This is a genomic window from Zarconia sp., assembly GCF_057467645.1.
The window spans coordinates 1-57,671 of record NZ_JBRJXU010000180.1 but is presented as its reverse complement, the minus strand read 5'-3'; the positions used below and the strand labels follow the sequence as shown (position 1 = coordinate 57,671).

At 51.0% G+C, this 57,671-nt stretch carries 53 protein-coding genes and 1 other RNA gene (1 of these 54 running past the window's edge); 30 read left to right on the top strand and 24 right to left on the bottom strand.

Features of this window, described 5'->3' with window-relative positions; all coding sequences use genetic code 11:
- Positions 1-1,367, top strand: the 3' portion of a protein-coding gene (locus tag AC2215_RS27155; RefSeq protein WP_486813163.1) for a hypothetical protein. The gene continues 352 nt to the left of window position 1, outside the view; 1,367 of the gene's 1,719 nt are visible here — the last part of the coding sequence; its start codon lies beyond the left edge, outside the window; it ends in the stop codon at positions 1,365-1,367.
- A 215-nt stretch (positions 1,368-1,582) separates the two neighbouring features.
- Here AC2215_RS27155 and AC2215_RS27150 read toward each other — a convergent pair whose 3' ends face one another.
- The 6 genes from AC2215_RS27150 to AC2215_RS27125 form a co-directional block, all read right to left on the bottom strand.
- Entirely contained in the window at positions 1,583-1,993 is a 411-nt protein-coding gene (locus tag AC2215_RS27150; RefSeq protein ID WP_486813162.1) for a pentapeptide repeat-containing protein, read from the bottom strand.
- A gap of 709 nt (positions 1,994-2,702) precedes the next feature.
- An RNA gene (rnpB, locus tag AC2215_RS27145) (RNase P RNA component class A) lies at positions 2,703-3,096 on the bottom strand.
- A 240-nt stretch (positions 3,097-3,336) separates the two neighbouring features.
- The gene (locus AC2215_RS27140) at positions 3,337-4,464 is read right to left on the bottom strand and encodes a glycosyltransferase family 4 protein (RefSeq protein WP_486813161.1); all 1,128 of its coding nucleotides are present in this window, start codon (positions 4,462-4,464) and stop codon (positions 3,337-3,339) included.
- A 253-nt stretch (positions 4,465-4,717) separates the two neighbouring features.
- On the bottom strand, positions 4,718-5,194 hold the full coding sequence (locus AC2215_RS27135) for a late competence development ComFB family protein (protein WP_486813160.1): 477 nt from the start codon (positions 5,192-5,194) through the stop codon (positions 4,718-4,720).
- A gap of 1,088 nt (positions 5,195-6,282) precedes the next feature.
- Complete coding sequence (locus AC2215_RS27130) at positions 6,283-7,629, bottom strand: oligosaccharide flippase family protein (RefSeq protein WP_486813159.1); 1,347 nt, start codon at positions 7,627-7,629, stop codon at positions 6,283-6,285.
- A 393-nt stretch (positions 7,630-8,022) separates the two neighbouring features.
- Positions 8,023-9,849 carry a hypothetical protein gene (locus AC2215_RS27125; protein ID WP_486813158.1) on the bottom strand — a complete coding sequence of 609 codons (1,827 nt, stop codon included), beginning with the start codon at positions 9,847-9,849 and terminating at the stop codon, positions 8,023-8,025.
- A gap of 331 nt (positions 9,850-10,180) precedes the next feature.
- Between AC2215_RS27125 and AC2215_RS27120 the strand changes: the two genes are divergently transcribed.
- On the top strand, positions 10,181-12,439 hold the full coding sequence (locus AC2215_RS27120) for a sensor histidine kinase (RefSeq protein WP_486813157.1): 2,259 nt from the start codon (positions 10,181-10,183) through the stop codon (positions 12,437-12,439).
- A gap of 166 nt (positions 12,440-12,605) precedes the next feature.
- On the opposite strand, the gene AC2215_RS27115 is transcribed toward AC2215_RS27120, so the two are convergent.
- Both AC2215_RS27115 and AC2215_RS27110 read right to left on the bottom strand, forming a co-directional pair.
- Positions 12,606-14,081 (bottom strand): leucyl aminopeptidase, encoded by a 1,476-nt coding sequence (locus AC2215_RS27115; RefSeq protein ID WP_486813156.1) that lies wholly within the window; start codon positions 14,079-14,081, stop codon positions 12,606-12,608.
- A gap of 195 nt (positions 14,082-14,276) precedes the next feature.
- Positions 14,277-14,678: a Fur family transcriptional regulator gene (locus AC2215_RS27110; protein ID WP_486813155.1), complete on the bottom strand. Its 402-nt coding sequence runs from the start codon at positions 14,676-14,678 to the stop codon at positions 14,277-14,279.
- A gap of 116 nt (positions 14,679-14,794) precedes the next feature.
- Here AC2215_RS27110 and purS point away from each other — a divergent pair, with 116 nt between their 5' ends.
- Together purS and purQ are read left to right on the top strand one after the other, a co-directional pair.
- On the top strand, positions 14,795-15,067 hold the full coding sequence (purS, locus tag AC2215_RS27105) for a phosphoribosylformylglycinamidine synthase subunit PurS (protein ID WP_486813154.1): 273 nt from the start codon (positions 14,795-14,797) through the stop codon (positions 15,065-15,067).
- A 245-nt stretch (positions 15,068-15,312) separates the two neighbouring features.
- On the top strand, positions 15,313-15,990 hold the full coding sequence (gene purQ / locus AC2215_RS27100; RefSeq protein ID WP_486813153.1) for a phosphoribosylformylglycinamidine synthase subunit PurQ: 678 nt from the start codon (positions 15,313-15,315) through the stop codon (positions 15,988-15,990).
- Positions 15,991-16,378: 388 nt separating this feature from the next.
- On the opposite strand, the gene AC2215_RS27095 is transcribed toward purQ, so the two are convergent.
- On the bottom strand, positions 16,379-16,606 hold the full coding sequence (locus AC2215_RS27095) for a hypothetical protein (RefSeq protein ID WP_486813152.1): 228 nt from the start codon (positions 16,604-16,606) through the stop codon (positions 16,379-16,381).
- A gap of 352 nt (positions 16,607-16,958) precedes the next feature.
- Here AC2215_RS27095 and AC2215_RS27090 point away from each other — a divergent pair, with 352 nt between their 5' ends.
- The 5 genes from AC2215_RS27090 to pyrF all read left to right on the top strand — a co-directional run bounded on the left by AC2215_RS27090 (position 16,959) and on the right by pyrF (position 21,623).
- Positions 16,959-17,753 carry an MlaE family lipid ABC transporter permease subunit gene (locus AC2215_RS27090; RefSeq protein WP_486813151.1) on the top strand — a complete coding sequence of 265 codons (795 nt, stop codon included), beginning with the start codon at positions 16,959-16,961 and terminating at the stop codon, positions 17,751-17,753.
- A 184-nt stretch (positions 17,754-17,937) separates the two neighbouring features.
- Complete coding sequence (locus AC2215_RS27085) at positions 17,938-18,333, top strand: DUF3119 family protein (RefSeq protein ID WP_486813150.1); 396 nt, start codon at positions 17,938-17,940, stop codon at positions 18,331-18,333.
- A gap of 40 nt (positions 18,334-18,373) precedes the next feature.
- Entirely contained in the window at positions 18,374-19,546 is a 1,173-nt protein-coding gene (locus tag AC2215_RS27080) for a DUF3086 domain-containing protein (protein ID WP_486813149.1), read from the top strand.
- Positions 19,547-19,722: 176 nt separating this feature from the next.
- A complete protein-coding gene (bioB, locus tag AC2215_RS27075) occupies positions 19,723-20,784 on the top strand; it encodes a biotin synthase BioB (protein WP_486813167.1) in 1,062 nt (353 codons plus the stop codon).
- 110 nt (positions 20,785-20,894) lie between these two features.
- Entirely contained in the window at positions 20,895-21,623 is a 729-nt protein-coding gene (gene pyrF, locus AC2215_RS27070) for an orotidine-5'-phosphate decarboxylase (RefSeq protein WP_486813148.1), read from the top strand.
- Positions 21,624-21,875: 252 nt separating this feature from the next.
- On the opposite strand, the gene ald is transcribed toward pyrF, so the two are convergent.
- Complete coding sequence (gene ald, locus AC2215_RS27065; RefSeq protein WP_486813147.1) at positions 21,876-22,961, bottom strand: alanine dehydrogenase; 1,086 nt, start codon at positions 22,959-22,961, stop codon at positions 21,876-21,878.
- Here ald and AC2215_RS27060 point away from each other — a divergent pair.
- From AC2215_RS27060 to AC2215_RS27045, 4 genes are all read left to right on the top strand, one after another.
- Positions 22,960-23,100: a hypothetical protein gene (locus AC2215_RS27060; RefSeq protein ID WP_486813146.1), complete on the top strand. Its 141-nt coding sequence runs from the start codon at positions 22,960-22,962 to the stop codon at positions 23,098-23,100. The two genes, ald and AC2215_RS27060, sit on opposite strands and share 2 nt — an antisense overlap.
- A 253-nt stretch (positions 23,101-23,353) precedes the next feature.
- Positions 23,354-25,387: a magnesium chelatase ATPase subunit D gene (bchD, locus tag AC2215_RS27055; protein ID WP_486813145.1), complete on the top strand. Its 2,034-nt coding sequence runs from the start codon at positions 23,354-23,356 to the stop codon at positions 25,385-25,387.
- 96 nt (positions 25,388-25,483) lie between these two features.
- Complete coding sequence (locus AC2215_RS27050) at positions 25,484-26,230, top strand: phycoerythrobilin:ferredoxin oxidoreductase (protein ID WP_486813144.1); 747 nt, start codon at positions 25,484-25,486, stop codon at positions 26,228-26,230.
- Positions 26,231-26,569: 339 nt separating this feature from the next.
- Positions 26,570-28,942: a CHAT domain-containing protein gene (locus tag AC2215_RS27045; protein WP_486813143.1), complete on the top strand. Its 2,373-nt coding sequence runs from the start codon at positions 26,570-26,572 to the stop codon at positions 28,940-28,942.
- Between the two features lie 10 nt (positions 28,943-28,952).
- Here AC2215_RS27045 and AC2215_RS27040 read toward each other — a convergent pair whose 3' ends face one another.
- From AC2215_RS27040 to psaK, 3 genes are all read right to left on the bottom strand, one after another.
- Entirely contained in the window at positions 28,953-29,606 is a 654-nt protein-coding gene (locus AC2215_RS27040; protein ID WP_486813142.1) for a cytochrome b N-terminal domain-containing protein, read from the bottom strand.
- Positions 29,607-29,886: 280 nt separating this feature from the next.
- Positions 29,887-30,216 (bottom strand): PadR family transcriptional regulator, encoded by a 330-nt coding sequence (locus AC2215_RS27035; RefSeq protein ID WP_486813141.1) that lies wholly within the window; start codon positions 30,214-30,216, stop codon positions 29,887-29,889.
- Between the two features lie 173 nt (positions 30,217-30,389).
- On the bottom strand, positions 30,390-30,740 hold the full coding sequence (gene psaK, locus AC2215_RS27030) for a photosystem I reaction center subunit PsaK (RefSeq protein WP_486813140.1): 351 nt from the start codon (positions 30,738-30,740) through the stop codon (positions 30,390-30,392).
- 105 nt (positions 30,741-30,845) lie between these two features.
- On the opposite strand from psaK, the gene AC2215_RS27025 reads away from it, so the two are divergent.
- Positions 30,846-31,481, top strand: a complete 636-nt coding sequence (locus AC2215_RS27025) for a phosphoribosylanthranilate isomerase (RefSeq protein ID WP_486813166.1) — start codon at positions 30,846-30,848, stop codon at positions 31,479-31,481.
- 218 nt (positions 31,482-31,699) lie between these two features.
- Positions 31,700-32,248 (top strand): peroxiredoxin, encoded by a 549-nt coding sequence (locus AC2215_RS27020; RefSeq protein WP_486813139.1) that lies wholly within the window; start codon positions 31,700-31,702, stop codon positions 32,246-32,248.
- 124 nt (positions 32,249-32,372) lie between these two features.
- On the opposite strand, the gene AC2215_RS27015 is transcribed toward AC2215_RS27020, so the two are convergent.
- From AC2215_RS27015 to mnmA, 3 genes are all read right to left on the bottom strand, one after another.
- Positions 32,373-34,604, bottom strand: a complete 2,232-nt coding sequence (locus tag AC2215_RS27015; RefSeq protein WP_486813138.1) for a caspase family protein — start codon at positions 34,602-34,604, stop codon at positions 32,373-32,375.
- A 121-nt stretch (positions 34,605-34,725) separates the two neighbouring features.
- Complete coding sequence (gene sat / locus AC2215_RS27010) at positions 34,726-35,892, bottom strand: sulfate adenylyltransferase (RefSeq protein ID WP_486813137.1); 1,167 nt, start codon at positions 35,890-35,892, stop codon at positions 34,726-34,728.
- A 318-nt stretch (positions 35,893-36,210) separates the two neighbouring features.
- Entirely contained in the window at positions 36,211-37,320 is a 1,110-nt protein-coding gene (gene mnmA / locus AC2215_RS27005) for a tRNA 2-thiouridine(34) synthase MnmA (RefSeq protein ID WP_486813165.1), read from the bottom strand.
- Between the two features lie 205 nt (positions 37,321-37,525).
- On the opposite strand from mnmA, the gene AC2215_RS27000 reads away from it, so the two are divergent.
- From AC2215_RS27000 to ruvC, 4 genes are all read left to right on the top strand, one after another.
- Positions 37,526-37,948, top strand: a complete 423-nt coding sequence (locus AC2215_RS27000) for a hypothetical protein (RefSeq protein WP_486813136.1) — start codon at positions 37,526-37,528, stop codon at positions 37,946-37,948.
- A gap of 40 nt (positions 37,949-37,988) precedes the next feature.
- A complete protein-coding gene (gene lspA, locus AC2215_RS26995; RefSeq protein WP_486813135.1) occupies positions 37,989-38,456 on the top strand; it encodes a signal peptidase II in 468 nt (155 codons plus the stop codon).
- A 617-nt stretch (positions 38,457-39,073) separates the two neighbouring features.
- Positions 39,074-41,350 carry a transglycosylase domain-containing protein gene (locus AC2215_RS26990; RefSeq protein ID WP_486813134.1) on the top strand — a complete coding sequence of 759 codons (2,277 nt, stop codon included), beginning with the start codon at positions 39,074-39,076 and terminating at the stop codon, positions 41,348-41,350.
- A 180-nt stretch (positions 41,351-41,530) separates the two neighbouring features.
- Positions 41,531-42,031: a crossover junction endodeoxyribonuclease RuvC gene (gene ruvC, locus AC2215_RS26985; protein ID WP_486813133.1), complete on the top strand. Its 501-nt coding sequence runs from the start codon at positions 41,531-41,533 to the stop codon at positions 42,029-42,031.
- A gap of 74 nt (positions 42,032-42,105) precedes the next feature.
- On the opposite strand, the gene AC2215_RS26980 is transcribed toward ruvC, so the two are convergent.
- From AC2215_RS26980 to AC2215_RS26970, 3 genes are all read right to left on the bottom strand, one after another.
- Positions 42,106-42,537, bottom strand: a complete 432-nt coding sequence (locus AC2215_RS26980) for a DUF4864 domain-containing protein (RefSeq protein ID WP_486813132.1) — start codon at positions 42,535-42,537, stop codon at positions 42,106-42,108.
- A gap of 427 nt (positions 42,538-42,964) precedes the next feature.
- Positions 42,965-44,692, bottom strand: a complete 1,728-nt coding sequence (locus AC2215_RS26975) for a succinate dehydrogenase/fumarate reductase flavoprotein subunit (RefSeq protein ID WP_486813131.1) — start codon at positions 44,690-44,692, stop codon at positions 42,965-42,967.
- 175 nt (positions 44,693-44,867) lie between these two features.
- Positions 44,868-45,176, bottom strand: coding sequence for a hypothetical protein (locus AC2215_RS26970; RefSeq protein WP_486813130.1), 309 nt, complete (start codon positions 45,174-45,176; stop codon positions 44,868-44,870).
- Positions 45,177-45,462: 286 nt separating this feature from the next.
- On the opposite strand from AC2215_RS26970, the gene AC2215_RS26965 reads away from it, so the two are divergent.
- From AC2215_RS26965 to AC2215_RS26945, 5 genes are all read left to right on the top strand, one after another.
- Positions 45,463-45,690: a DNA-directed RNA polymerase subunit omega gene (locus AC2215_RS26965; protein ID WP_486813129.1), complete on the top strand. Its 228-nt coding sequence runs from the start codon at positions 45,463-45,465 to the stop codon at positions 45,688-45,690.
- A 79-nt stretch (positions 45,691-45,769) separates the two neighbouring features.
- Entirely contained in the window at positions 45,770-46,399 is a 630-nt protein-coding gene (locus tag AC2215_RS26960; RefSeq protein ID WP_486813128.1) for a hypothetical protein, read from the top strand.
- 126 nt (positions 46,400-46,525) lie between these two features.
- Positions 46,526-46,891: a DUF1818 family protein gene (locus AC2215_RS26955; RefSeq protein ID WP_486813127.1), complete on the top strand. Its 366-nt coding sequence runs from the start codon at positions 46,526-46,528 to the stop codon at positions 46,889-46,891.
- A gap of 896 nt (positions 46,892-47,787) precedes the next feature.
- Positions 47,788-48,543: an alpha/beta hydrolase gene (locus AC2215_RS26950; protein WP_486813126.1), complete on the top strand. Its 756-nt coding sequence runs from the start codon at positions 47,788-47,790 to the stop codon at positions 48,541-48,543.
- Between the two features lie 106 nt (positions 48,544-48,649).
- On the top strand, positions 48,650-49,351 hold the full coding sequence (locus AC2215_RS26945) for an alpha/beta hydrolase (protein ID WP_486813125.1): 702 nt from the start codon (positions 48,650-48,652) through the stop codon (positions 49,349-49,351).
- Here AC2215_RS26945 and AC2215_RS26940 read toward each other — a convergent pair.
- Positions 49,348-49,488: a hypothetical protein gene (locus AC2215_RS26940; protein WP_486813124.1), complete on the bottom strand. Its 141-nt coding sequence runs from the start codon at positions 49,486-49,488 to the stop codon at positions 49,348-49,350. The genes AC2215_RS26945 and AC2215_RS26940 overlap by 4 nt on opposite strands.
- 32 nt (positions 49,489-49,520) lie before the next feature.
- On the opposite strand from AC2215_RS26940, the gene AC2215_RS26935 reads away from it, so the two are divergent.
- Positions 49,521-49,922, top strand: coding sequence for an MAPEG family protein (locus AC2215_RS26935; protein WP_486813123.1), 402 nt, complete (start codon positions 49,521-49,523; stop codon positions 49,920-49,922).
- A gap of 129 nt (positions 49,923-50,051) precedes the next feature.
- A complete protein-coding gene (locus AC2215_RS26930) occupies positions 50,052-50,381 on the top strand; it encodes a hypothetical protein (protein ID WP_486813122.1) in 330 nt (109 codons plus the stop codon).
- Between the two features lie 356 nt (positions 50,382-50,737).
- Here the strand turns inward: AC2215_RS26930 and argS are convergent, their stop codons facing one another.
- A complete protein-coding gene (gene argS, locus AC2215_RS26925) occupies positions 50,738-52,495 on the bottom strand; it encodes an arginine--tRNA ligase (RefSeq protein ID WP_486813121.1) in 1,758 nt (585 codons plus the stop codon).
- A 309-nt stretch (positions 52,496-52,804) separates the two neighbouring features.
- Between argS and AC2215_RS26920 the strand changes: the two genes are divergently transcribed.
- On the top strand, positions 52,805-53,200 hold the full coding sequence (locus tag AC2215_RS26920; RefSeq protein WP_486813120.1) for a hypothetical protein: 396 nt from the start codon (positions 52,805-52,807) through the stop codon (positions 53,198-53,200).
- Between the two features lie 48 nt (positions 53,201-53,248).
- Positions 53,249-53,584 carry a glycosyltransferase gene (locus AC2215_RS26915; protein WP_486813119.1) on the top strand — a complete coding sequence of 112 codons (336 nt, stop codon included), beginning with the start codon at positions 53,249-53,251 and terminating at the stop codon, positions 53,582-53,584.
- Here AC2215_RS26915 and AC2215_RS26910 read toward each other — a convergent pair.
- Positions 53,581-53,826: a DUF6737 family protein gene (locus AC2215_RS26910; protein ID WP_486813118.1), complete on the bottom strand. Its 246-nt coding sequence runs from the start codon at positions 53,824-53,826 to the stop codon at positions 53,581-53,583. The two genes, AC2215_RS26915 and AC2215_RS26910, sit on opposite strands and share 4 nt — an antisense overlap.
- 55 nt (positions 53,827-53,881) lie before the next feature.
- Here AC2215_RS26910 and AC2215_RS26905 point away from each other — a divergent pair, with 55 nt between their 5' ends.
- Positions 53,882-54,061, top strand: a complete 180-nt coding sequence (locus AC2215_RS26905; protein WP_486813117.1) for a hypothetical protein — start codon at positions 53,882-53,884, stop codon at positions 54,059-54,061.
- Here the strand turns inward: AC2215_RS26905 and AC2215_RS26900 are convergent.
- Both AC2215_RS26900 and AC2215_RS26895 read right to left on the bottom strand, forming a co-directional pair.
- Positions 54,055-54,969: an SPFH domain-containing protein gene (locus AC2215_RS26900; protein ID WP_486813116.1), complete on the bottom strand. Its 915-nt coding sequence runs from the start codon at positions 54,967-54,969 to the stop codon at positions 54,055-54,057. The genes AC2215_RS26905 and AC2215_RS26900 overlap by 7 nt on opposite strands.
- On the bottom strand, positions 54,966-55,265 hold the full coding sequence (locus AC2215_RS26895; RefSeq protein ID WP_486813115.1) for a hypothetical protein: 300 nt from the start codon (positions 55,263-55,265) through the stop codon (positions 54,966-54,968). Before AC2215_RS26895 ends, AC2215_RS26900 begins: the two co-directional genes overlap by 4 nt.
- A gap of 395 nt (positions 55,266-55,660) precedes the next feature.
- Between AC2215_RS26895 and AC2215_RS26890 the strand changes: the two genes are divergently transcribed.
- On the top strand, positions 55,661-57,671 hold a 2,011-nt coding region (locus AC2215_RS26890; RefSeq protein ID WP_486813114.1), incomplete at its 3' end, for a heavy metal translocating P-type ATPase.

Below are 57,671 nucleotides of genomic sequence, written 5' to 3'. Positions count from 1 at the left end.
ATTGGGGCATGGCGTTGGTTCTCGGTCCGAATATCAACGCCCCGATGGGAGCAGAAGCTGTTTCACCCGCTTATAACGCCATCCAAAAAGCCATCCAATTCGCCGAGGGAATTAGCGATCGCGAACGAGACTACATCAATGCCCTCGCCACTCGCTATACCCCCAATTTCACCGACAATCGCGCTGAGCTCGATCGCACCTACGCCAATGCCATGGAAGCCCTCTCCCAACGCTATCCCGAAGACGTAGATGCCGCGACGCTGTTTGCCGAAGCCCTTATGAATACCATGCCTTGGGATTATTGGATGCCAGACGGACAGCCCAAACCCGCAACCCAAAAGATTCTCGCGGCTCTCGAATCGGTCCTCGATCGCGAACCCACCCATCCCGGTGCGAACCACTATTACATCCATGCCGTGGAAGCTGTAGCCCCGCAAAAAGCCGAGTGGGCAGCCGATCGCTTGCGGGATTTGAACCTAGATGCGGGACATTTAGTTCATATGCCGTCTCACATTTACGCTCGCATCGGACGGTATCACGATGCAGCGGTTGCCAACGAACGAGCAATCGAAGTGGATGAAGCCTATATTGCCCGCGAGAAGCCCGAAGGGATCTACCCAGAACTGTACTATCCCCACAACATTCATTTTCTCTGGTTCGCTGCCAGTATGGAAGGACGCAGCCAAGTGGCACTCGATGCCGCCCGCAAATTGGTCGATCGAGTGTCCCTCGAAGCCGTACGGACCCTTCCATCTCTCGAGCCGTTCTTCACCGTACCCTTGTTGACCCTCGCTCAGTTCGGGCAATGGGAGGCGATTCTCGACGAACCCCAACCCCCAACCGAATTTCTCTATCTCACCGCCATGTGGCACTACGGGCGCGGACTCGCTTTTGCCCGCCTCGAACACCTGGATAAAGCGCGTATCGAAGCCACGGGTTTGACCTCCATCCTCGAGACTGGGGAATTGACGGATGCAGGGGTGCCCTTTGCCAGTCTCGCTCGGATTGCACAGACCCTGCTCGCTGGAGAAATTGCTGGGTTAGAAGGGCAAACCGCCCAAATGCTCGAGCATTTCCAAACCGCCGTCGAACTTCAGGATGCCATCCCCTATATGGAACCCCCGTTTTGGTACTATCCCACTCGCCAGACCTTGGGAGCCGCATTACTAGAAGAGGGACGCGCATCGGCAGCGGAAATCATTTACCGCGAAGATTTAGCCCAAAATCCCGAGAACGGTCGATCGCTATTCGGTTTGGCGCAAAGCCTCGAATCCCAGGGAATGATGGAGGAAGCGGCAACAGTTCGAGAGCGGTTTGCAGCCGCTTGGGCGCACGCGGATACGGAATTGAGGATTTCGCGATTCTAATTTTTAACGTCAGTTCGGGATAAGACAGTTTCCGGTGAAGGTGGGGGAACGGGGAACGGGGAATGGGGAATAGAGTTTCCCCTCACCCGAGAGGCGATTCACTCGAGTGTGGTGCGCCGAGTTCGATGAGGCTTCCCAACATCATCTCGAATCGCCTGAAGCTGGAAAGGCCAACTCTCGGCGAAGTTCCAGCTGCGGCTTAACCCGAATTCACGTTAATTTTTATCCGGGTTCCGAGTTCCATCAGGCGCGATCGCCCCAGTCAGATCGGCTCCGGTCAAATTTGCCCCGGTCAGATCCGCCCCAGTGAGATCGGCCCCAGTTAAGTCAGCTCCTTTGAGATTCGTGTGGCGTAGGTTTGCCTGTCGGAGATTGGCACCGGTGAGATCGGCAACGGTTAAGTTTACCCCAGACAAATCCGCACCACTCAGATTTGCCCCGGTTAAATTGCAACCGGTTAAGATGGCGCGATCGAGGATAGCCGCACCGAAATCGATTCCCGACAGATTTGTGGGGTTAAAGATGGCACGAGTCAGATTGATGCGCTGAAAGTTTCGGTGTCCGGTTGCATATCGATCGAGGACGAGATCGGCGAGATTCGCCCAAGAATAGAGGGTATCGGACATAGATGGATTCAAAGTTAAGACGAGAGACATCATGCACCTCCATGGAGTGGTATGAGTTTAGAGTCAGACAATATCTAGAAAATAAATGTGCGTCGAAGGAAATGGCTCGGTTAGAATGCCTTTCAATATCCTGTGGAAGTATCGCAACTTTAGGGACAAACCAATAAAGCTTTAATTCATGCGGTCTCTAATTCATACTTAGTATTCAACAGATTTTCGATCGATTCGACGATCGATATCGTTCCCAAAGGTGAGATGGGAGCAAACTCAAAAGTGACGGACTGACGATCCCCTCGACGATCGAGGTCACTCGAATGCGTTGGAAGTCGTTACAAGTCGGTTGTGGCGCGGGATTTTCGTTTTATAGCGCTTCTTGTGGTTTATTTACACTCTTGAAAAAATCGGTTTTTCCCATTCCCCATTCCCCATTCCCCGTTCCCCATGACTGAAAATCTGTAATGATACCAGCGCGAACTGCTATACCTTCAACGAGCAAGCTCCAAACGACAACGCTCGAAGGATAAAAAGACCGCAATTCGGGCAAAGAGATATTCGACGGGTGGGGAAGTGATGTCGATGAAGGCGATGTGTCGGAATCGATCGAAGAGCATGGGAAACTTTGCACGTAGAAGAGGCGGCTCTGACGTCCTATTCCCCACACCCGACCTTCGCCAAGAATGCTTCGATCTCGAACTCAAGTGAAAAAGGGTAGAGAAAGCAGTCATAAGCCGGGTTCTGTTCTCCTCGCTGCGAACAGCCAAGAGGGCAGTTATCTATCTGGGACGCTTGTTACCAAACGCCTCGAGCGGTTCTTTTCGGCGGAACCGGTAAAAGACCAACCGTCGTTCCTTCGACCTTGCACCCAACCGGGGTTTACCGAGCCAGCACCTCTCGATGCTGCTGGTGCGCTCTTACCGCACCTTTGCACCCTTACCTGTGAAGGGATATCCCTACCATCGGCGGTATGTTTCTGTGGCACTATCCTCACGGTCACCCGCACTGGGCGTTACCCAGCAAGTCTGGTCTTTCGGGAGCCCGGACTTTCCTCAAGCTAGAGAGAACGAATTGTTTGACTCCAGCCTGCAACCGCCTCACCTACTTTCTCTATTCTCATATGGTAGTTGTTAATGGCTCGCGACGCGACGAACGAGGCTGGGGCACTCGATCGGGGGTTTAGGGTGTGGGGTGTAGAGTTCTCGGGAATTGACAAAAGTTTGAGGTACGCGGGTGTGAATGGTTACAGACAAAATTCATGCAATTTCTATGGCGCACTCATGAATTTATTCTCTCTTTTCCCCTTCACCCTTAACCATTAACCCTCTTCCTCCAGATATCGAATGGGGTTATACCGATAGGCATTCATCGAGAATCGATCGAATTTGCCCGAACATATCTGGATCTTGAAATCGTTTGACCCGATTTAATCCTTGAAGTCGCAACCGGTTTTGCACTTCAGATTCGATGGCAACGCGGTAGATACCCCCGGCAATACTCTCGATATCTGTCGGGTCGATATAGCAAGCAGCGTCGCCGCAGACTTCCGGTAAAGATGCCACCTGGGATGCGATAACTGGACAGCCGCAAGCCATCGCTTCGAGGGGAGGAATGCCGAATCCTTCATAAAGAGAGGGGAACACGAATGCCGTTGCCTGTCGATACAGTGCCGCGAGATCGCCATCGGATACGTAACCTAGAAATTTCACCTTTTCGGCAATCCCGAGTTGCTGGGGTAAGTCAGTTAAGGTTGTATCTATTTTGCTGAGCTTGCCGACGATCGCTAATTCTAGGTTGAGTGTTTTGAGTTGGGCAAAAGCCTGAATCAGCCGGCGAATATTTTTGTAGGGTCGCGTTTCGCCGACGCAGAGGATAAAACGATTCAAACCGTATTTGCCAAAGACATGACGATCTTCAATTTGAGGATGGGAGTTAAAGATATCCGCTCGATATCCTTGATAGACCACATGAATGGGAGTTCGATCGCAGTTGAAATACCGTTGGATATCTTTTTTCGTCTGCTCGGAAACGGCCACGATCGCCCGAGACGCTCGGACGAGTTTCGGCAAAATATATTGAAAGTAGTATTTGACCCTGGGGTACGTTTCTGGAAAAAAGAGTGGCAGTAAGTCGTGAATGGTAATGACTTGAGGGCAGACCGGAAATAACATTCCTTCGGGAACGGGTGAGTACACCGCACAAATCTGATTTTGACGCACAGAGCGGCGAAAAACCGTTTGATGCCACAGAAGACGAGAAAAATTGCCCCGAAAATTATTACGGTAGATTGTTTGGCTGTGAATCTTACGCAGTCGATAGGGAAATTGGGAAGAGACTTCCTGGGCTGCGGTATAAATGGCAAAATTACCCGATTGGCGATCGACCGCCCGTAAAATTTCGCCGGTATATCGATTGAGTCCGTCGAAGGCTGACTCGTTAAAGTGACTGGCGTCGATGGCGATCTTCGGGTTGTGCATTCGATCCGATCGAACCCCAAATGATTGTTATAGATACCGGATCGGGATTCAACGGCTTCGGATCGATTCGATGACCGCACAAAAAAGTTTAACCCGAAAATCCTGCCAGTAATAAGGGAATGAAAATTACCGCCGCCACGATAGCAAAAAAGGTCAGCGGATCGATATCGATCGTACCATTAGAAACGTTCTTTTTATTTTGAGACATATTCACCTCAGTTTCTAAATCAAAATGTATCGCGAATTGAGTATTTTAGCGGTGATTTCCGTAAGTTCGTCCGGCAGAACGAGTATTTGCACCATCCGCAGCACTGCTGCGTACGGCTCTGGCAACCAGGGGCACGACAGATTGCCAAGTTAGATCTCGACGCTTCAGTATAACGCGAAGTTCGAGCAAAGCGCGATCGGCGACCGGATCTTGGCTCTGAGCATCTTCCGTCAGGGGAGTTGAGACTCGGAGGGGATCGCACTGTACGGCATTGAACCCCTGTGCGACTGCCATTCTTACCTGCTCGTATAGTTTGTATTGACCTCGCTGTTTTTGATAGCTCGCACCTTCTTGACTCGAAGCATACAAGGGAGGCAGACGATTGAGAGCGTAGGTGGCAACTTGAAGTCGATCGATGTATTTCGCTAATTTCGGAGAAAGTCTTTTCAAGCGTCGATCGACTTCTTCCATCACTAATTCTTCCATCACGTTAATGAAGGTTTTGCTTGAGTGAGATGACATAATTTCAGCAAGTTAAGAATCTAAAATTCTTTGGGCAATTGGAGTTATACCCATTGAGCAACTACGCAGGAGCAATTGATGAACTCTTTTTCGCTCAAAGGGTAAGTTTTCTGACAACACAAAAATAAAATGGCGAGCACTATCCTTAAATTTAAGAACATTAGCCAACTAAAAATTCCGATGGGAATCTTTTTAGATCGAATCAATCCGGAAATTCAAACACTCGATCGGTCTCGCATCCATTAAATTTAAGTTGCACCCAATTACTGAGATTTCTCTTATTGCTGTTTTCTTCTGTTGATTCAACAGAGAATAAGATTTTTACTTTCGTGTAGCTGTCACGTCTCGTCCTCTTCCAAGTCTTGAGAGTCCTGGTTGAAGTTACTCGATATTAATGATAATTTTTGTGAAAGCCAAAGCATTTTTAAAACAGAGTAACTGCCAACTGACAATCGCAAACCACAAATCTGGGGGTGAACCGATGACATCCTTTTCCCACCCATAATACGTTGTCTCGCAAGGCAGCGATTTGCACCCGTTTAGAAGATTTCCAATATTATAGCGGTTCTACGTTAAATTTTAAGCTCTTTGAAAAAAGAGACCCGTGAGTCCACCAATCGACAATGAAATATTTAAATTTGTAAATTTATGCCCGTGCAGTTTCAACATATTCGATCTCAAATCGAGACGGGTTGACTATCATCTGTAAATGCCATACATTCTCCCCCAGCAAAGCCGGCTTTCCTAGCAACTGACCCGAACGGCAAGCAATCGTCTGGATGTGAGATCGATGAGGCGATGAAGAATCGACCTCATTCCCTAGACCTTCTCCTGGAAAAATTCGGAGAAACCAGAGGAGGACAAGGGAGAAGAACAACCGATGAATTCTCTCCTTCCCCATATGCCTTCATCGGTTCGATTCATCCAAAATCTGAGCTTCCGACTTTCCAAGTCCCCACGATGTCAGAAAAAGTCTTGTGATGAACGGGGGGGATACCGACAGTTTGAAGAACCGACATTCCAGAACCGACACGGTGGAGAGATCAACTGGGCTGCGATCGCCATTTGTCTCTTCGCAACGTCAGGATCTAGGGAAAAAAGTAACTAAAAGTTGGAATTCCTAACCCAAGCAAATACCGACCCATCAAGATCGAACCGATCGAGCCGATTAACAATAACGTTGCTTGAAGGTCTTGTTTGAGTCCTGACAAACCTTCTCGTTCTAGACCGTAGTTTAATACGAGATACGAGGGGATATCGTTGAGTGTGACGACCACCACGACCCCAAAAATATTTCCTAAATAATACCCGAGGGGCAAGCCAACAGCCATAAACAGGAACCGAAACAAATTGCCAAAGGCAGCATAGTTCGATTTGCCAAGAGCCATAAGAGCCGGACTATTCGTTCTGAGTAAGACCGCAGGCCACACCCCCAAGGCGAGTAGCGGTAACATCCAGGAAGCTTGAGCATATCTTTCATCGTATAGCTTCAAAACAATGAGATCCCCAAATCCCGCGAGAATTGTCAAAATTACAACCATCCCAGCCAGTAAAATCCAACGTTTGGCTAAGATCTTATTTCTCAGCATCGGTCGGGGAAGATCGGCACGTCGAGAAATGATGGGAAACAAGACTTTATTACTCAAATTCCCAATCACCATCCGCGGAATATCTGCAAATGTAAATGCGACTGTATAAATTCCTAACAACTCAAAAGATGTGAGCTTCGGTAACATAAAGCTATCGAGTTGAGAGGATAAGAAAGTGAGTGCGGTGGAGAAAAATATCCATCGCCCAAAGGAGAATAGCTCGCGAGCTGCTTCTGGATCCCAATCGAGACGATTTTTGACTTCTGGAATGAGTCGGTGGCTCCAAATTAGCTTAACCGTTGATGCCACTAGGCTACCAACCACTAATGCCCAAATGGTCGGGCTCAATCGTGCCCAGATAATCATTACGATTAGGGAAGCTAATTGCGCTCCAAATTGAAAAATCGTTAACTTTCCAATATTGATTCTACGGCTTAGAGTGGCAACAGAGGTCGAATTAAATCCCGCTAAAATCGTGCTGAAGCTGACAATTGGAATTAACCAGAGCAGTTGCGGGTTTTCGTATGCTTTGGCAATGGGCCAAGCAATCAAAAGACTAATCAGCCAAAGTCCCGAACCTCTTATAACTTGAAGCGTCCAGGCTGTATTAAAAAATTTCGGCTCGTCACCCCTTGGATTTTGAACGATACTCGGAGCAATACCAATATCCGAAAATAGATTTAAACCGATGACTAATGTATTAATGAGTCTCATTAACCCGAATAATTCCGGAGCTAGTAATCGAGTTAAAATTAAATTATTCGCTAAACGTAATGCCTGACTTGCTCCATACCCAAAAAAAGTCCAAATGGTTCCCTTAATGGCATCATTCTTAAGAGAGGGCATAATACCTACTAATGGCTAAATAACTTCTAACAATATAAACATTAGACCGAATTTCAAGCGAACGTCTAACTTGACAATTCGATCGCATTTCCGCGGGAGTCTTGCTTACCTTCCAACTTCCCATCGAGATCGGAAATTGGTCTGTTCGTGTAAGCTTTCTCACCTAGTCGATACACTCCCTTGATACATTCTGTCTTGTTTTAACATTTTAGAGTGATGAAAAACCAAAATTCGCTCGAGCTACAGCAACTTTAGCATTGTCTTTCGGTTTATGGGACTTGTTCGACCTCTATCCTGATGTCTAACCCCAGAGGACTGGCACGATCCCCGGAAAATTTTCCGTCACGAGACTTTCGAGAATATCGGGGTGACGCTTAACCTGAGTACTCAATGCTACAAGCGATTACCGCGAAATCCTTGCTTCTTGGCTTGAGTCTCTCTTTCAATGCGATCGCGTTGGTTTGAGGGTGATGTGTCTTCCAGACTCAAGCTGCGCGTCTGCAAAATACACTCTGTTGGTAAAACGGTAAAACTATCGATCTGCAACGCTTGACAGCGATCGAGAAGACTTTTAAAGATGGGAATGCGACCGGATTTGAGTTTTTCTAGAGCGGGTTGCGTTGCTTGGGGGTACTGTTGCATCCATCCATTTCTTTCAATATACTCCGGCGTTAAGGTATCGCTTTCTAATAGCCAAAAATCCACGTCGTATTTTTGAATAAAACTTTGCAATTCTGATAAATTTTCTGCATACTGAGCTTGAATGAGTTCGAGGGTTGTGGTTTGAAAGCGGCGATAGTATCCTAAATGGTAGGGAATCGCATACTCTTGACCGGATAAAATCGAGCGATGGGCAAAGGTGGGAATGTTATTTGCCTCAGAAGAAATCGAAGCAATTGTAATATCTTTGGGTCGATCGGCGAAAAATTGATAGAGATTTGGAGCTAAACCCAGATGATAGTTTGTTTTGGGAAATTTGCTTAAGGATATGGGGTATAACGTTAAATATCCAAATAGTAAAATGACCGCGATTAGAGAGAGAATATTGGCTTCAATGAACCGAAAAATAGGCATTTTCTTTCGTCCCCACTGAAATATCGCATCGAGTAAAATCACCAGTGCGATCGCCGCAGAAAGAGACATCACAACGCGCAAACTATGCTGGGTGTACCGGCTCGGTAAGTGTAGCTGAAATAATAATGCATGAGACGCCAGAAAAAGACCGAGACTTGAAAATGTTAGGTCACTTAACATTTTGACCGTCGATCGCACCTGGAGCGTCAGTGGAAATCGATTGGGAAATTGGAGTAATAATGGTAAAAGAAGTCCGGCTGCTAAAAGCGGCGGATCGAAGGGAATTTGAATGCCACTTCTACCCCCATTCAGCCAATATCGACCGAAGTCATCGTAGAAAAATCGAACTCGTCCACCGGGTAAAAATTCGGGCATGATTTGCGCTTGAACCGCAGTAATCGTCGGACCGAAATTTGAAGTTTTTAAGGCATAGGGTAATAAGACGAAAAAAGCAATGCATAAACCGATCAGACAAAATGTATACTCTCGAAGAGAACGACTGATTTTAAGTTTCCCTGGGTTCAGAATGAATGGCGTTAGGACAAATAATCCCGCACTCACGAGAACGTACTGGGGGTAGAATAAACCGATCGAAACTAGCATCACGAAACACCATGGCGATCGCCGAATGAAAAAATAGAGAAAAATTAAAAATAAAGGATTTAAAAAGGCTCGTGGCGTTCCTGATGCTAGATCGTCCCGCATCCAGAGATTTTGAGTAAAAAGAGCCGAGGCGAGAAACCCCGCTGCGGGAAAGGGAAAAATTTCCAAACACAGGAAAAAGCAGCAACAAGTTGCGCTCGTACCCAAAAGCGGTGGAATGAGTTTACACAGGAGTAACGGGTCAATGCCTAGAACGGAAAAGAAACGATAAAATAGGGTATATCCTAACGGTGCGACCGATTGAAAATAGTCTGCAATTAGATCGTTTGGAAAAAGTTCTGGGTCGATAAACCGCTGCATCCAGAACACGTGCTGTCTGGCATCATCCGAGACAATCAACTCGCTGCTGAAGGCTTGTTGAAAGACTTCGATGCCATATATTCCTGCAAGAACGAGGCTAGCACCGAACCAAAAGCCGTAAATTTTGCGCTCTCGATAGGTTTTGGGTGTAACCAGCCAAGCTTGTAGGACGTTACGGAACACGACAGTTAAGCGTTAATGAATAGACTTAAATCGATTGTCCGTTCACTTTATCATGAAGACTTAACCTAAAGACGCTCGTCGACGGCGATCGAAAATGAGTCTGGGATATTGTCTCAGTTAATACATGCAGATTCTGGGAAATTTGTTAAGATAAGAAGCAGATACTGTCAATTTTTTTGTATCAAATATTGCTTTTTTTCGATCTAAAACTCATTGGGTTTTGAGACTTTATTTTTTCGCTATTTTATCAATCGTCCTGAATTAAGTGGCTGGTGTTGCTATTAGTAAAAAAGCCAACCCTAACATTTGGAACGTGAGAAGCCTAACCCCCATGAATGACGATTCTCCGAGGGAGTCAGATTGTATCGACCGCCGATCGCCCAAGCCACGCCACATCTCGCTACTACAGTGGTTTTACAATCTACCGATTCGGCGCAAGCAACTCTACGGTTTGTTAACCTCTGAAGTGCTGTCCATTGTGGGTTTGGTGGGAGTTGGGGCGTGCTTGATTATTTTTGGCGGGCACCGGATGCTTCTCCATCAAGCCCAATCGGAACTCGCGGTTACCCAAATTAACTACAACATCAAAATCGACCAAATGGGATTGGGTTTCCGGGGTCAATCCGATAATGCAGCGATTATTGCGGCCGCCCAAACCCATGCAGGCGATCGCCCTTTAGAGCCACAGTTGCGCGATCGGGTTCGGCAAATTCTCCAAAATGAAGTGCGGGCCCGAAAGATTGAATATGCCACCCTGGTGGGCAAAGACTTGCGGATTATCGTCAATGCGAATGCCGAGCGCACCGGCGAGCGTTTCAATCCTCATAATCTCGTCCGGGAGGCGATCGCTAATCCCCAACAAATTAAAACCAGCGAAATCGTCTCTTGGGAAGAACTGACGACGGAAAATCCCCCGCTAACGTCCAATTTTTCTGGAGGGGATGCTTTAATTCGCTACACCGTCACCCCAGTTCGAGATGCCCAAACCCAAGCGGTTCTGGGGGCATTAGTCTCGGGGGATATCGTGAATGGCAAGCAGCCCATCGTCAGTCGCACGATCGATGCTTTGGGCGGCGGCTACAGTGCGATTTACTTGCGCCAACCCACAGGGGAGTTTTCCCTGGCCACATCGGACACCGAGTCGCAAGATGCCGATCTGGCGAACGTGTTGCAAAATAACAAGCGATCGCTCTTAACTGCTGCGGTCGCTGCATCCGAGGAACCCGTCACTCGACGGCTCAAAGTCGGGAATTGCACCTATACCGTCGCTGCCAGAAGTTTGCACAATTTTGCTGGGGAACCGGTAGCCGTCTTAGTTCGGGGGACTCCAGAAACAGCATTGAACGCCCTATTGGGGCAGAGCTTTCGGGTACAAACGATCGTCTCGGTTATCGCCCTTGGGGTGGATATCTCGATCGCGATTTTGTTAGCCAATGCGATCGCAAAACCCATTAAACGCCTGCAACAGACCGCTCGTTCTTTTGCCGACGGGAACTTGCACGCGCGCTCCCAAGTCACTGCCACCGATGAAGTGGGAGAACTCGCCACCACGTTCGATCGCATGGCCGATCGGATTGTTTCGGCCTGGCAAGTGGAAACCATGGCACGGGAGCAAGCACGGCTCAACGAGCGACTGCATCGAGAAATTACCGAGCGCGTCCAAGCTGAGGCGGCCCTACAGCAGTCGAAAGTATTGCTCGAAGAAAAACATCTTGCCCTCAAACAAACCTTACGGGAACTGCGCTCCACCCAAGCGCAGATGATTCAAGCCGAAAAAATGTCGAGTTTGGGGCAAATGGTGGCTGGAGTCGCCCACGAAATCAATAATCCCATTAACTTTATCTACGGCAATCTCGTTCATGCCGGAGACTACGCGCGCGAGTTACTCGCCATTGTCGAACTTTACCAACAAGAGTATCCCCATCCGACGCCCAAGCTCGAAGACAGTATCGAACGAAGCGATCTCGAATTTATTCAAGCGGATTTTCTCCAACTTTTACGATCGATGCAAGTGGGAACCGATCGCATTCGCGAAATCGTCAAATCCTTGCGCACCTTCTCTCGCCTCGACGAAGCCGACATTAAAGCCATCGATCTGCACGAAAGCATCGACAGTACTTTGATGATTCTGCAAAATCGTCTCAAAGCCAAATCCAATCGTTCCTCGATCGAAGTCATCCGAGAATACGGTTCGCTACCACGGGTCGAGTGCTATTCCGGACAGCTGAACCAAGTGTTGATGAATTTGCTTGCTAATGCGATCGATGCTTTAGAAGAGGCAATGGCAGACAATCTCGATCTCGAACCCAAAATTTGGATTCGCACCCAGACCCAAGAGGGCGATCGCCTAGAAGTTCGCATTGCCGATAACGGACCGGGCATCCCCCAGAGTGCGATCGCCAAACTCTTCGATCCCTTTTTTACCACCAAACCCATCGGCCAAGGGACGGGACTGGGATTATCCATCAGCTATCAAATTATTGTCGATCGCCATGGGGGTCAATTGCGGTGCGAATCCACCCCCGGACGCGGCACGGAATTTATCCTCGAAATTCCCCTCCATCAATCCCAGAGGTCGATCGAGGTTTAGGAGGTCGGGGTGTGGGGGAGACAAGGGGACACGGAGACAAGGGGACAAGGGAGACAAGGGGACAAGGGGACAAGGGGACAAGGGGACAAGGAGAAGAGCATCGCTACTGACCGATTGTCAATTGTCCATTTTCCATTGTCCATTGCCCCAAGCCCCCTCAAGAGACTCAGGCGAGCACCCAATTCACCAAAGTGCGCACGCCAAAACCCGTGGCCCCCGGACTGTCGTATCCTTTCTCTTTATCCGTCCAAACCGAACCGGCAATATCGAGGTGGGCCCAGGGGGTATCTTTGACAAACTCCTTCAAAAATAGAGCTGCAGTAATGGCTCCACCGGGACGGGGACCGGTGTTTTTCATATCCGCGACGATCGATTTCATGCCGTCAAAGTAGCTTTGCTCGAGGGGCATTTGCCACAGTTTTTCCCCGGCACTGCTCGAAGCGCTCAAAAGCCCTTGAGCCAAGTCATCATCTGGACTCCACAACCCGGCAATATTACTCCCCAGGGCAATCATGCAAGCTCCGGTGAGGGTGGCCAAATCGACGATCGCCTCGACCCCCAGTTTGTCGGCATACACCAAGGCATCGGCCAGGGTTAATCGTCCTTCTGCGTCCGTATTGTTTACTTCGATCGTCTTGCCGTTGGAGGCGGTGAGGATATCCCCCGGACGCATCGCCCGACCGCTAATCATATTTTCGGTGACGGCCGAGATGAAGTGAACTTCCACATCCGGCTTGAGTTGGGCGATCGCTTTGGCGGCCCCAAAGGTTGCTCCGGCCCCACCCATGTCGATTTTCATGGTTTCGATACCGCTACCGCCGGTTTTCAGGTTCAGTCCCCCCGAATCGAAGGTGAGTCCCTTGCCGACGATGGCGACTTTTTTGCGCGGCGTTCCCGATGGGGTGTAGGTCAGGTGTACGAACTTGGGCGGTAAATCCGAGGCTTTGGCAACCCCCAAAAATGCCCCCATTCCCAATTTTTCGCACTCTTCTTTTTCTAAAATTTCCAACGCCAAACCGTATTCCGAGGCGAGGGCTTCCGCCGTCTCGGCCATGGTGATGGGGGTGACTTCATTGGCAGGGGCCGCCACCAATTCTCGGGCGAGAATTACACCGGAGGTAATTTGCAAAGCCCGTTCGATAGTGGATTCCGTCCCGCCCAGCCCGAGTAAATCCACTTGTTCGATGCTCGATCCCTTCGGCTTATCTTCCGATTCGGACTTGAAGCGCGTGTCTTCATGCATCGCTAATTCGATCCCTTCAACGATCGCGCTGGTCGTGGCAGTCTTGTCGTTATATAACGGCAGGGAGACGGCTAGGGTCTTGCAACGCTCTCGTTTGGCAGTTCTCGCCACTGCGGCTGCGGCTTTGCGCCAATCGTCTAAGGTGGCTTTCTCGGGTTTGCCCAATCCCACGACGATGATTTTGCGAATCGGGCTACCACCACCCACCCGCGTGGCTGCCGTACTGCTGGTTTTGCCTTTAAATTCCGCGTCTTCGATGAGTTCGCTCAGCGTACCGGCGAGTTTTTCATCGAGAGCGGCCAAATCGCCCGTCAGCGCTACCCCATCTTCAAACAAACCAATCGCCAAAGCATCTCCCGACCAGTCCAAAGGTGCGGTATCCAGGGCGTTGAATTTCATTCCTCATGCCTCAAATTATCGATATATTTCTTATGATAGGGCGATTTTAGGTGCTCTTTTTCCCTGAATCCTTACGTTCTCGGGGCTTTGGTTAATGGACAATGGACAATTGACAATGGGTCGGTGGCGACGATCTTCTCTCTCCCTTGTCCCCCTTGTCTCCCCCCTCTCCCTTGTCTCCCTACACCCCACACCCTACAATTTTTCCGTTATCGAAGTTTGAGCGCAGATATTGCACAGACCGAAAAACTCTAAGGTGTGGTAGAAAATCGTGAAGCGATGGGATTGTTCGAGTTTCGTTTCTAAGTCGCGCACGGGACATATTTCTAGAGAGATGGATGCGCCGCATTGCAAGCAGGTGAGATGGTGTTTGTCTTGCTGGCTGGAACTGTACAGGGATTCACCGCTAGCGAGGGTTCGGACTTGCACGACCCCTTCGAGTTTGAGTGCGTCGAGAGAACGGTAGACGGTGGCTAAACCCATACTGTGTTCGCTCTCGCGCAATTCCATGTAGATATCTTGGGCGGAGAGCGATCGTCCGCTGGTCTTGAGCAGGTGTAGAATTCTCTTTTGGGAGCGGGTGCGCTTGGCTTTCATGGGTGGTTGGCGAGGGTTCGCAAGAGACTGACTCGATCGGGGTTTGGACTTGTTGGAGACTCGTTTTACACTAGTATTGCCGATCGACCGCCCTATTATATTATCAAGGCATTATCGTGACTCAGAGATACCAAGCCCAAATTTACGTCACCCTGCGACCGTCTGTTCTCGACCCGGCTGGAACGGCTGTTCGATCGGGTCTGGCGCAACTTGGCTACGACAGCGTAGATGGCGTGCGGATTGGCAAATACGTGGAACTGACGCTGGATGCGACCGATGAGGAGGATGCGTGCGAGCAACTCGATAAAATGTGCGATCGCCTCTTAGCCAACCCGACGATCGAAAATTATCGGTTTGATGTCGTGGCGACAACGGATGCCAAAAGCTAGTGCTGCGACGCAGAATTCAAAATGCAAAATGAAAAATGCAAAATGAAGAGTACATAGGGCTTTCAGCGGTTAAGAGCGAGTTTTTTATTTCTGCCGCACTGCACTAGTGCCGCTATGGGTCATTAAAAATGCTTACTGTACATAGCTTTCAGCGGTTGAGAACGAGTTTTTTATTTCTGCCGCACTGCACTAGCTAGAAGAAGTACTCGAAGCAATATCAATCATTTGGGGACGAGGAAATCGGAATGAAATTTGGAGTGGTGGTCTTTCCAGGGGCAAACTGCGATCGCGATGCGGCTTACGTCACGCGAGATATTCTCAAACTGCGCACGCGGATGGTTTGGCATCGAGATACGGATATTGCCGATCTCGATGTCATCATTATTCCCGGTGGTTTTAGCTACGGAGATTACTTGCGTTGTGGAGCGATCGCTCAGTTTTCGCCGGTGATGCGATCGGTTCTCGAACATGCCGAGAGCGGTAAGCTGGTGCTGGGCATCTGTAACGGCTTTCAGGTGCTTACTGAAATTGGATTGCTGCCGGGAGCTCTGGTGCGCAATCGGGATTTACATTTTATTTGCGATCGGGTTCCCCTAAAGGTCGAGCGGACGGATTTACCCTGGACTCAGGACTATACCCCCGAGGAAATCGTGTCTTTACCCATCGCTCACGGCGAAGGACGCTACTGGGCGGATGCAGATACCTTAGCTCGCCTGGAAGACAACCGCCAAGTGGTGTTTCGCTACTGCTCGGCGAAGGGAAAAGTCAACGAAGCGGGCAATCCGAACGGCTCTTTAAGTAATATTGCAGGTATTTGCAATCAGACTGGAAACGTGCTTGGAATGATGCCTCACCCCGAACGGGCTGCGGAAGCGACATTGGGCGGCATTGATGGACTGAAGTTGTTTGAGAGTTTGGTGTAAGTGGATTCGTGTCAATCGAGACACCAGATCTCGATTGCACCATGGAGACACGAGAAATCAACTCGGGTTGGAGTCGTTTGAGTCGGGACTCACGTTCCGATCGAATCCGAAAATTTCATCACCTCCCTTCAGACAAGACCGAACCGATATGAGAATGGGGATACATATGTTTTGCGATCTCTATTTTTTTGTAAATAAATGTTTTATTCAACCCAGCTTGCTGTCTTTAGAACTTACAACACGCAACATTTTTAATTAACAATAAGTAATGTAGCCGTTGTTACTTTTGGTCGGGTTTAAAATCCCGATTTTGCGAGTGGATGAAATGGAAATGGTGACGAGATCGAAATATTCTCGGAGTAGAGCGAAGGGGTCTCGATCGAGACCCTCACCATTTCTGGTAGCGCTGAGCGGCCACCGCCTCAAAGAGCATATTCACCAGACTGTACGTAATGCCAATTGCCACGAGACCTTCGATGGGACTGCCATTCCCGAAAATTGCCAAAATCTCGATGGCAGCCTGCATCCCGTCACGAGCAAACTCGTTCCAGAGGGGAATGCAACTCACCAGCAACAGAACGGTAAACCCAATCCCAGTCACGAACCAGGGAGTCATAAAACTAATCGTGCCAGTGATAACCAGAGAGCGCAAAAAAAGTGACAGAGTGCTCATTAGGAGAAAACATCAGGACGTAAAATGGACGAGAAACCTGACAAACCAAACGGAGATTGTCAAGTGCTCCCCAGTTGCCGATGGAGCGGTTCCTTTAACCTCAAAAAGCCCGATTCTTTAGGTTAAAACCAATACATCGACTACTAATTTCTACAATAAAGGCGATTTGAGAAATCGTCAGGGTGATGTGAGAATTCTTAAACATCCATTAGAAAACTTTGTTCGCAAATCGATCGCAACTTTCGTTCTTTGCGTGTTGTTATACTTTTGCTGACCTCTTCACTAGGCTGACGTCGTGAGTAAATCCGTCCCGCTCTCTAATTTTGCGAAATGGAGTCGTCGTCTGCTCGAAGCCGTCTTCCTTGCCGGTCAAATTGTCGTGCATATCTTGCGAGGTAAAATTCACCGCCGCAATACCATCGAGCAAATGGCGATTGTCGGTCCGCAATCTCTCGGGATTAATACCTTAACTGCCGCCTTTGTCGGTATGGTGTTTACGATTCAAGTGGCGCGGGAATTTCTCAACTTCGGCGTCGGCAATGCTGTCGGTGGGGTGCTCGCCATTGCCCTGGCACGAGAACTCTCCCCGGTGCTAACGGCGGTGGTGGTCGCCGGTCGGGTGGGTTCGGCATTTGCGGCAGAACTGGGTACGATGCAAGTCACCGAACAAATCGATGCCCTCTACATCCTCAAAACCGATCCCATCGACTATTTAGTCATTCCCCGCCTCCTAGCTTGTTGCATCATGGTGCCGATTTTGACCCTATTTTCCCTGATTGTGGGTATGACGGGAGGACTGGCGATCGCTTCGAGCCTGTATAACATCTCCCCATCTATGTTTCTCGAATCCGCGCGCAACTTTCTCCTGATTTGGGACTTGTTCAATTCCGCGATCAAAGGCGGCATTTTTGGCGGTTTAATTGCGGTCATCGGCTGTAGCTGGGGGTTAACCACCACTGGCGGTGCCAAAGGAGTGGGGGAGTCTACCACCACTGCTGTCGTTACGGCCCTGATGGCGATTTTCATCAGCAATTTTTTCCTCTCCTGGATTATGTTCCAAGGGGTGAGTAATGCGTCACTATCTCTTTGAGTTTTGGAGTCAATGGACAATTGACAATGGGTCAGTGGCGACGCTCTCCCGTGTCTCCCTTGTCTCTCTATGTCCGCCCCCTCCCCGCTCCCGCCGCGTCCTCTGCTCTCCCCATCCCTCCCAATTCCCTCAAATCCGCCCATGGTATAAAGTAATGTGTACTGCCGCAGGGAGGAACGCCAACGTGAAAACCCCGACATCGACGTCAAATGCTGCCGAAACCATCGAACTTGCCCCCAGCTATACTTTGCCCCTAGTACTGACTATCGGTGCCATTGGGTTACTGGTGGTACAAGTTTGGGTCGCGGGGGTCATTGCCCTGTTCGGTTTATTTTTGCTGGTGCAAACGGCAATGATTCGCTTGCGGTTCACCCCAACGGCCCTGGATGTCTATCGTTCCGATAAGCTAATTCGCACGTTTCCCTACTGCGACTGGCAAAATTGGCGCATTTTTTGGCCGCCCGTCCCCATCCTGTTCTACTTTAAAGAAATCAGAAGCATTCATTTCTTACCGGTTCTCTTCGACCCGAAAATGTTGCGTACTTGTTTGGAACGGTACTATCCTCTGTCGGATGGATAACCCCGAATCGAGCCGCGCTAACTCGAAAATTGCGATATTCATGAATCCAGACGAATCCCGAAACCCCGATTCACCCAAACCTCCAACTCCCAACGCCAACGAAACGTCTTCTTCCGAGATGACCTCGCTCGGTTCGAATCAACCTGAGGAGTCTAAAACCCCGTTGGCACTCGATCCGATCGCCGCAACTCCCTCGACACCCAAACCCTCAGCGTCCAAACCCTCAGCTGCCAAACCGAGCGCCCCGCCCAGTCGAGACGCAAGCCAAACGCCGTTAGGGCAAAAACGCCAAACCCTCACCGAAGAAATCGCCACGCTGCAAGCAACCAAAGTGCAACTGCTACAAGAACAAGAGCAGATGCAAGCAGCGATGAATCGATTGGTGAAGGAGTCGGTTCGCGAAGCGCAGCAGCGCCGCAAAACCCTCGAAATCGAGATCGAAAAATTAGAACGCCGTCAGGAGCGCATCCAGATGGAAATGCGGACCACTTTTGCTGGGGCTTCGCAAGACCTGGCGATGCGGGTGCAGGGTTTCAAAGAATACTTGGTGGGGAGTTTGCAGGATTTAGCCGCCACCGCCGAGCAACTCGATCTGACCCCCCCCGCACCTCCAGCACCCGAACGAGGTTCCGCTTCCGAAGACCCCAGTCGGGACGATCGCGCTAATCCTCAGTTTTCCCAACAGGGATTTCAGGAAGAAACCCGGCAAATTCGCCGGCTGCTCGATCGATACCGCAACCAACCGGATTACTACGGTCCTCCGTGGCAGCTGCGCCGCACCTTCGAGCCGATTCACGCCGAGCGGGTTTCTTACTGGTTTTTCAGCCAGGGAGGACGCGGCGCGCTGCGGACTTTGGGTTCTCGCCTGCAAAACGTTTTGATTGCTTCGGCGATCGCATCGGTGTTGCGAGTCCTCTACGATCGCCGTCTGTGCGTTCTGATTTTGGCCAATACTCCCGAACGATTGGGTGAATGGCGGCGCGGCTTGCAGGACTGTTTGGGAATTTCGCGGGCGGATTTCGGACCCGATCGGGGCGTGGTGTTGTGCGAAGCGCCCGAACCCCTGGCTCAACGGGGCGATCGACTCTTACAGGCGGGTCGGCTGCCGTTGATTCTGATTGACGAATCGGAAGAGCGCGTTCCCCTATCGATGCTACAATTTCCTCTCTGGCTCGCCTTTGCCCCCGATCCGGATACGGCGAGTTTCTATTAACGCCATGTGCAACTTGTTTATCCAAAACCTGACCGCACGGGGGAATGGGGAATGGGGAATGGGGAATGGGAGATTTTTCGACTCGCTCACCATATGGCTTGGCAAAAAGATTGCACACCGCGTTATTAAGTTTCTATTTCACATTCGATCGATTTTCGAGGGAGTGGTAAGTGGCGATGACGGATTTTCCCGACTGGAATCAACTGGCAGATCGCGCTTTGGCAGGCGAGTTACTCGATCGCGAGGAGGCTCGCGCCATTGTCAGCGCGCCGGACGAACTGCTCCTGGAACAACTGGCGGCTGTTTATCGGGTGCGACGGCACTACTGGGGAAATCGAGTGCGATTGCATTTTTTGCTCAACGCTCAGAGCGGTTTGTGTCCCGAGGACTGCCACTACTGCTCCCAGTCGAAAATTTCCGCTGCCGAAATTGAAAAATACCCGATGTTGGCGCGGCAAAAAATTCTCGATGCGGCCGAGCGGGCGGCACAATTGAAGGCGGGAACGTTTTGCATGGTGATTTCCGGGCGTTCTCCTTCGGAATCGGTCTTTGAGAAGGTTTTGGATGCGGTGCGATCGGTCAAAGACCACCACGATTTGAAAATTTGTGCCTGTTTGGGACTCCTCGATGCCGAGCAAAGCCGCCGCCTCGCGGAAGCTGGAGTCGATCGAGTCAATCACAATCTCAATACCTCGGAAAACTTCCACCCTCAAATCTGTACCACCCATACCTTCGACGATCGCCGCGCAACGGTGAAAAACGTCCAAGCTGCCGGGATGACTACCTGTTCTGGGGGGATTCTGGGGATGGGAGAATCCGACGAGGATGCGATCGATTTAGCCTACTCCCTGCGCGAACTCAACGTGACGAGCGTGCCGCTCAATTTCCTAATTCCCATTGAGGGTACGCCCTTTTCTGGACGTGGCGAACTCGATCCCCGCCACTGCCTGCGCTTGTTGTGCTTGTTCCGCCTGATTCTGCCGAGTCAGGAGATTCGCATCGCCGGGGGACGGGAAGTGCATTTGCGATCGCTCCAACCCCTGGGATTGTACGCTGCGAACTCGATCTTTATCGGCGATTACCTCACCACTCCCGGTCAAACCGCACGACGGGATTTCGAGATGATTCGCGATGCGGGATTCGTTCTCGAAGCTGCCGATGGTCGCGTTTTGGATGGCAATCCCCTGGAAGAGTTTGAAGCCGCTGTCGATAATGAAAAATTAAAAATTAAAAATTAAAAATTCAGACGTCTCATTTTCCCCTTCCCCCTTCCCCCTTCCCCTCGTGCGAGAGGATTTTGGAGAATTAAGTTGCACATGGCGTTATTGGTAATTCCACCGCATTTGATATGACTCAGCCTAACTCCAGATCGGTGACCGATCGCATCATCGTTCCTCTCGACGTTTCCACCGAAACCGAAGCCGTTGCTTTAATCGAGTCTCTGCCCCAAGTCTCGTTCTGGAAGGTGGGTTTAGAACTCTTCGTCAGTACCGGTGCGACTGTGCTACCCATCCTCAAAGAACGCAACAAGCGCGTCTTCCTCGATTTAAAATTGCACGATATCCCCAATACCGTCGCCGGGGCTTGTCGGGCTGCCGCACGCTACGGGGTAGATTTGCTGACTATCCATGCCACCGCCGGACGTGCGGCGCTCAAAGGGGCGGTTGAAGCCGTTCAAGAGGGGGCCCAAGCGGCTAACGTCGAACCCCTCAAACCGATCGCCATTACCCTCCTCACCAGCCTCAATTCCCGAGACCTGGCTTTCGATTTGAAAATTCCGTTGGAACTGCCCGAATATGCCCTGCAAATGGCACTGCTGGCCAAAGAGTCGGGCATGGCGGGGGCGGTTTGTTCCCCCCAGGAAGTCGAACAGTTGCGGCGAGTCTGCGGCGATCGCTTTTTGTTGGTTTGTCCGGGGGTGCGACCGACTTGGGCGAATTTGGGAGACCAGCGCCGCGCCACCACCCCAGCAGAAGCATTGAAGGCGGGGGCGGATTACTTAGTCATCGGTCGCCCGATTACAACAGCAGATGACCCCGCAGCGGCATTCGATCGCATTTGTGAGGAACTCAAATAACGTCAGGTGCGCAATCAGACTTACCGGCGAGGGTGGGTGTGGGGTGTGGGGTGTAGGGTGTGGGTAATCGAAAAGCATCATCGTCGATTCTGATGAGTCAGAATTTGAGTATCTTATCGTTCACCTTAATCTCAAGGTGTTCGAATCGCTCTTGCCCATCCACCTCCAATAGTGGAATTTCAGCCCCACTGGTCATTACCGCGACTCTGCTTAACCCGCGCTTCACTTTAAATCACGCGAGTAAACTCGAGTTCAAACCAAATCGGGAAAAACCTGATGCAGTGCCGGATGAATCAGTTGCCCATCGCGGACGTTAACGGCTTTAGCAAGGGCAGGCTCGATCTCGATCGCGTCTAAACCTCGATCGGCAAGTTTGACCACATAGGGTAGGGTACTATTATTCAGCGCTTGGGTTGCCGTCCAAGGAACCGCTCCGGGCATATTCGGCACGCCGTAGTGAACGACTCCTTCTTCGATATAGGTGGGATGGCTGTGGGAGGTGGGATGTAAGGTTTCAACGCACCCTCCCTGATCGACGGCAACATCGACAATCGCCGAACCGGGACGCATCTGCCGCACCAAATCGCGCGGCACGAGAATGGGAGGCTTGCGACCGGGAACGAGTACCGCCCCGACGACTAAATCCGCTTGGGAAATCACCTCCTCAATGGTGGAAATATTGCTGTAGAGGAGTTCGACGCGAGACCCGAAGAGGGTTTCCAAGTATGATAGTCGCGCCACGTTAATATCGAAAATCTGTACCTGCGCCCCCATGCCGACGGCAATTCGCGCCGCTTCCGTACCGACGACACCGCCACCGAGAATGGCCACCCGACCGGCACGAACCCCAGGAACGCCACCGAGTAAGATTCCCCGTCCGCCGTACTGACGCTCTAAAAACTGCGCCCCGAACTGAACCGATAGGCGACCGGCAATGATGCTCATGGGGGCGAGTAGGGGGAGGGTTCGATCGCTTAGTTCGACGGTTTCGTAGGCGATCGCGATCGCCCCAGAACTGATTAAATGCTCCGTCAAGGTGCGATCGGCGGCCAAGTGCAAATAGGTAAAAAGCAGTTGCCCTTTTTGAATATAGGGATACTCGGCGACCAGGGGTTCTTTGACCTTGACGACGAGTTCTCGCTGCCAGGCTTCCTCGGCGGCAGGCACGATGGTTGCCCCAGCTTGCCGGTAGTCGTCATCGCTAAATCCAGCCCCCACACCCGCACCGGTTTCCACAAACACTTGATGGGTGCGATCGTGCAGAACTCGGACGCTGGCCGGACTCAATCCAACTCGAAATTCTCGATCTTTAATTTCCTTGGGAATGCCTATTTCCATGAACCTACCTTCAACCCTTGTAACGACCGATACCCAGAGATACGCGGTTCTCGTGGCGAGGGAGCCTGCGATCGAGTCGAAGAGGCGATCGACCCGTCGAATTCATGCCCAACTGCCAGGAGAACGGCGATACCTCTAATCCCTATTGTGGAATAATTGATTCGATCTTCGTGGGATAGAAGGCTACAAAATCTCCGATTCGGGCTGGCCAAATGTATGCTTCACACCCCATCCTCGCCAGACACTGTCTTATCCCGAACTGAGGTTAACTGGTACATCCCGTTATATGATATTCGAGTAGCTGGGTCAGTCTCGAACGATCGAACCCCAAATCATTCCTTTCTGGATTAATCTGCCCCGTTCTCCAAGCTTCCTTTGTTTATCTACCTATAATGTCAGCGTCGATTCTCTCCTCTACTCAAACCAGCTTTCCCCTGACAGCCGTTGTCGGACAGGATGCGATTAAATTGGCCCTGCTGCTCACTGCCGTCGATCCGGGATTGGGTGGAGTGGCGATCGCCGGGAAGCGGGGAACGGCGAAATCGATTATGGCGCGGGCGCTGCACTCGCTTCTCCCCCCCATCGAAGTCCTCTCGGATTCCCTGAGTAACTGCGATCCGCAAAAACCCGAAGAATGGGACGATCGAGCCCTCGAACTCCACGGTAGCTCGGTCAACGGCAGCATCCCGGAACTTCCCACCCAAATTATTCGCGCCCCCTTCGTCCAAATTCCCCTCAACATCACGGAAGATCGATTGCTCGGTTCCGTGGATGTGGAACAGTCGGTGAAGCAGGGGGAACCGGTGTTTCAGCCGGGATTGCTCGCCCAGGCGCACCGAGGGGTTCTCTACGTGGATGAAATTAACCTCCTCGACGACCAAATCGCTAACCTGCTGCTGAGCGTCCTCACGGACGGTCGCAACCGGATCGAGCGTGAAGGCATCAGTTTTTCGCACCCTTGTCAACCCCTACTCATCGCCACCTACAATCCCGATGAGGGGCCGTTGCGAGAACATCTGCTCGATCGGATTGCCGTCAGCCTGAGTGCCGATCGGGTGTTGGATTTAGAGGAACGGGTGGAAGCCGTCGATCGCGTTCTCGACTACGCCCGCTCTCCCCAAGAATTTCTCCAGGGGTTCGATGAAGAAATCGACAACCTGAAAACCCAGATTCTCCTGGCGCGGGAGTGGCTGAAGGATGTCGAAATTACACCGGACCAAGTCTCCTATCTCGTCACCGAAGCAGTGCGGGGTGGGGTGCAGGGTCATCGCGCCGACCTATTTGCAGTGCGAGTCGCCAAAGCCGTTGCCGCCCTCGACGGACGCACGGAAATCAATGCCGACGATTTGCGCCGCGCGGTGGAGTTAGCGATCGTCCCTCGCGCGACCATCGTTCAAACTCCGCCAGATGAAGCGCCACCCCCACCCCCCCCGCCACCGCCACCGGAACAGAACGAAGAACAGCAAGACGACGATCGAGAAGAAGAGGAACCCGAAGAGCCAGAAGAGCAGGAACAGCAACTGGAAGTTCCCGAAGAATTCATGTTCGACCCCGAGGGGGTGCTGCTCGATCCCGAGGTGCTGTATTTCGCTCAGGCAACCCAGCGACAGGGGAATTCCGGCAGTCGCAGTCTGATTTTCTCCGAAGATCGAGGGCGCTACGTGAAGCCCATGTTGCCCAAAGGTGCGGTGCGGCGGGTAGCCGTGGATGCGACCCTGCGGGCGGCGGCCCCATACCAGAAATCCCGGCGGATGCGCCAGCCGGAACGGAACGTCATCGTCGAACAAAGCGATTTGCGATCGAAGCGATTGGCCCGCAAAGCCGGTGCGCTGGTAGTGTTCGTCGTGGATGCCTCCGGTTCCATGGCTCTCAACCGGATGCAATCGGCGAAAGGAGCGGTGATGCAACTGCTGACTGAAGCTTATCAGAGTCGCGACCAAGTGGCGCTGATTCCCTTCCGAGGGGAACAGGCAGAGGTGTTGCTACCTCCGACGCGATCGATTACCACGGCACGACGACGGATGGAACGGATGCCCTGCGGTGGCGGTTCTCCCCTCGCTCACGGTTTGACTCAGGCGGTACGGGTGAGTTTGAATGCCATGCAGTCGGGGGATGTCGGTCAAGCGGCGATCGTGGCGATTACCGACGGACGGGGGAATATTCCCCTAGCCCGATCGCTCGGAGAACCCCAAGAACCGGGGGAAAAGCCGGATATCAAGGGCGAGTTGCTCGAAATTGCCGGTAAAATCCGCGCGCTGGGATTGCAACTGCTCATTATCGATACGGAAAATAAATTTGTATCTACCGGGTTTGGGAAGGAACTCTCCAAGCAAGCGGGCGGGATGTACCATTATTTGCCCAAAGCCACGGATACAGCAATTGCGGCGATGACTCAAAGTGCGATCGCCGATCTGAAATCTCGTTAACCCCAGATTGGGGTTTCGATCGAATATCTCTCGTACTTATCCTCTCCCCATCTGGAGTGTCTGTCCGATGCTTGCCCCCTTTCCTCCCGAAATCTCATGAATCTCTATCAACCGTTTTTGGACGAAGCGATCGCCACCCTCGAAAAGCGTCTGGATCTTTCACCCTATCCCATTCCCGAAGGGTTCGAGCAAAAGACGGCCACGACGGGAAGCAAAAAAAATCCTCAAGAAGTGGTGACCACTAGTTATGCTTGGAGCGCGCCCAAACTCCGGCAGATTCGGATCGCCCACGTTCAAGGCGGTCAGGCGTTGCAGGTCTTAAATTTCGTCATTTTTCCCCAACTCACCTACGATCTGCCCTTCTTTGGGGCGGATTTGGTGACCCTGCCGGGGGGACATCTGATTGCCATCGATATGCAACCGTTGTTTCGAGACGACCCCGCCTACCAAGAAAAGTACACTCAACCCATTTGGTCGACCTTTAAAGCGCACCAACAGCACTTGAGTTGGGGAGGAGACTTTCCCGACGAGGCAAGACCGTTCTTTTCGCCGGCATTTTTATGGACGCGCCCTCAAGAAACGGAAATAGTCGAGACTCGTGTATTTGATGCATTCAAAGATTACTTGAAAGCCTACCTGGATTTCGTCGAAGCTGTCGAATCCGCCCCCCCCTCGCAATTGGATGCCATTCGCACTTCCCAACTGAAATATTTGCAGTATCGCGCTGAAAAAGACCCCGCACGGGGCATGTTCCAACGCTTCTACGGTTCGGAGTGGACGGAAGAGTACATTCACGGCTTCCTGTTCGATTTGGAACGGAAATTGGCAGAGGGTGCAGTTTGAGTACTGTCGTTCTCGAGGGTTGTGGTTCGATCGGATGAGTGTGAGTTCGGGTTCAGAACGCTTTTGAGAGTCATTCTCGGAAAAAATAAGCTTCGGGTCATCTCATTGGGATGATTCACTCGCTGGTGATGAAGGGGAGGTAGTGCTTCTCTTGGATGGGCGATCGCGAACTGCATAAGTTCCACATCGCTAGACATACGTAAGGATCGATCGTGCCAACTCGGTTTCTGTGAAAATCGATCGTGAGTTTCAAAAAGGCTTCTCCCTGTCCCCCTTGTCTCTCTTCCTATGCGTTGCCTCTCCCCCAAATTATTTATTCTTTTTGCTACACCACTGATAATGTGTAGTTCTGCAACTCTTGCAGCTGAAAGTATTTCTCCGATTTCTAATTCGAGCGAGCTGGCGCAAATACAAGAGGAACGAAAAGCAGAAGCCGATCGACTTTATCAGTTAGGAATTGAGCAATCTCAAGTCAGTCAGTTTCGCGAAGCCGTGCAATCTTGGGAAGCCGCTCGACAAACTTATCGAGAAATTAGAGATCGTAATGGAGAAGCAAACTCCCTCAGAAATTTAGGCGGTGCTTACAGCCTCATAGGAGAATACCAACGAGCCATCGAACTGCTCGAGCAGTCTTTAGCGATTGACCGAGAAAGCCGCGATCGCAATCGAGAAGCGACTTCCATAATGGGTTTGGGCATCGCTTACTTCTCTCAAGGAGAATACGAACAAGCTATCGAGCTATTCGAGCAGTCCTTCGCTGTGTATCGAGAAATCGGCAATGCCATCGGAGAGGCTGCTGCCCTTGGGAACTTGGGCAATGCTTACTCTTCTCTGGGGCAATACGAACGAGCCATCGATTTTGCCAAGCAGTCTTTAGCTCTCAAACAAGAAACTGCCGATGTATTAGGAGAAATTAACGCCCTCGGGAATTTGGGCAATGCGTACTCTTCTTTGGGGCAATACGAACGAGCCATTAATTTCTACGAACAGTCCTTAGCGCTCGCTCTGGAGATTGGTAATCGTAATGGAGAAGCCAATTCCCTGATGGGTTTAGGAAATGCTTTCTCTTATTTGGGCGAAGATGAAAAGGCGCTTGAACTCTTCGATCGGTCTTTAGCCATCTACCAAGAAATCGGCAATCGTAACGGAGAAGCTAACTCTCTCCAGAATTTGGGTGCGACTTACCGCAGCCTAAAACAATACGAACGAGCAAGGGAACTTTACCAGCAATCTTTAGTTATTAAACGAGAAATTGGCGATCTAGAAGGAGAAGCCACTTCCCTAGGAAATTTAGGAATTGCATACTTCTTCCTAGAGCAATACGAACAAGCAACAGAAGCCTTCTTTGCTTCGATCGAAATTTATGAGTCTTTACGGGATGAAGACTTTCCTGATGCCGACAAAATTGCCTTTTTCGATATCCAAACATCTCCCTACAACTTTCTACAACGTTCCCTGGTGACCCAAGGTCAAATCGAACAAGCCCTCGAAATCTCCGAACGGGGACGCGCCCGTGCATTCGTCTCCTTGCTTGCTCAAAAACGAGGACTCCATGGGGTCGATGAATCGCTACCACCCCCATCGAGCGAACAAATTCGGCAACTCGCCCGACAAGAAAACACGACCCTGGTTCAATATTCCGTTGTCAGTTGCGATCGACTTTTCGCCTGGGTCATCCAACCCAGCGGAGCTATCGACTTCCGCGAAATCGACTTGAGTTCCCTCGATGACAGCTTTGGCGACTTCATCGAGCATTCCCGAAAAAGTGTGGGGATTCGCGGCTGTGACCTCGCCATTATTACCGTTCGACCCAGCCAAGAAGAACTCGCCGCACGGCAAACCCACCATCTGAAGCAACTCCACCAACTCCTCATCGAACCCATCGCCGACTTACTTCCCGCCAACCCCGAATCCCCCATTGTCTTCATCCCCCACCAATCCCTGTTCCTCGTTCCCTTCCCCGCCCTCATCAATGCCGACGGCGAATACCTGATCCAAAACCACACCATCCTCACTGCACCGTCGATTCAGGTGTTGGAATTGACGGGGAGACGGGGGGATGGGGGGACGGGGGGAGGGGGAGAGGTGTTAGTCGTGGGAAATCCGACGATGCCGAGTATTTGGAATCCCGATACAGACGAAACCCAGCGCCTCTCGAACCTTCCCGGTGCCCAATCCGAAGCCATTGCCATTGCCGAACTGTTCGATACCCAACCCCTCCTCGGGGACGAGGCCACGGAAACCTCCATCACCGAACGTATGTCCACCGCCCAAATCATCCATCTCGCCACCCACGGACTTCTGGACTACGGCATCCCGGAAGAAACCGGCGTACGGGACTTTCCGGGAGCAATTGCCCTCGCCCAAGGCAACGGCGAAGATGGCTTGCTCACGTCAGCCGAACTCCTGGAAATGAACCTAAACGCAGAACTCGTTGTCCTGAGTGCTTGCGATACCGGGCGGGGCAAACTCAGCAGCGATGGGGTAATTGGGTTATCTCGCGCCCTGATTGGGGCTGGAGTCGAAAGCGTGATGGTGTCGCTGTGGGCCGTTCCCGATGCCCCGACTGCGGATTTGATGGTGGAGTTTTACCAACAGTGGCAAGCCACGGGGAATAAAGCCCAAGCTTTACGCCAAGCGATGCTGACGACGATCGAAACTCATCCGGAACCTCGAAATTGGGCGGCGTTTACCCTCGTCGGGCTTGAATAAAACGAATGACTTATCGCTTATCGCCGAATTTGCACAACGTTTCCAAACTCAATTGCGATTCCATTGGTTTCCAGTTTTGCTCTTGGAAGATGAGAGCTGCAAGATGGGCGATCGAGAGTAGAATAGCTGCGATCGCCAAAATGTAACCGTGCAGTGCGTACATATGCTGCAAGGTAATGCTACTAATCCCACTTCCCCCAGCGAGTATCTCTCGCAAAAACGAACCCACCACCGGAATCGATTCTACGATACTCAATTCGATTTTGAAGCGCCAAAAACTTGTTTGCTCCCAAGTCAAGACAATCGCCGTCCAACTCAGTCCGATCGCGGCGATCGCTAACAAAATACCACTCACCCAACTTGCAAACCAAGACAGCAAAAACTCACGCCCGAAAAACATCACGACAATCTGTACGAACGCCAAAACAATTAAACCGTTTCCAGCAATATCGTGCAAACTGAGAACGATCGCCCCGTTCTCAATTTCATTCGCAATCGTTGTTAGCGATGAATGCGCTCCCAGTGCTGTGGGCTGGTAGTAAAACGCCAGCATCACTCCGGTCATCGCAGCAATACCGCAAAGGGTCAGTTCCGCCACTGCTAGTAATGTTGCCGTTCGTTGGAGAATATAGCGAAATCGATCGGGTGCAATTGATTGAGTCATTTTTTTATGGCGATTCGATACAAATTTGAATTTGAAAAAATTGGTTTTAAATACTCGTTTTTTTAATTGATTAAGAATAATTAAACTGGCAATATAAATAACAAAATAAAAGAGTCGCCAGCCAAAAATGAGCTTCACCTGCCACTGGGGGTAACGCGCTTTTAAAATCGATCGAGCGGCAATAATATCTCCGAGCCAATCTTGGTATTCTTCCCACTCTTGGGGAAAACGGCTGATGAATTGACCGATTTTGCCCGCGAATTCCACATCTCGACTCACGTCATACCCCCTTGGCTTGTGCAGTCCAACGGGCGACACGCTCTAGCAACTGTTGCTTGGCAGCCAGTGCTTGAATCCCCATCCCTGTAATTTGGTAGTATTTCCGCCGCGCCCCACTATGTTTTTCCGGTGCTTCGTCACCCCACTGAGACTTGACGAAGCCTTTTTGTTCGAGCTTTTTCAAATTGGGATAGAGGGAATTAAACCGAATCTGCCTGCCTCCACTTTTTTCGATCGCCTCCATAATTTCGAGTCCGTAGCGCCTGTGGAAGCGAAGTGCCCACATAATGACTTCCTGGTTGGGGGTCAAACTCAAATCTCGATCGCTCATATGAATTGTTTGCGACTGTCCCAATTATTTATAATTATCTAAATATATCACTATATCTAAAAAGTAGATACAAAATTTTCCCTTGTCACCAAAGGAAAGCGGATCGCCAAAATGACGATCCGCTTGAATGGGGGTAGATTCAATGAAGGTTAAAATTCGATCGATATTTCGACCTATAAAAGCCCAGCGTTAGCCAATCCGAGAATCAGCCCCGCACCGAGGATATGACCGAAGCTCGTGGTAGCCAGCAGTTCGGGGATACCGAACCCGGCAAACAAACCCGGGAGTTGAGCCGGCAGTGCCGGACCTTGACCGGGATTTTTAATAGCCCAGTTACCGATGGCCAGTGCGAAGAGATTGCAGGTAATCATCAAAATCGCCACCTTGGGCGACCAAGATACGGTGGAAGCTGTTGCGATTAAAGTCGAGTAAATCAAAAAACGTTCTCCTAAATCAGGTAATTTATCGGGCAACGCCACAAAAATTATAAAAATTGGTTGACCGACGATCGCATTTTGTTTCAAGAGTTAATATTCGATCGAATATCTATACAAATGACCCTTTCAACAGCATCAGACTCCGGTCTTCTGGTATCCTGAAAATCGCAATTCAACCGGGGCGATCGAATGTTGCGGGTCAAAATTTGCGGCATCACCCAACCCGCACAGGGTCGAGAAATTGTTAACTTGGGCGCAACCGCCCTGGGGTTTATTTGCGTTGAAGCTTCTCCCCGTTACGTAGACCCAGAACGGATTCGAGAGATTACCCAGCAGCTTCCCCCAAAATCGGTCGATTTGATTGGTGTATTTGCCAATACGACTCTCGATCGCATCGTCGATACCGTCACTATCGGTGGTTTGACAGGGGTTCAGTTACACGGAGACGAATCTCCGGAATTTTGCGATCGAGCGCGCAAATCCCTTGCCGGCATCGAAATCGTCAAAGCCCTGCGGGTCAAAACCACTGATGCCCTCGCCAATATTGCTCCCTATACCGAAACCGTCGATACGTTACTCCTCGATGCCTACCATCCCCAACAACTCGGCGGCACGGGCAAAACCCTCGATTGGGAGGCTTTGCAGGAATTTCGCCCGCCCCTGCCGTGGTTGTTGGCTGGAGGACTCAATCCGGAGAATGTCGGCGAGGCACTTGCTCGGGTGCAGCCCGATGGCATCGATCTATCGAGTGGGGTAGAGCGATCGCCGGGAGATAAAGACTTGCAAAAAGTAGCCTGCCTCTTTGAGAAACTGCAACCCTATCTGTAACGTCGAGTTTGGGGTAGAACAGTTTCTGCCGAGGGTTGAGAACAAAGTATTAATCAACTGCGGACGTTGCGCTATATCTTTACACACTGGCACGATCCACGGTTGCGAAAGATTGTAATATCATCTCGATCGGTAAAGAATTGTAAACTAAGGAAAGAAACTCGGAGATCGAGTTGTCTCCAGTTTTTGCCGTTCAATTTTTCAGTCAAAAATTATCTATGTCTCGTCGTCGCCTATTCGGTTTGTTGCTAACCGTTTGTTTTGCTGCCGTGAGTTGGTTGAGTGCCGTGCAACCCGCTCGTGCCATCGGTGGCACGCTGCCCCCATTAAACAAACCCGCGCCGGAATTTACCCTACCGAGTAACTCCGGAGAGGGAAATATTTCCCTCTCCGACTATCGCGGGCAATGGGTTGTGGCGTATTTTTATCCCGCTGACTTTACCCCCGGCTGTACCATCGAAGCCCGTCGGTTCCAGCAAGACTTACCCAAATACATCGATCGCAATACTCAGATTCTCGGTATCAGTGCCGATGATGTAGTCTCCCATGCAGATTTTTGCGACAGCGAGGGCTTGAGATTTCCCCTACTTGCCGATACGAAAGGTCGCGTGAGTAAAGCCTACGGCTCTTGGATTTATTCGCGATCGGTGCGTCACTCCTTTATTATCGATCCCGATGGCATCTTGCGCGATCGCTTCGTCAAGGTGAGTCCGTCGATTCACTCTCGTGAAGTCCTGGAACATTTAGATGCGTTGCAATCGGCTTAGATCGAGACAATTGACAGGGGAGGCTTCGGGAGCAGAGGAGGCCCAGGGATAACGCATGGACAATTGACACCGAGTGCATCTTTTATGTCCTCATTTTCCCATCTCCCCACTTCAACTCCATCTATTAAATCGCGCTATACATTAGGCTCAGGGTCGCCCAAAGGTTCACATCCAAAGCAAAAACATCTTTGGGGAGTCCGAGGTTTTGGGTGGTGTGCAGACTGGCTCGGTGTAAATCTTCTAATATTGCTTGAGCAACCCTTAGGGGCTTGGGCAGCACTTGCAAGCTCAGGGTTTTGGACGGAAGCGTGTCCGAAAGAGCTGCGAGGGTCATATCAAAAGGCTTGTAGCTGCAAATAATTTGAGTTTTGGTCGCTCCCGTCTGGGAGCTGGCGCTCCAAGATTCAGTTGGAGAAGGCAGTATCAGAGTTTGCCCCGGCTCGATCGATAGGTGTTCTCCATCGGGATTGAGGTTACCGATATTGAGGGCAATTTCCTGACCGCTACTCCCTAAACCCAACAAAATAAAATAAACGGGGCGATTGCTGAGATTTTGCAATCGATACTGAAGGCGACTGCCCACCGGTACGGTGGCAATTCCATTCTCCGGGCGGTCCATGAGGGTAGAACCGACTTCCGTTAAACTGGGATTCGCTTTCGCGCGCTGAGTTTGAGTTTCGATTAAAATGCGATTGTCCGGTTCGAGGGTTGCCACAGTGACCTTGATGCCCAGTCCTGACGAACCTTCATTTTCACTCATGCTTAAGAGCTTATCTGCTCGCAGCGCTTCGAGTTGGGGTACTAGGCGATGGACCGCGGTTTTAATCGCTTCATCTCCATCGCTCAAACTACTAGGAATCGGCTCGTGTCCGAGGGTATACAAACCATAGCCGCCGCGATCGGGTAATTTCGGTAATTCGGCCTGAGGTGTTTGGGCCAGGTTGGCTCGCCGAACTTTACCAAACAAGCAGTCCGCCGGTTCGCCCACGTTCGCCGTGGAAACGTTGCGAATCGCCGAGAACGCACTGGTGGCATCCACCCGTTCGATCCGCTCTAAAGTCGAGTCCAAGGCAACAATTAAATTTCGATCCCGAGGGATGGCGCGAATAGCTTCTCGCACGGGTTGTCCCGCTTCGAGAGATGAGTTTTCTGGAGTGGCGAGGGTTTGGACTTTTGCCGTTAACCCCTCTTTGGTGCGAATTTGTAACGAGGAGGAGGGGGTTGTTCCATCTTGGGCGATCGTCTTGAGAATCGAATGAATTCCATAGGATTCTAAGATCGAAACCGGCAGACCGGCCAGCCAAACCCGGGCGGTTTGACCGTCTTCTTCTACGGATAAAACCACGCCATCTACCCCTTGGGAGATTTCCGGTTGCAGGGGGAAAGGTGAATTTTTCCCATCGGGATTGTCATTCGCACAGGGGGGTGCCATGCCCTTACAGACTTGAGGATGCTGTTCGCTGCCAGCAAACTTCTCGACAATACCAGCGGTCTGACCCACGATCGTGTTGAGCTTAGCCGACGGTGTCGCCCACCACAGCTGCTGGGTGAGGGCGTAGGTAAAGACCCCCGCACTGAATCCAGACCATTGAGCTTCCAAGGCCAATTCGCTCGGATGTGCTGCAGACAGGGCAATACCTGGAAGTTTGCGCTGAGAGGAAAATCGACTCAGAAAGCTCGAATCGTTACGCAACTGCGCTTGGAAAGCCAGTTCGGCTTCTCCCACCTGTCCGAGGGTGGGGGTGGGACGCGATCGAATTCGCAAGTTCCCCTGAAAGCCCGTACCGGGGTAAGTATAGCTCGTATCGAGAACCGTCAGGACGTTGCTCGTAGGGAGCGATCGCAGCATCAGCCACAGCGTCTCCTCGGGCAAATCGTTAACCGCAAGAGAGCCTTTGACAGGCAAGACGCCATCCACGGGAACGAGACTGTTTTGGGTCCGCGTGGGTTCCCCAGGCAATTGAATCCGGCTGCCGTAGCCGCTAAAATGAAAAACGACTACATCTCCCGGTTTGGCTTGCTCTCGCAGGTGAGTGATGAATGCCGTTTCAATTTGCGATCGCGTCGCTCGCGTGTTTGTTAAGGTGAGAATATCGCTGGCTTGAAAACCAAACCGATGGATTAGGAGTTCCCGTTGCAGCTCGACGTCGGTGGTACATCCGCTCAGCGGAACGCCATTATTCCCGTAAGCAGCATCGACATATCGATCGATTCCCACCAAAAGAGCCAATTTGCGTTGAGTTGGTTGGGCTAACACTTGGGTGGCACGATTTCCGAGGGCGGCAAAACCCGCCTCACTGGTTCCGAGGGCAGCCAGAATCCAGCCTGCCTGTTGTAGAAATCCCCGTCGCTTCATAGCTTCTATCTATTTCAAGGGTCAGCACCGTCGCTTGTCGATCGTCCTCGCGGGCGATCGCCAGTTATGATTTTAGCTCGACACGATCGGTGCGGACCCCCGATCTCCCCATTATTTGTGCTTACTGCTGCATGGCGCGGGCCAGCTCGGCTGCCACTTCCGGTCGAGAGAACTGTGGGGGGGGAAGTTCGCCGCGACGCAGCATCTCCCGCACCTTCGTTCCTGACAGGTGAATGCGCTCTTCAGGAGAGCTGGGACTGGTTTTGGTGGTTGCCATCGTCTGAGTCCGCTTGCAATAGAAAGCGTGCTCGAATTTCATCGGTCGGATGCCCAATTCTTCCGGCTCGAACTCATCGAAAATATGCTGGGCGTCGTAGGTTCCGTAGTAGTCTCCCACACCGGCATGATCGCGACCGACGATGAAGTGGGTGCAACCGTAGTTTTTCCGCAGCAAAGCATGGAAAATGGCTTCCCGAGGTCCGGCGTAGCGCATGGCTGACGGGTTGAGAGCCATCTGGACCCGGTCTTTGGGGAAATAATGCTCGAGCATGATTTCGTAGCAGCGCATCCGCACGTCAGCGGGGATATCGTCGCTCTTGGTCGCTCCCACCAAGGGATGCAGGAACAGACCATCCACGGTTTCGAGGGCGCACTTCTGAATGTATTCGTGGGCGCGGTGAATGGGGTTGCGGGTTTGGAAGCCCACAACGGTTTTCCATCCCTTCTCGATAAAGAGTTTGCGCGAATCGACCGGGTCGATTTGGTATGTGGGGAACAGGGGATGGGGGTCCCGTTGTAGCAACCACACGGGACCGGCAAGGTTGATCGGTCCTTGGTTGTAAACGACGGCAACACCCGGATGCTTAGTTTCGTCCGTGCGATAGACGTTGATGGCTTCGTGGGCTTTGTCGTAGCGGTATTTCTGGGTCAGTTCCAGAACGCCGACAAACCGACCGGAAGCATCGTCGAGGCGCACCCGACTTCCTTCTTTGAGGGGTTCGGCGACCTCTTCTGCCACGGAGAGAGTCACTGGAATCGACCAGGGCAGACCGTTAGCCAACCGCATATCGGTGACGACCGTTTCGTAATCGGCTTGCTCCAAGAATCCCGTCAGGGGGCTAAATCCACCGATGGCAATCAGTGCTAAATCGGAAAATGCCCGATCGTCTAATTGAACGCGGGGTAAGGAGTCAGCTTGTTGGAGGAATTCTTCTTTCTGGGCAGGGGTGGCAATGCGATCGATCAGCTCGCCACCGTGGGGGGCAATCGTACTATTGTTAGAACTCAAGGCAATCCCTCTTTGGGTTGAGTGCAATTTGTTGACTAATGTGGCTGTGGCTTGGGCAATCCGTTCTTCGTTGTCTATTCTAAGGGAACGCGCATCGATCCACGAGCTCGGGCGCTGCGGGAATATCGCTGATATATCCCAAACACGAAGCTCAATTCATCGCCCGCGAAGGCGGTGCGAGATCGTCAAAACGTCTTCAAAAATACCTTCAAAAACGCCTCAATCTAAAAGTCCTCTGCAAATTTGTGACACCCTGTCTGTTCCGTCACGGGCGAGCGCGTTTCGTTCTCAAAGATAGTCGGTATTTTCCTCTTACCTTCAGCCTTGCATCGGACTTGGCTTTTTGATAATCCCGCCTCCTAGCAATACGTCATTATCATAGCAAACCGCAGCCTGTCCGGGGGTAATTCCAAATTCCGGTTCGTCGAAGGTAATTTTGACGCAATTATCGTCCAGGGGGAGGACGGTTGCCGGGGCCGGATTCGATCGATAGCGCACCCGAACCTGAGCGCGAATGGGGGTTTGTGGGGGTTCGATCGACACCCAGTTCATTCGCCCGGCGATACATTCGGACTGGTAGACCCGATCGCGATCGCCCACGATGACCTGGTTGCGTCCGGGGTCGAGAGCCACCACGTAGAGGGGGTGGGGGGCAGCAATTCCCAATCCTTTGCGCTGCCCGATGGTGTAATGGTGGATGCCATCGTGCTGCCCTAAAATGTTGCCATCGCCATCGACGATATCTCCGGTTTTGGGGGCGAGGTATTTATCCAAAAAAGTGCGCATGGAACCGTGGGATTCCACCAAACACAAATCCTGACTTTCGGGCTTATCGGCGGTACTCAGGTTGTATTGCGCGGCCAGCTTGCGGGTTTCGGATTTGGGATATTCCCCCAGGGGAAAGACGCAAGCTGCAAGTACGTCTTGGGTGAGGTTGTAGAGAAAGTAGGACTGGTCTTTATTGAGATCGACCGCCCGTAACAACTGGATGCGACCGGTTTCCTCGTCGCGGCGCAGGCGGGCGTAATGTCCCGTGGCGATGCGATCGATTCCTAACGTTTCGCGGGCATAATGCAACATCGGACCGAACTTCACGGCGCTATTACACTGAGAACAGGGCAGCGGCGTAATCCCATCTCCGTAACCCGAGACCAGATAATCGACAATATTGGTTTGGAAAACATCTCGGCTATCGACGATTTGGTGCGGTACGCCCAATTGCTCGCAAATGCGACCCGCATCGACCATGCCTTCCGAGCAGCACTGACCCTTGCCTTTCATCAACCAAAGGGTTAAGCCCACCACCTCATATCCTTGGTGGTGCAAAATGGCGGCAGCGACGGAACTATCGACGCCACCGGAAAGACCGACAACAATCTTGTTCATCTTTTTCGTTTTTGTTTGCCGAGACCGTCCGGACTCAGATATCGTCTCGATCGAGTCAATGAAGTACTCATTTGTCCCGGATTTTCAACTCAGGTTTTCTAAATTTAGCCGGGGATAGACTTCAAAAGCTCGATTAATTTAATATTGCTTTCCTTCTCGTATTGTGACATAGTATCGACCGCGTCCCGATCGAGGAATCGGAGCGAATTTAAAATCGATCGCGCTCGAATCGAAGGAGGTTTCAGACGTGCAGCAATCCGATCGCTCTGGGACATCCGGTCCTGGAGAACTAAAGCCCACAGACGATCCGTTACGAATTATCGAACGAGAGCGCAATCTCCGGGCGAGTCGCCTGGCTGAGGCGCTCGTCGAAACCGAATGGGAACGGGTGTTGAGGGCACTCGATGCCCTAGATGTCGATTCGGGAGATCGCATTGCCGCCGCTCGATTGGTGGGACAGTTCCAGATTCTCGATAAACTGGTGCAAGCATTTTCCGAGGGCAGTTTGAGTTCCGACTATGAAATTGAAGCCCCCTGGCGGCAAAAGCTCATCGAGCGGGTGGTGGAAAGTTTCGAGTTGGATTTCAACCCCTCGTCACCACCCCGTCGATACCGAGGACTCGCCGAGCAACTTGCACAAGCGTGCGGTTTGGAAGTCATTGAAGATTGACAATCCCTCGGCGGCATCCAGACAAACTCGAATCGTACCTATGAGAACCATCAACAAAAATCGTTTCTTTTGGATCGGAGCCTCGATCGGTCTAATTTTAGATCGGCTGACCAAATACTGGGTGGTACAAAACTTTACCCTCTCCCAAAGCATTCCCCTGTGGCCGGGGGTTTTTCACTTCACCTACGTCACGAATACGGGAGCGGCATTTAGTTTGTTTTCCGGGAGTGCGTGGTTGCGGTGGCTGTCGCTGCTGGTGAGTCTGGCTTTGATGGCCTTGGCGTGGTTCGGTCCCCGATTGACGCGCTGGGAACAAGCCGGATATGGTCTAATTTTAGGAGGTGCGATGGGTAATGGCATCGATCGCTTTGCCACTGGGGAAGTGGTGGACTTTCTCGATTTTCGGTTGATTCGATTTCCGGTATTCAACCTGGCCGATGTGTTTATTAACGTTGGGATTGTCTGTTTGCTCGTTGCCATGTGGCATCAGTCTTCTGAAACCCAATAATGTCGAATTCGGTGCAGCACTTTGAAAAAGATTAGATTTTTAGATTCTCAATTCAATTCCCAACATTCTTCATAACATTAAAGTCAGAAGTCGAGTACTTCACCACAGATGTGATGGTAGTTCGTTGAGTGGGGGTTATCTTCCCGTGCCGATCCAGAATTGGGTCGGTTTAGGCACGGGGAAGTTACCTTTACCGCCGATCTCCATCGTGGTTCAGTACTCGCCGACCGATCTAATCCCAGAATCTTGGGAGATTTCAACTCGAAGCGGATTGTATCTGGCACGTCCACATCCCGAACGCCGAAATCCGCCGACTCTCTCAATATCTGCGGAGATCGATGAATACAGCGATCTCGCAGAGCGCTCAATCTCACAACGCGCAGTTTTCTCCCCCACCTCGCCGGTGCTTCCCATACTCCCCCAGCTCGCCAACACAAGTATCTTAAATAGACATCCGTTCGAAATCAAAAGTTCAGACAATTTCTAGACCGAAGTCATGAATTTATTCTCCCTTTCACCCTTAAGCCTTGACCTTTAACCCTTTTCTTCCAGATGTCTAATATCTTGAAGATCGCTATCACGCACAGTCGAATGCAGAAGATCGCAACCCGAAAGCCATGACTTCACCCCAGCCCCCCCAGAACTCGAACCAACCCGATACCCAACCCCCCAAAACCTTTTTGGGGAAAGTGACCCAAGTGGTCAAAAAAGCGGTGCGGGTGGATTTTAACAAACTCGAACTCAAACCCGATGCCCGAGTTCCCGAACTTTGGGTGCAAGAAGGCGACCAGAGCAAAGCCCAAGTTTATCCTCTGCTGGGCGATCGCTACTTGGTGGGGCGATCGTCGAAAGCTTGCGATATCGTCGTTCGCAGCGATAAGGTCAGCCAAACCCACGCCTCCATTTCCCGAGATAGCCGCCAGCGGCGCGCTCCCTTTACCCTCACAGACGAAAAGTCCACCAACGGCATCTACCGGGGACGGCGACGGATTAAAGAAGTGGAACTGCACCACGGGGATATCTTCACCCTCGGGCCGCCGGAACTAGCTGAGGCGGTGCGCGTTCAATTTGTCGATCCGCCCCCCTGGTACGTGAAAGCGTTTCGCTGGAGTTTGTACGGGACTGGCAGCATCACGGCGTTGGTGGGTCTTTGGATTGCTTACGAGTGGACGAAAATTCCCGTGCGTCCCCTACCGCGATCGGTCAACGGACCGGTGGTGGTGTATTCCCGCGACGGCCAGGCGTTGCGCCAGCAAACTCAAACCGCCCACATCGAGAAGAAACGATTATCGGAATTTTCCCCCTACCTTGCCGATGCGGCGGTAGCCTCGGAAGATAGTCGCTTTAACTGGCACTTGGGCATCGATCCCTTGGGAATTTTGCGGGCAATCTGGACGAATCTCGGCAGTGGGGAAATTCGCGAAGGGGCTAGTACCATTACCCAGCAGCTCGCCCGCAGTTTGTATCGGGATTACGTGGGAACATCCGATTCTGCCGGTCGCAAGCTCCGAGAAGCGGTGGTGGCTCTGAAGTTGGAGACATTTTACAGCAAAGACGAGTTGCTCCTGCTGTATTTGAACCGGGTGTTTTTGGGTCTGGATTTGTACGGCTTCGAGGATGCGGCGCGGTTTTATTTTGGCAAGTCCGCTGCGGATTTAAATCTTTCTGAGGCGGCGACGCTAGTGGGGATTTTGCCGGCTCCGAATAGTTTTAACCCGATTCAAAACTATCAGCTGGCCGTGGAGTACCGAGATCGAGTCATCGATCGCATGCGGGCCATGGGAACCATTTCCACGGAGGAGGCGAATCGGGCGCGGCGATCGCGCATCGAAATCAATCCCAAAGCGCAGGAAATTCTCCAAAGTACGATCGCCCCCTATTTTTACGATCGCGTTTTTGCCGAACTCGAAGAATTGCTGGGGGTGGGGTTGGCCCGCGAGGGGAATTTTATCGTCGAGACGGGACTCAATATCCGCTTGCAAGCCCTAGCGGAAAGTACCATCGAAACTGGAGTGAATACCCTGGGGGCGACAACGGGTTTCTCTCAAGGTGCCCTTGTGTCTATCGATACTCGCGATGGAGAAATTCTCGCCCTCACTGGCGGCGTAGATTACCAACAAAGTCAGTTTAACCGCGCCACCCAAGCCCTGCGGCAACCGGGATCGACCTTTAAGGTGTTTGCCTATGCCGCAGCCCTCGAAGACGGATTTTCCCCCGGCAAAATTTACTCCTGTGCTCCCCTCTCCTGGCGAGGTCAGTCTTTTAGTGGTTGCGAGCGCACTGCGGGAAGCGCGACGATGTACCAGGGATTGGCACAGTCGGAAAATTCTGTCGCCCTGCGGGTGGCGCAAGATACGGGACTCGATCGAGTGGTGCAGATGGCCCGGAAAATGGGCGTTACCGCCGATCTCAATCCCGTCCCCGGCTTGGTGTTGGGGCAAAGCGAAGTGACGCTGCTGGAGATGACCGGGGCCTACGGGGTGCTCGCCAATCAAGGCTGGCTCAATCCCGCTCATGCCATCCGTCGGATACTCGATAGCAGCGAATGCACCGATCCCGATGACGTCAAAACCTGTCGGGTGATTTACGATTACGAGCAAGAACGGCGCAACAGTCGCCGCGCCCTTTCTCCGGAAGTTTCGTTTACGATGACGGAGTTGCTGCGGGGGGTGGTACAAAATGGTACCGGCGCGAGTGCCTATTTAGGCTTAGATGGGGCGGGCAAAACGGGAACCACCAACAATGGAGTGGATTTGTGGTACATCGGCTACCTCCCCAGTCGAGCGGTGGCGACGGGGGTGTGGTTGGGCAACGATGATAATACCCCCACCTACGGCAGTAGCGCTCAAGCCGCTCAGGTTTGGAAGGATTACATGGGGCAGGCTGCGAGGTGATTGGGGGACAGGGGGACAAGGGGACAAGGGGACAAGGGGACAAGGAGACAAGGAGACAAGGAGACAAGGAGACAAGGAGACAAGGAGACAAGGGGACAAGGAGACAAGGGGACAAGGAGACAAGGGGAGCAGGGGGAATGGGTAGAGAATCTATGTGCGATCGAACCGGATACGTTGTAGATGAGCGATAAAGACGAAATAACGCGAATTCTCGGTATCGATCCGGGATTGGCAACGGTGGGGTTTGGGGCGATCGAATGTACGAAAACCTCCCAAAATTTCGATCGGGTGCGAGTTCTCGATTTTGGCATTATCAAAACCCCAGCCAAACAGGAAATCGGACAGCGGCTGAAAACGATTTACGAGGATTTACACGCCTTAATCGAAGCCTTTAAGCCAGATTTAGTTGCGGTGGAAAAGCTTTTTTTCTATCGCATGGGCAATACGATTTTAGTGGCTCAAGCACGGGGGGCGATCGTGTTAGTTTTGGCGCAACGAAACCTCAAATGGGTTGAGTTTACCCCGGCTCAAATTAAGCAGGCACTGACGGGATACGGGAATGCCAAAAAGGATGAAGTGCAGGAAGCGGTGGCACGGGAGTTGGAGTTAGAGGTGATTCCCAAACCCGATGATGCGGCGGATGCGCTGGCGGTGGCACTGACGGCGTGGTATCAGGTTTAGTTGGCCGATCTTAACCTCAGTTTTGGGTGAGAGTGGGGAATGGGGAACAATTGATTCAAACGATAATTCAAAGCTTAACGGGCTGGATTTTTATTTTTTTCCAGGACATCAATTTTCCACTCTTCTCCTTTTTTGATGATGTCCGCTTTCAGGGGAACTTCTCGTCCGTTTGCCAGAACGACGTTTACATCTAATGTTTTACGATTATTAGCGCGATCGGGAACGGGCATCGAAACTCGCTTGTATTTATCGAGTTTATTGGATTTGATAAATTTTTTAAATTTAGCTGGAGGAGTACGAGATTGAAATTTAGGACTCGTCATCTCGTAAGCACCATCGAGATTTCCAGCAATCACCAACTCAAAAAAGTCGGTAAGAACGCTGGTTAGCTTGCGAGTTCCCAGAAAAAAGCGAAAGGCAAAAAATGCCCAGGCTAAGACCACCGAACCGGCCGCGATACCCACAGCAATTTCTATATAAATTAAATATGGTTGAATAGCTTCCATTGTTTCTTAATGTTATTTCGATCGAATTTTACTAGAACTCTAGATTTTAAGTAAAGAACGGGCAAAATATTTTAATAATATGCTGAGTTAAAGCTTTCTAAGGATTATTAATTTGGAAATATATTCGATAGATTTAGATTTCGATCTTCCAAAAAAGGGAAAGCGACAGTTATATTGGGTAAAAATATTTGTCGCTGACTGTAGTGGAAAAATCCAATTTCTGTAAGGCGATGGTATTCCTCGATCGTAAATATCTTCTGAGTTGCTAAAGTCATCGTTTTATCGAAGCTTAGAAATTACGCCACGTGCAACTTGTTTATCCAAAACCTGACCCCACGGGGGAATGTGGAATTGGGGATTTTTCCCCTTCCCCCTTCCCCTTTGACCCCGAGCGAGAGGATTTTGGAGAATTAAGTTGCACATGGCGTTAATACTTCCGTTCCTGAGGTTCGAACATCGAAATCGCCACCGGCATTCCGCCAATTTCAATCCCTGCCGGAGAATAATAAGCCAGGGTATGTTTGAGGAAGTTCTCATCATCTCGGCTGGTAAAATCTTCCCGGAAATGTGCCCCCCGACTTTCCCGACGATTCAGCGCTGAAGTCAGAATGGTTCGGGCAACCACCATCAGACTATTCAACTCCATCGCTTCGATAATTTCCGTATTCCAAAGCGTACCTTTATCATCCAAATACACCTGCTGGCATTGCTGCTGCAACTTCTCCAACTGCTGCATCCCCTCACTCATCAACCCATCGCTGCGGAATACACCGCAATGTTCGCTCATGGAATCCTGCAACGCCTGACATACTGCGTTAATCCGGTATTCGCCACTGCGATCGAACAACCCCTGTATCTGCTGTCGCGCCTCTGCCAAATATCGTTCTTCATCCACCTGGGGTAACTTGCGATTTTGCACGTCTGCGGCGATCGAACTTCCCGTGACTTTGCCATATACCACGCACTCCAGCAGCGAGTTACTTCCCAAGCGATTCGCCCCGTGTACCGACACGCAGGCACATTCCCCGGCGGCGTAGAACCCGTCTACCAAGCCTTCCGCACTACTGCGAACCTGCCCTCGGGTATTCACCGGAATTCCCCCCATGGAATAGTGGGCGGTGGGACGCACGGGAATCGGTTGATACACCGAATCCACCCCCACCAGCCGATGGGCTTCTTCCCAGGCAAAGGGAATTCGACTCATAATCTTTTCTTTGCCCATGTGGCGCAAGTCCAGATGCACGCAAGCCCCGCCCCCACTGCCATCGGCATTGATGCCTCGTCCCTGGCGAATTTCGGTGGAGATCGCCCTGGAGGTGATATCGCGCGGAGCCAACTCCATCTTACCGGGAGCGTAGTTTGCCATAAACCGATCGCCCTCGGAATTAATCAAATAGGCCCCTTCTCCCCGGACCGCTTCGGAAATCAGCACGCCGACGGGATACAACCCCGTCGGGTGGAACTGGACGAACTCCATATCCTCCAGGGGAATCCCCGCCATCGCCGCCATCGCCAACCCGTCGCCGGTGGAGGCAAAATCGTTGGAGGTGGTATTGAAAACTCGGCCGTATCCCCCGGTGGCGAACATCACGGCTTTCGCCCGTACCACCTGGATTTCTCCAGTTTCGATGTGGTACATCACTACGCCCTTTGCTTCCCCATCTTCGAGAATCAGGCGCATCACGTACCACTCCTGGTAAATCTGCACCCCGTAGCGACGCAGGTTATTGACTAACTCGTGTAGCATCGCATGACCGGTTTTATCAGCCGCGTAGCAGGTGCGATTGTGGGAATGACCGCCAAATGCCCGTTGGGCGATGCGTCCGTCCTCCAGGCGAGAAAACAGCACCCCCATATGTTCCAAATCGATGACGACATTGGGGGCTTCGCGGGTGAGGATTTCCACCGCATCCTGGTCGGCGAGATAGTCGGAACCCTTGACGGTATCGAAGGCGTGGGCTTCCCAACTGTCAGCATCGTCTACGTTTTTCAAGGTCGCGGCGATTCCCCCTTGGGCGGCGACGGAATGCGATCGAATCGGGTGAGTTTTGGCGACGACGGCAATCTTTAAACTGGGATCGGTCCGGGCAATTTCCACCGCAGCCCGACTCCCGGCGAGTCCGCCACCGACAATAAAAACGTCGTGTTCTAGCATTGTTGAATATCTTAAATGGAATGCGCTATATCTGGTGAGTTCGATCGAGAAAACCCAAGAAAACGAGATTAGAAAATGGGAATGTAGAAAGATAATAAAGACCGGACAATGACTGACGAGGGAGTTTCTCGATCGTTCCGGTCTCCTTTTCCTTTATCTTTTTGCGCGTTTCTCGTCAGGCTTGAGCGGGCTTCTTTCGACTTCCCCGACGAGAGGCGAGTGCTGCTTCTTCGGCGGCTAGATCGACAGCTTCTAACTCAATATGATTGAGTAATGTGGTCACAAATGCAAATAATAAGAAGGGTAAAGAAAGCACTAAAATTAGCCCCACGGTTAATAACGCATAGGTTTCGCGGGCGCTACTCCATAATGCTAAAGCTGCAGCCAAACTTAGAAAAATTACAATTAACCAAATGATGATTTGACCGTAAATATCACCGAAAGATAGAGTGCAAGCTACACGATATTTTTGAAGTTTATCCATGAGGCTCCTTTGATGTATGTCGTTTGTTTTATCTAAATTAAGCCTTACGATCGAATTGGATGTGATTTTTAAAATTTTTTAAAGGTATATGGCGGATAATGACATATATGTGCAAGAAATTTAATAATTTTCAATGTTTTGATAAATTCAAATATCAAATTGCTCTGACTCATTTAGGTCAATGTCCCCACCTGCCACACCCAAGTCATGCTTCGCACCCGATCGACCGTTTCCGGTACACTAGAGACATTCGTCGATCTATCTTCAACCACACCCTCAAAAACTTATGCAAAAACGCAATACCCTCGATACCCACCACTTAATGCGTCGGGCGGAAGATTTAGTCAATGCCGCATCCAATCGCTATCGGATTACCGTTCAAGTGGCGAACCGAGCCAAGCGTCGCCGTTACGAAGATTTTGAGAATCTCGAAGATCCGATGATGAAGCCAGTGATGCGAGCCATCATCGAGATGTCCGACGAACTCACCAGCACGGAAATTATCGGAGAATAGACTCGTGAGACGATGGGGGTCGGGCGTGGCAGGGCGAAGAGAGTCTCAGGGGCAACTCAAGTCCGCGAACGCGAAACACATGCGATCGAACCTTTCGCGGATTGTGGCGTCACTGTTGGGTTTTGGGGCGATCGCATTGGGACCGTTCGAGACGATCGCATCTTCGGCAACAGACCCAACATCCCCCTCGAATCCACCCCCAAATCCACCCCAAATTGCCCAGCGCATCCGGGTTCGGGATGTATGGCCGCAAGTGTACGAGCAGCTACCGAACCTACCCATCGAAAATGAATACATCGAAATCGAAACCGGCGAAGTCGATCCCGACGATACGTTAATTAGCCGCTTAATTCGGTATCACGTTTACGTCAAAGGTCGTCCTCCCCAGTATCGTTTGGACTGGAAGCTTACCCTGGCGGACTATTTGGGAGCCAACGATTTAATGTTTGAAGGGGTGTATCCGGGGGGCAACAAATTCGATCGCAATCCCCTCTACGGCGATCGAGAAGCCATCGCTAATCTCAGCCGTGCCGAACGAAATGCCCTCGTTCACACCCTTACCAGCCTCTTCAATCCTCAATATTTACCGCTACTCGAAGCCGCAGCCCAACCAGAGGAACCCCCAGCGACGATCGATCGCCCCACTCAGAACGATCGCACCCCTCCCCGCCAGCCTCAACCGGGAGATGTTGAGTTATTACTTCCATAGGGTATTTTGCGGGCTTTGGGAGCTTCGGGAGTAGAGGAATATCGTGGGAGCATCTTGCTCCCGTTCCCCCCAATCCTTCCATCTGTGCATCATCTCCTTCCCCCATTCCCCATTCCCCATTTCCCCATGAGTCGTATCGTTAAAAGTCAATCGGGTTGGCGCTTGGGTTGGGATGCAACGGCTGTTGAATTTAAGGGATTGGTGGGTGCGGATGATTGGGCGTTCGAGCTGACAGAGGAGGAATTTCGGGACTTTTGCCGTTTATTCGATCGACTCGCCAGTACCATGAGTCAGATGAAAAGCGAGTTGATGGATGAGGAAAAAATTACCTGCGAAGCCGAAAGCGATCGACTTTGGCTCGAAGTTTGCGGTTATCCCGATGCCTACAGCTTGCGTCTGATTCTGAATACAGGTCGTCGGTGCGAAGGGGAATGGCTGCCAGAAGCGGTTCCGGGTTTGTTGCAAGCTACTCGCACCATCGAGGTGTTTTGAGATAGATTGTTCGCATCTCTTCATTGGAATAGCCTAACGCGAGGGGTTGCGATCTAGCAGTCGCCATATTGGTAAGGTCACAATTGACTGCGGGCTTCGGAGGCGACCGGGGGAAGACTTCGGCCAAATTACACAATTATCCGGTGTTGTCCTAACCGCACCGGCAGTTGCCATAGAACCGAGGCTCTCCCAATCGCAATGTTCTAAAATGTTTAGACCCTCGGTTGGCAATTTGTGCTTAACTAAGATTAAGACTGTCCTGACCGAGAGCCTCAAGTCAATATTTGGTTAACGTGACGTCCAGAGTAGATCTCAATGGATACTCGCTTGCCAAGAGTTTTTAGACAATTTCTGCTTTATTCTTGCTTTAAAACATCGTCAAAAATTAACGACTTTAAAGCAAAAAAATAAACGATTAGTTGGTGTTTATATTGCATCAAAAATGCAATATAAAATTACTTAATTTAATAATTTTATTTCGATTTTTTAGAAATTTTTTGAAACAATAAAACGAATCGCACCCTCGTTCTACAAAAAAACATTGATTTTTATCCTAAAATAGCAGTCAGCTAGATCGATTCAGCATAAAATCAAACAAAGCGAATTAATCATACAATATAAATATTAAAAATTTTCTTCATCTGTTTCACTTTATAAAGTGTCCCATTAAAAATTACAGAGTAAAGAGTCGAAACGTCGTGCCATTGTACAATATCTAAAAGCAGCATATCCATTGTTCGGGTTGTGAGCGAGTCCACTGTATCTGTAAAATCATGTCTCTAAAACTACCTCAATTTTTAAGCCCACTTACAAAAGCAGCATCTAAGTCTATCTTTCTCGGTCGTTCTCTGTTACTTGGAGCAAGTCTTGGAATCTTTGGCTTTTGCTCCGGTGCTATGGCGATTGAATCCATCATTATTCGATATCAAAATGAGGAAGTGACCATCACCTTCGACGATATCAAAAACTTTTCAGCGGGTGATGTCGTTCCCGAAATTGAAGACTTTCTCCGGGCACAAGACGATCGAGTTCAAAACACCGCAACAGGTGTCTCCACCGATATCGTCCAAGTACTGCGATCGGCCCTGCGCGAAGAAATCACCATCAGTTCCAGCTTCCGCGATGATATTGAAGGTTTCCTCGACAGCAGCACGGGGGAATTTCTCCTGGTTCAACTCGATCGGGTGATTAGTGGTGCGGGGGCAAGTACCCGACGCAGCGTTGACGACCTGGAAATCGCAATTACCTCCGCTATTGATAACGACGGTTTCATCTCGGCATTGGAACTGATCGAGAAATTTCCCCAAGATACGGTTCGCATTGATGCGAGCGGTTTATCCAACGCCGTTGCGGATGTCAAAACCTTTGTCGAGCAAATCGAACCCATCCTGCAAACCGTGCGCAACGTTTTACAAGATGTCGTTTGCGACTGTGAGGATCTAGACAGCAGCGTACCCCAAGACGGTACCCTATCGGCGAGCAGCGCATCGGGTAAAACCTGCAATACCAGCCACACCGCCACCGAACCCTCTGTCGAATCGGAAAGCGAACCCGAACTCGCCACCGAACCGGCTGCGCTTGAGGTCACAACCCAAATTGCAGCGGAACCGGACGACACAGGAGAACAGGAGAGCCTCTCCTCTCAAAAATAGATCTTCCCCCATCGATCGAAAAAGTAGAGAAGACCGGGGACGAGGAGCCATCTGCGATGCCCCGAGTCCCAACTCTTATCCTGTCACCTGTTTATAGAAGAAAATTATGTCGTTTTTTACGAACAATTTGGTGCGCCGGTGCCGCCGCCGCGCATCAAAGTTGCTGTCTGTGGCTAGCATTGTCTCCATGGGTACGCTTTCAAGTGTTGCCCTCCCCGCTCTGCCAACCGTCGCCGCCGAGAATGTCGTTCTCACCTACGGAATTTTCCAGAGAACCGTGTCTGTTGAGTCTCTGCGGAGACTCGCCGAAACCGGAGAAACGACCCCCACTCTCGATTTCGTGTTCAAGGCCACCAAAACGCCTCCCGCAGCCGCTCAGAGCGTTCTGAATGCCAAACTGGGGGTGAGCTTGGGTTTCGTTGACGATGTTTTTTACTCGCTACCGGGGGAATATGCCCTGTTCCAGCTCGGTCAAATCTTTTTTAACAAAGCTCGATTTGCCGAAATTCAAGCCCTAAGAGCGGCATTTATCTTATCCGTGAGCGAAGATAACGAGTTGACACTGCTGGAATTTTTTGAAAAGTATCCCAACAAAGAGCTGTACGTAGATGGGAGACTGCTGTCTGAGGTGGCCAGAACCGTTGCCAATTTTGTGGAAGATACGGGTCGAAGTCTGGCGGTTCCCCTTGCGGTGATCAAAGATCTCCTCGATAATCTCGTGTGCGAGTGTGTCGTCGAAGGTGCCCTTCCCTTAGAGGAATTAGATGGCGAACTTTCGATCGAATTAGTGGAGTCTTTGTCACCTTAGTTTTCGCTGCAGCCGATGGGAATGGGGTTGCGCGATCGCTCTGTCTCGATTAGGACTGTCGATCTCGAAACTTTTCCCATGCAACCCCATTCCATCACTAACTCTCGATCTCCTTGATACTGTTCTGTAACCTTCATACTCAACCCTCATTTACAACACACATTGAAACATGATTTATCCCTGGACGAGTTTAGTCACTGTTGCTGCTTTAATTGTTTACTTCGTGGTGACCGTTAATGTCGGTCGCGCTCGAATGAAATATCAAGTGATGCCCCCTCAAATGTCGGGAAATCCCGATTTTGAACGAGTGGTTCGCGTCCAGCAAAATACCCTAGAGCAGTTAATCTTATTTCTACCGGCTGTTTGGTTATTCTCGATCTTTACCAATCCGATTTGGGGCGCGGGAATTGGTTTGGTTTGGGTTATCGGGCGGATTATCTTTGCCTGGGGATACTATCAAGCCGCCGAGAAACGAACGGCAGGTTTTGCGATTAGTACCCTAGCAACCCTTACCCTTTTACTGGGAACGTTGGTGGGAATCGTTCTGTCTTTGGTACAAACTCAAGCTTAATCGCGAACGTCAGCTCTTAAATGGCAAGTTTGTGCGATCGAGATCGATGTTTAGCAAAATCCCCGAGAAACGAGATCCGATCGCACTTTTATATCTTTGCTTGAACGATCGCCTGATGGGAACTGGTTTATGAAAGCTCGCGATATTATCAAACCCGGCGAAAATGTCATGGTCATTTTTACCCATGGCTATCTGTTTCAAATCCATGACGATAAAACCGGTTTAACGGGGGAATGGAAAATCAATCCAAATCGTCATGTCGATCGGGTGATTATCTATCATCGCGACGACGATATGAAAAATACTGTCTATGTCGCCGATCGCGCTGGAGTTGAACCCGCCCAACGGGAAGGGCGATACAACATTCAACTGGCTCACGTTCAATATGTGGGTACGACCTCTCTCAATTGGCGTGAATTTGCCGAAACCACCCAGAACTCCATTCGATATCTTCCTTAATTTCTTCTTCGGTCTGGCAAATGACGATCCCAACCCATTTTGTTCGCCAGATTGTCGCAATCGATCGATTTTTACCTAATATCTTTACATAACTTTAGGTTTGACGATTCGATCGAGCTGATTGTTACCCTCAATAATTGAGAATGGAGTCATTTGGAGAACGAATTGACGGGGTTTGGGGGATGTGATAGTTTTCCTAGAGGAGAAATTATACTGATTTATAGTACAAAAAACAAAAATATCCCTGAAAAAAGTCCTCCTCTCGCCACGGGTAGACGCTCGATTGTCGAGCAGCAAACCTTCAATACCAAACCCACTCTTCATTATTCATTGTTAACTATTCATTGTCCATTGCCCTACATCCGTTCCAAAACCTGAATTCCCAACAACGACAAACCCAACTTCAACGTGCGAGCACTCAAATCGCACAACATCAAACGAGAAGTTCGTTGCGGTTCTTCCGCTTTCAAAACCGAACATTGCTCGTAGAATTGATTGAACTTTTGACTCAACTCAAATAGATACTGACATAAACGATTCGGCAGCAATTCTGCCGCTACGGTATCGAGAACTTCACTCAAACTCAACAAATGTTTAGCTAACGTTAATTCCGCCTCTTCAGTGAGTCCAATTTTGACATTTTCTCCCAAATTCGCAAAATCAATTTCTCCCCGGCGACTGATGCCTTGAACTCGCACGTATGCATACAAAAGATAGGGGGCGGTATTTCCTTGCAACGCCAGCATTTTATCGTAGCTAAAAACATAATTGCTAGTGCGATTTTGGCTTAAATCCGCATATTTGACCGAACTCAACCCCACCACTTGGGCCACGTGGGAGATAAAGGCTTCGGTTTCCGTGCGCTCTTCCGCTTCCAGGCGTTGTTCCAAATCCGTGCGGGCGCGGACGATCGCCTCATCGAGCAAATCTTGCAATCGCACCGTTTCCCCAGCACGGGTTTTCAACTTTTTACCATCTTCCCCCTGTACCAAGCCAAAGGGAACGTGAATCGCTTCAACCGTCTCGGGAATCCACCCCGCCCGTTTCGCCACTTGAAACACCTGAGCGAAGTGCGTTCCCTGCCCCGCATCCACAATATAAATCAGTCGAGTTGCCCCATCTTCGGCGATGCGATACCGCAGGGCTGCCAAATCCGTCGTCGCGTAGTTGTAGCCGCCGTTAGACTTTTGAATAATCAGGGGTTGCGGCTTACCTTCCCGGTTGGTGTAGCCTTCGAGGAAAACGCACTTCGCCCCCTCATCCTCCACCAACAAACCCAGTTCGTCTAATACTTCGACAATTTGAGGCAGAAGGGGATTGTAAAAGGACTCCCCCCGTTCGGTGAGGTTGATATCCAACCCATCGTAAATCTTCTGAAACTCTCGCCGCGACTGTTCGCACAGGAGTTGCCAGGCTTTGCGGGTATCTTCATCTCCCCCTTGCAGTTTCACCACCGCATCTCGAGATGCAGCTTTGAAGTCTTCATCTTCATCGAAGCGCAATTTCGCTTTTTTATAAAATGCCACCAAATCGCCGATATCCAGCGCATCGGCAGTGGTGAGTGCATCGGGATATGCCTCCCGAAGGTAGGTAATCAGCATCCCGAACTGGGTTCCCCAATCGCCGACGTGGTTGAGGCGGAGAACGTCGTGTCCTTGAAATTCGAGAACGCGGGCAATACTATCGCCGATAATGGTCGATCGCAAATGTCCCACGTGCATTTCTTTGGCAATGTTGGGACTGGAAAAATCGATCGCCACTTTTTGGGGATTTTCGACGGGGGCGATTCCCAGGCGATCGTCCGTTTGCATCCCTTGGAGTTGCCCTTCCAAATACGCTGGCTTCAGAGTGAGGTTGATAAATCCGGGACCGGCAATTTCTGGCGTCTGGCAAATATCGGCAACGTCGAGACGATCGATAATTTTTTGGGCGATGTTACGAGGTGCTTGTTTGAGGCGTTTGGTTAAGGACATGGCGACATTGGATTGGTAGTCGCCGAATCGGGGATTACTTGCAGGAACGATGATGGGGTCGGTTCCCGAAAGTTCGTCACCGAACGCCGCCACGAGAGCTTTGTCAAACCGAGTTTCGATCGTGCTGAGGGTGGATGTCATCAAAAATTACTGGGTGTGAAACCCCGTCCTAGAAGGACGGCTTTACAAGTAGCCCGTTTGCACGAGCGAGAATTCGGACGTTGCGGATCGAGAACTGTCCGAGTCTTTTCCAAGTACGTACCAGGATTAGGCTCTATGGTGTAGTCAAGTTCCGGCAGTTGTTGCCTACCCAAGCTCCGTCCTACGCGCAGGCGGAGTTACCTTGACGTTGGGAAATGGTATGATTAGCTCGGCAAGCAAGGTTGCCCCTACTTAAAGTTACGAACTTAAGTATCAACTAATGTATCAAATCGGGTGGACGGATCGATCGTGGGATTAAGGGAAAAGCGCATCATTCACCAGCTACAGAACAAGACGATACCCGCTTACGAGGCTGCGTGGGCGAAAAAAGCCGGTACGAAGATAACTCTGCAGGTTGATTGGGATAGCTTTTCAGGCTGTAATGAAGAAGTATTAGAGCGGGTCGAACGACTCGGTCTCAAAAAAATTTCCGAAGCGATCGATGGTGTTTGCGTCGATAATTTAGGTAAAGAAGCGCTTCAAGAAGGGTTAAGTTTAGTTTATCTCAAACACGTTAACGATCGTGCAAGCGTTGCAGCTTCGATGGCGAGTACGACATTAAAAGTTTGTGCGAATTTCTCGGATCTCTACAAAGGGTATGTATCCGAGTTTACAATTCAAGAAGTCTTAGAAAATGGTCTGTAATCGAGCGTTTTTCAGGTAAAATTTCGCAAGATTTCTATTCTCATCATCATGAGAGATAAAAATTTTACCTTGAGTTTTCGAGTCAGCACGTTGACGTTGAGTTGCAAGTTTTATTGGCATCGTTCGAGTTCGTTCGATGCTGTCTTTGACGAAGGAATTCGAGATGTCGTCTGCGATGGGAGGAACGGGTATCGAATTCAACCCTACGACGCCCACCAATTTGCTCGGGTAATTGGGGATATCCTCGACTCGAAATTAGAATATTTGAGCGAATCGGCTTATCAATTTGCGATCGAAAACTTTGCGTGGGAAACTTTAGGCGATCGCTATATCGAGTGTTTGCAAAAAATTGCCGCAAAATCGATGATGCAACACGACCTCTAACTGGATTTGAGATTGGGTCCCGTTTCTTGAGACTCCAGATAGCGAGCCATCAACGAAGGCCATACCAGCAAGAAAAACCCCATCCAGATCGAAATCGGAATCGCCACGAGTACCGTCACCCAAATTCGATGCAGTAACAACCAGCTACCGCTAATCAGGGTCGTACCGGTGAGAAGAATCGACCACGGTTGACACCACCAGGGTTTGTAATGCCACGGATTTATCGAGGGGGAATCGGACATATTAGACCTTTGGAGGGGAAGGGGGAAGGGTTAAAGGGGAAGGGAATACGATGATGTGCTGATGCTAACTCCCTATATTTTCTCATGCGATCGCGTACAAGAGGCGATCGCACTTCATTCCTCACAACACGTCAGTACGGGTGAAGGATGTTTGAAAGTCCAGCGAGGCAATGTGGATGGGAGTCATGGGTACAAAAACCCCCACACCCTACCCTCACCCGAAACTTTTTATTGATTTTCCGTTGCCGACACCACCGGACTCGTACCGCCCTCAAATATCGGTACGGGGGCTTCTCCACCCGAATACATCGGCAACACCCCATTCCACTTTTCGATCGCTTTTTCTTGCAATTCCAACTCCCGCAGGCGGATACTCGCCGAAGTCGCCGAAGACTGCTGAATTCGGGCAACCTCCGCATCCCCTCGGGCTTCTTCAACTTTACGTTCGGCTTCTGCTTTTGCCACTTCCAGTTGAGCTTTCGCCGCTTCGGCTTGCTGTTCGGCTTGGAATCGGGCGGTAATTTGGGCTTCAATTTCCTGGGCAAATCGGGGTTTGCTCACGAAGCCGATGGAGTCGAAGGTTACTCCCACCGCATCGAATTTCCCGTTCAAGCAACTTTGCACGTTCCCCAATAATTCCGCCTGCTTTTCACCGATAATATTCTCCGGCTTGAGTCCCGTCGCCGCCGTGTTAAAACAATTGCGGGTTTCGCTGCGCACCAATGTCGCCTTAAATTCGTTCGGGTCTTTGAGATATTTGCCGTAGAAGAGCTTAATTTTCTCCGTATCGAAGAAATAAGACAGAGACACATCTGCATTGACGGTGGTTCCGCCGACACCAAAGGAAATACTTTCATCCACGGGAGAGCCTTCTTCGGTGGATGCCGTCAAAATATAATACTGCACGTGATCGGGAAACACGATCACTTCTTCCGTGTAGCTGTTGTACCAAACTTTACCGGTGCTAATCGTGGCATTTTGGACCCCGCGATTTTCACCGTACAACTCCACTTTCAATCCCACGTATCCAGCGGGAATGCGCTTGCTAGCCGTACCGGGAACCACACCGCACGATGCGGCACCCAATCCCATAAATCCAGTTAATACGGCAGTTGTCCAAAAACGGCGAGAGAAAAGTTTCATCGACATGACCTCTTAGCGTCTAGAAGTTTCAAAACAGTCGTTTTGCCTGCGATTTCGTCATCGGGAAAGGCTTCTTGGAGCTGCTTTTGTCTGGCTCTGGCATCGGCAACGCGAGCGATCGCATATCCGGCAGATGCACCGGGTATTGCCAGCAACCCGGTGAAGTAACAAAAAACACCTAGTCCGACTTTGGCGTTACTTGGAGAACTGACAAGATTCGCCGCCGTTCCCAACAGCCAAAAGCAAAAAACCAGTTCCAGACATCCCGTGACGATCCATTTACTGATGGTTTTCATATCTGCCTCGTTCGAGAGTGGAGGCATCGAGAAGAGCGCCTCGGTTCGGAGTATCTTCAGTATGGTTGCCACGGCGTACACACAGCGAATTTGTGTATGAAGATTCACGCTGTGTATCGCCACATTCGACAGTTCTCCGAAAGGGGGTGGGCTTACAGGTAGTCGTTTTTTTAGATTCCGGTGAAATGGGGAAAGGGAGGCAAGGGAGGCAGGGGAGGCAGGGGAGGAAAAACCCAAGAAATTTCGTGTGAGTTCAAAAGTGCGATCGCGCTTTTCTATTGCCCAAACCCCACACCCAAACACTAGAAAAATACTCTTACAAAAACCAGCAACCCGCGACGGCTGGGTTTAAAATCGGTGGTGTCGATTCGAGAGCCCATCCCCTTCTAGGTTGTATGCTGCAAACTTCCCCTTCCAGAGAACAAATGCCCTCTGCTGCTGCCGTAGCAACCACCACCCTCGACGTGGGAGGGATGCGATGCGGGGGGTGCGTCAAAGCCGTCGAACGCCAACTCAACGGGCTACCGGGTGTAGTCAAGGCGGCCGCGAACCTCACCCTCGAAACCGCTGCCGTCGAATACCAACCCGACCTGATCGGTCCCGCTGACTTTGCCGCCCAACTGACCGCAGCCGGATTTCCCAGCCAACCCCGCCATCCCGATGCAGACCTCACCGCTGCAGATTTAGAAGCCTCGGAAGAGCGCCATGCCGCCGCCCTGGGAGAACTGCGGCAACAACTCCTCGTCGCCGCCATTCTGATTTTTATCTCCACCCTCGGTCATTTGGAAATGCTGGGATTTCCCGCCATTCCGGGCTTTAGTAATATCTGGCTTCACTACGCACTCGCCACCGCCGCCCTCCTCCTACCGGGTCGCCCTATCCTCGTCGAGGGCTGGAAGGGTCTGCGCCACAACGCCCCGAATATGAATACCCTGGTGGGGTTGGGGGTGCTGACGGCGTACCTGGCGAGTAGCGCCGCCCTGTGGTTCCCCCGACTGGGTTGGGACTGCTTTTTCGACGAACCGGTGATGCTGCTCGGTTTCGTTCTTTTGGGTCGTGCTTTGGAAATGCGGGCGCGAAATCGAGCCAGTGCCGCCCTGCGAAACTTGATGGGGTTACAACCACCAAGCGTGCGCTGGGTTGCCAATCCCGAAGATGTCACGGAAGGCAAAATCGTCAACTTACCGGTGGCACAGGTGCGGGTTGGGGAATGGCTGCAAGTCCTTCCCGGTGAAAAGATACCCGTGGATGGGGAAGTGGTTTCCGGTCAAACGACAGTGGACGAGTCGATGCTGACAGGGGAACCGATGCCGGTTGCCAAACAAGCTGGGGATGGAGTTACGGCGGGAACTTTGAATCAGTCGGGGGCGATCGTGGTGCGCGCCCTGCGTACTGGTAAGGATACCACCCTGGCACAAATCGTGGAATTGGTACGGGAGGCACAAACTCGCAAAGCCCCCATCCAGCGGTTTGCCGATACCGTGGCGGGATACTTTACCTATACGATGATGGGGGTTGCCGCCGGGACGTTCCTATTTTGGTTCTTCATCGGTACGAACCTCTGGCCCGATGCCCTCGCTAACGCCCGCGAGTTTCCTGCGATGGGACAGGTTCACGCTTCACTTCCCCACCACTACTCCCCCCTGCTGCTGAGTCTCAAACTCTGCATTGATGTTTTGGTGGTGGCTTGTCCTTGTGCTTTGGGTTTGGCGACACCGACGGCGATTCTGGTGGGAACGGGGATTGGGGCGAACCAGGGTTTGCTCATTCGTGGGGGAGACGTACTCGAAGGGTTACGATCGCTCGATACCGCCGTTTTCGATAAAACCGGAACCCTGACCACCGGGCAACCCACCGTCACCGACTGCTACGCGATCGCCCCCTGGAATCTCCAACAGCTACTACAACTGGCGGCATCGGTGGAATTGGGAACCCAGCATCCCCTGGCAACGGCGATCGTCCAAAATGCCCGAGACCAGGAAATTCCTCTACTGGCCGGGCGGGACTTCCAGACTATACCGGGATTGGGAGTCTCTGGCACGATCGAACTTGAAGGGGAAGCACTACCCGTCCTGGTCGGCAATCGGGCGTGGCTGGCCCAAGCGGACATCGCTATCCACCCAGAAGTACAACCCCCCAGCGAAAATTTCGCCCAGAGCGGTAAAACAGTAGTTTACGTCGCCGTTAACGGAAAAAATGTTGGCGCGATCGCGATTGGAGATCGGCTGCGAGAGGGGGCAAAATCAACGGTAAATCAGCTTCAACAAATGGGATTGCAGGTGATGTTACTCACGGGCGATCGCCCCGAAGCCGCCCGCACCATCGCCGAGTCTCTGGGAATTCTCCCAGAAAACGTCCTCGCCGATGTCCGTCCCGAGGGCAAAGCCAAGGCGATCGCTGCCTTGC

What these genes read in the sequence shown, in the direction of transcription:
- AC2215_RS27150 (WP_486813162.1), bottom strand. Translation starts at nt 1,993, where the DNA reads ATGTCCGATACCCTCTATTCTTGGGCGAATCTCGCCGATCTCGTCCTC.
- AC2215_RS27140 (WP_486813161.1), bottom strand. Translation starts at nt 4,464, where the DNA reads ATGCACAACCCGAAGATCGCCATCGACGCCAGTCACTTTAACGAGTCA.
- AC2215_RS27135 (WP_486813160.1), bottom strand. Translation starts at nt 5,194, where the DNA reads ATGTCATCTCACTCAAGCAAAACCTTCATTAACGTGATGGAAGAATTA.
- AC2215_RS27130 (WP_486813159.1), bottom strand. Translation starts at nt 7,629, where the DNA reads ATGCCCTCTCTTAAGAATGATGCCATTAAGGGAACCATTTGGACTTTT.
- AC2215_RS27120 (WP_486813157.1), top strand. Translation starts at nt 10,181, where the DNA reads ATGAATGACGATTCTCCGAGGGAGTCAGATTGTATCGACCGCCGATCG.
- AC2215_RS27115 (WP_486813156.1), bottom strand. Translation starts at nt 14,081, where the DNA reads ATGAAATTCAACGCCCTGGATACCGCACCTTTGGACTGGTCGGGAGAT.
- AC2215_RS27110 (WP_486813155.1), bottom strand. Translation starts at nt 14,678, where the DNA reads ATGAAAGCCAAGCGCACCCGCTCCCAAAAGAGAATTCTACACCTGCTC.
- purQ (WP_486813153.1), top strand. Translation starts at nt 15,313, where the DNA reads ATGAAATTTGGAGTGGTGGTCTTTCCAGGGGCAAACTGCGATCGCGAT.
- AC2215_RS27095 (WP_486813152.1), bottom strand. Translation starts at nt 16,606, where the DNA reads ATGACTCCCTGGTTCGTGACTGGGATTGGGTTTACCGTTCTGTTGCTG.
- AC2215_RS27080 (WP_486813149.1), top strand. Translation starts at nt 18,374, where the DNA reads ATGAATCCAGACGAATCCCGAAACCCCGATTCACCCAAACCTCCAACT.
- bioB (WP_486813167.1), top strand. Translation starts at nt 19,723, where the DNA reads ATGACGGATTTTCCCGACTGGAATCAACTGGCAGATCGCGCTTTGGCA.
- pyrF (WP_486813148.1), top strand. Translation starts at nt 20,895, where the DNA reads ATGACTCAGCCTAACTCCAGATCGGTGACCGATCGCATCATCGTTCCT.
- AC2215_RS27060 (WP_486813146.1), top strand. Translation starts at nt 22,960, where the DNA reads ATGAACCTACCTTCAACCCTTGTAACGACCGATACCCAGAGATACGCG.
- ald (WP_486813147.1), bottom strand. Translation starts at nt 22,961, where the DNA reads ATGGAAATAGGCATTCCCAAGGAAATTAAAGATCGAGAATTTCGAGTT.
- bchD (WP_486813145.1), top strand. Translation starts at nt 23,354, where the DNA reads ATGTCAGCGTCGATTCTCTCCTCTACTCAAACCAGCTTTCCCCTGACA.
- AC2215_RS27050 (WP_486813144.1), top strand. Translation starts at nt 25,484, where the DNA reads ATGAATCTCTATCAACCGTTTTTGGACGAAGCGATCGCCACCCTCGAA.
- AC2215_RS27045 (WP_486813143.1), top strand. Translation starts at nt 26,570, where the DNA reads ATGTGTAGTTCTGCAACTCTTGCAGCTGAAAGTATTTCTCCGATTTCT.
- AC2215_RS27040 (WP_486813142.1), bottom strand. Translation starts at nt 29,606, where the DNA reads ATGACTCAATCAATTGCACCCGATCGATTTCGCTATATTCTCCAACGA.
- AC2215_RS27035 (WP_486813141.1), bottom strand. Translation starts at nt 30,216, where the DNA reads ATGAGCGATCGAGATTTGAGTTTGACCCCCAACCAGGAAGTCATTATG.
- AC2215_RS27020 (WP_486813139.1), top strand. Translation starts at nt 31,700, where the DNA reads ATGTCTCGTCGTCGCCTATTCGGTTTGTTGCTAACCGTTTGTTTTGCT.
- AC2215_RS27015 (WP_486813138.1), bottom strand. Translation starts at nt 34,604, where the DNA reads ATGAAGCGACGGGGATTTCTACAACAGGCAGGCTGGATTCTGGCTGCC.
- lspA (WP_486813135.1), top strand. Translation starts at nt 37,989, where the DNA reads ATGAGAACCATCAACAAAAATCGTTTCTTTTGGATCGGAGCCTCGATC.
- AC2215_RS26990 (WP_486813134.1), top strand. Translation starts at nt 39,074, where the DNA reads ATGACTTCACCCCAGCCCCCCCAGAACTCGAACCAACCCGATACCCAA.
- ruvC (WP_486813133.1), top strand. Translation starts at nt 41,531, where the DNA reads ATGAGCGATAAAGACGAAATAACGCGAATTCTCGGTATCGATCCGGGA.
- AC2215_RS26980 (WP_486813132.1), bottom strand. Translation starts at nt 42,537, where the DNA reads ATGGAAGCTATTCAACCATATTTAATTTATATAGAAATTGCTGTGGGT.
- AC2215_RS26975 (WP_486813131.1), bottom strand. Translation starts at nt 44,692, where the DNA reads ATGCTAGAACACGACGTTTTTATTGTCGGTGGCGGACTCGCCGGGAGT.
- AC2215_RS26970 (WP_486813130.1), bottom strand. Translation starts at nt 45,176, where the DNA reads ATGGATAAACTTCAAAAATATCGTGTAGCTTGCACTCTATCTTTCGGT.
- AC2215_RS26965 (WP_486813129.1), top strand. Translation starts at nt 45,463, where the DNA reads ATGCAAAAACGCAATACCCTCGATACCCACCACTTAATGCGTCGGGCG.
- AC2215_RS26960 (WP_486813128.1), top strand. Translation starts at nt 45,770, where the DNA reads ATGCGATCGAACCTTTCGCGGATTGTGGCGTCACTGTTGGGTTTTGGG.
- AC2215_RS26955 (WP_486813127.1), top strand. Translation starts at nt 46,526, where the DNA reads ATGAGTCGTATCGTTAAAAGTCAATCGGGTTGGCGCTTGGGTTGGGAT.
- AC2215_RS26950 (WP_486813126.1), top strand. Translation starts at nt 47,788, where the DNA reads ATGGCGATTGAATCCATCATTATTCGATATCAAAATGAGGAAGTGACC.
- AC2215_RS26945 (WP_486813125.1), top strand. Translation starts at nt 48,650, where the DNA reads ATGTCGTTTTTTACGAACAATTTGGTGCGCCGGTGCCGCCGCCGCGCA.
- AC2215_RS26940 (WP_486813124.1), bottom strand. Translation starts at nt 49,488, where the DNA reads ATGAAGGTTACAGAACAGTATCAAGGAGATCGAGAGTTAGTGATGGAA.
- AC2215_RS26935 (WP_486813123.1), top strand. Translation starts at nt 49,521, where the DNA reads ATGATTTATCCCTGGACGAGTTTAGTCACTGTTGCTGCTTTAATTGTT.
- AC2215_RS26930 (WP_486813122.1), top strand. Translation starts at nt 50,052, where the DNA reads ATGAAAGCTCGCGATATTATCAAACCCGGCGAAAATGTCATGGTCATT.
- argS (WP_486813121.1), bottom strand. Translation starts at nt 52,495, where the DNA reads ATGACATCCACCCTCAGCACGATCGAAACTCGGTTTGACAAAGCTCTC.
- AC2215_RS26915 (WP_486813119.1), top strand. Translation starts at nt 53,249, where the DNA reads ATGAGAGATAAAAATTTTACCTTGAGTTTTCGAGTCAGCACGTTGACG.
- AC2215_RS26910 (WP_486813118.1), bottom strand. Translation starts at nt 53,826, where the DNA reads ATGTCCGATTCCCCCTCGATAAATCCGTGGCATTACAAACCCTGGTGG.
- AC2215_RS26900 (WP_486813116.1), bottom strand. Translation starts at nt 54,969, where the DNA reads ATGAAACTTTTCTCTCGCCGTTTTTGGACAACTGCCGTATTAACTGGA.
- AC2215_RS26895 (WP_486813115.1), bottom strand. Translation starts at nt 55,265, where the DNA reads ATGAAAACCATCAGTAAATGGATCGTCACGGGATGTCTGGAACTGGTT.